The 55,079-nt window shown below is 72.6% G+C and carries 51 protein-coding genes and 2 tRNA genes (2 of these 53 cut by a window edge); 25 read left to right on the top strand and 28 right to left on the bottom strand.

Going from position 1 to position 55,079, the window contains the following annotated elements; all coding sequences use genetic code 11:
- Positions 1-734: the 5' portion of an SDR family oxidoreductase gene (locus ASC54_RS09370; protein ID WP_055898581.1), read on the bottom strand. It extends 58 nt beyond the left edge of the window; the window shows 734 of its 792 coding nt (coding positions 1-734); it begins with the start codon at positions 732-734; its stop codon lies beyond the left edge, outside the window.
- Positions 735-781: 47 nt separating this feature from the next.
- Between ASC54_RS09370 and ASC54_RS09365 the strand changes: the two genes are divergently transcribed.
- The 7 genes from ASC54_RS09365 to ASC54_RS09335 all read left to right on the top strand — a co-directional run bounded on the left by ASC54_RS09365 (position 782) and on the right by ASC54_RS09335 (position 8,878).
- Entirely contained in the window at positions 782-1,915 is a 1,134-nt protein-coding gene (locus ASC54_RS09365; RefSeq protein ID WP_055860292.1) for an acyltransferase family protein, read from the top strand.
- A 138-nt stretch (positions 1,916-2,053) separates the two neighbouring features.
- Complete coding sequence (locus ASC54_RS09360) at positions 2,054-3,370, top strand: bifunctional o-acetylhomoserine/o-acetylserine sulfhydrylase (protein WP_055860289.1); 1,317 nt, start codon at positions 2,054-2,056, stop codon at positions 3,368-3,370.
- Between the two features lie 84 nt (positions 3,371-3,454).
- On the top strand, positions 3,455-4,654 hold the full coding sequence (locus ASC54_RS09355; RefSeq protein ID WP_055860286.1) for a homoserine O-acetyltransferase: 1,200 nt from the start codon (positions 3,455-3,457) through the stop codon (positions 4,652-4,654).
- Between the two features lies 1 nt (position 4,655).
- Positions 4,656-5,627 (top strand): hypothetical protein, encoded by a 972-nt coding sequence (locus tag ASC54_RS09350; RefSeq protein ID WP_055860283.1) that lies wholly within the window; start codon positions 4,656-4,658, stop codon positions 5,625-5,627.
- A 59-nt stretch (positions 5,628-5,686) separates the two neighbouring features.
- Positions 5,687-6,853, top strand: a complete 1,167-nt coding sequence (locus ASC54_RS09345) for a sensor histidine kinase (RefSeq protein ID WP_055860280.1) — start codon at positions 5,687-5,689, stop codon at positions 6,851-6,853.
- Positions 6,850-8,121, top strand: a complete 1,272-nt coding sequence (locus ASC54_RS09340; protein WP_055860277.1) for a hypothetical protein — start codon at positions 6,850-6,852, stop codon at positions 8,119-8,121. The genes ASC54_RS09345 and ASC54_RS09340 overlap by 4 nt, the downstream gene beginning before the upstream one ends.
- A gap of 85 nt (positions 8,122-8,206) precedes the next feature.
- The gene (locus ASC54_RS09335; RefSeq protein ID WP_055860274.1) at positions 8,207-8,878 is read left to right on the top strand and encodes a response regulator transcription factor; all 672 of its coding nucleotides are present in this window, start codon (positions 8,207-8,209) and stop codon (positions 8,876-8,878) included.
- Here the strand turns inward: ASC54_RS09335 and ASC54_RS09330 are convergent.
- The 3 genes from ASC54_RS09330 to clpX all read right to left on the bottom strand — a co-directional run bounded on the left by ASC54_RS09330 (position 8,875) and on the right by clpX (position 12,146).
- Positions 8,875-10,059 carry an MFS transporter gene (locus ASC54_RS09330; RefSeq protein ID WP_082515103.1) on the bottom strand — a complete coding sequence of 395 codons (1,185 nt, stop codon included), beginning with the start codon at positions 10,057-10,059 and terminating at the stop codon, positions 8,875-8,877. The two genes, ASC54_RS09335 and ASC54_RS09330, sit on opposite strands and share 4 nt — an antisense overlap.
- 197 nt (positions 10,060-10,256) lie before the next feature.
- The gene (locus ASC54_RS09325) at positions 10,257-10,781 is read right to left on the bottom strand and encodes a pyridoxal 5'-phosphate synthase (protein ID WP_055860271.1); all 525 of its coding nucleotides are present in this window, start codon (positions 10,779-10,781) and stop codon (positions 10,257-10,259) included.
- A gap of 87 nt (positions 10,782-10,868) precedes the next feature.
- The gene (gene clpX, locus ASC54_RS09320) at positions 10,869-12,146 is read right to left on the bottom strand and encodes an ATP-dependent Clp protease ATP-binding subunit ClpX (protein WP_055860268.1); all 1,278 of its coding nucleotides are present in this window, start codon (positions 12,144-12,146) and stop codon (positions 10,869-10,871) included.
- A 144-nt stretch (positions 12,147-12,290) separates the two neighbouring features.
- On the opposite strand from clpX, the gene ASC54_RS09315 reads away from it, so the two are divergent.
- The 3 genes from ASC54_RS09315 (at position 12,291) to ASC54_RS09305 (ending at position 14,435) form a co-directional block, all read left to right on the top strand.
- Positions 12,291-12,965 carry a hypothetical protein gene (locus tag ASC54_RS09315; protein WP_156376810.1) on the top strand — a complete coding sequence of 225 codons (675 nt, stop codon included), beginning with the start codon at positions 12,291-12,293 and terminating at the stop codon, positions 12,963-12,965.
- Positions 12,966-13,053: 88 nt separating this feature from the next.
- The gene (locus tag ASC54_RS09310; protein WP_055898578.1) at positions 13,054-13,815 is read left to right on the top strand and encodes a YcnI family protein; all 762 of its coding nucleotides are present in this window, start codon (positions 13,054-13,056) and stop codon (positions 13,813-13,815) included.
- Positions 13,812-14,435: a copper resistance protein CopC gene (locus ASC54_RS09305; protein WP_055860258.1), complete on the top strand. Its 624-nt coding sequence runs from the start codon at positions 13,812-13,814 to the stop codon at positions 14,433-14,435. Before ASC54_RS09310 ends, ASC54_RS09305 begins: the two co-directional genes overlap by 4 nt.
- 81 nt (positions 14,436-14,516) lie before the next feature.
- On the opposite strand, the gene ASC54_RS09300 is transcribed toward ASC54_RS09305, so the two are convergent.
- Both ASC54_RS09300 and ASC54_RS09295 read right to left on the bottom strand, forming a co-directional pair.
- Complete coding sequence (locus ASC54_RS09300; RefSeq protein WP_055860255.1) at positions 14,517-15,179, bottom strand: ATP-dependent Clp protease proteolytic subunit; 663 nt, start codon at positions 15,177-15,179, stop codon at positions 14,517-14,519.
- A 29-nt stretch (positions 15,180-15,208) separates the two neighbouring features.
- Complete coding sequence (locus ASC54_RS09295) at positions 15,209-15,793, bottom strand: ATP-dependent Clp protease proteolytic subunit (RefSeq protein ID WP_082515020.1); 585 nt, start codon at positions 15,791-15,793, stop codon at positions 15,209-15,211.
- A 115-nt stretch (positions 15,794-15,908) separates the two neighbouring features.
- On the opposite strand from ASC54_RS09295, the gene ASC54_RS09290 reads away from it, so the two are divergent.
- Both ASC54_RS09290 and ASC54_RS09285 read left to right on the top strand, forming a co-directional pair.
- Positions 15,909-16,505, top strand: a complete 597-nt coding sequence (locus tag ASC54_RS09290; protein ID WP_055899373.1) for a GNAT family N-acetyltransferase — start codon at positions 15,909-15,911, stop codon at positions 16,503-16,505.
- Positions 16,506-16,574: 69 nt separating this feature from the next.
- Entirely contained in the window at positions 16,575-16,985 is a 411-nt protein-coding gene (locus ASC54_RS09285) for a hypothetical protein (protein ID WP_055898575.1), read from the top strand.
- 57 nt (positions 16,986-17,042) lie between these two features.
- Here the strand turns inward: ASC54_RS09285 and tig are convergent, their stop codons facing one another.
- Both tig and ASC54_RS09275 read right to left on the bottom strand, forming a co-directional pair.
- Positions 17,043-18,404 carry a trigger factor gene (gene tig, locus ASC54_RS09280; RefSeq protein WP_055898572.1) on the bottom strand — a complete coding sequence of 454 codons (1,362 nt, stop codon included), beginning with the start codon at positions 18,402-18,404 and terminating at the stop codon, positions 17,043-17,045.
- A 37-nt stretch (positions 18,405-18,441) separates the two neighbouring features.
- Positions 18,442-18,519, bottom strand: a tRNA-Pro gene (locus tag ASC54_RS09275).
- Positions 18,520-18,668: 149 nt separating this feature from the next.
- Here ASC54_RS09275 and ASC54_RS09270 point away from each other — a divergent pair.
- Positions 18,669-18,739: transfer RNA gene (locus tag ASC54_RS09270), tRNA-Gly, on the top strand.
- A gap of 73 nt (positions 18,740-18,812) precedes the next feature.
- Here ASC54_RS09270 and ASC54_RS09265 read toward each other — a convergent pair.
- Complete coding sequence (locus tag ASC54_RS09265; RefSeq protein WP_055898569.1) at positions 18,813-20,354, bottom strand: hypothetical protein; 1,542 nt, start codon at positions 20,352-20,354, stop codon at positions 18,813-18,815.
- A gap of 69 nt (positions 20,355-20,423) precedes the next feature.
- Entirely contained in the window at positions 20,424-20,951 is a 528-nt protein-coding gene (locus ASC54_RS12995) for an RNA polymerase sigma factor (RefSeq protein WP_055860238.1), read from the bottom strand.
- 112 nt (positions 20,952-21,063) lie between these two features.
- Between ASC54_RS12995 and ASC54_RS09255 the strand changes: the two genes are divergently transcribed.
- On the top strand, positions 21,064-24,759 hold the full coding sequence (locus tag ASC54_RS09255; protein ID WP_055898566.1) for an SCO7613 C-terminal domain-containing membrane protein: 3,696 nt from the start codon (positions 21,064-21,066) through the stop codon (positions 24,757-24,759).
- A gap of 138 nt (positions 24,760-24,897) precedes the next feature.
- Complete coding sequence (locus ASC54_RS09250) at positions 24,898-25,386, top strand: Dps family protein (protein WP_055898562.1); 489 nt, start codon at positions 24,898-24,900, stop codon at positions 25,384-25,386.
- Between the two features lie 68 nt (positions 25,387-25,454).
- Here the strand turns inward: ASC54_RS09250 and ASC54_RS09245 are convergent, their stop codons facing one another.
- Genes ASC54_RS09245 through ASC54_RS09230 form a run of 4 tightly spaced genes read right to left on the bottom strand, consistent with a single transcriptional unit; the run spans position 25,455 to position 29,052 of the window.
- Positions 25,455-26,942, bottom strand: a complete 1,488-nt coding sequence (locus ASC54_RS09245) for an amidohydrolase (protein WP_055898559.1) — start codon at positions 26,940-26,942, stop codon at positions 25,455-25,457.
- A complete protein-coding gene (locus ASC54_RS09240) occupies positions 26,923-27,558 on the bottom strand; it encodes an FMN-binding negative transcriptional regulator (RefSeq protein ID WP_055898556.1) in 636 nt (211 codons plus the stop codon). Before ASC54_RS09240 ends, ASC54_RS09245 begins: the two co-directional genes overlap by 20 nt.
- 7 nt (positions 27,559-27,565) lie before the next feature.
- Complete coding sequence (locus ASC54_RS09235; RefSeq protein WP_055860224.1) at positions 27,566-28,564, bottom strand: Fpg/Nei family DNA glycosylase; 999 nt, start codon at positions 28,562-28,564, stop codon at positions 27,566-27,568.
- Between the two features lie 2 nt (positions 28,565-28,566).
- The gene (locus ASC54_RS09230; RefSeq protein ID WP_055898553.1) at positions 28,567-29,052 is read right to left on the bottom strand and encodes a ribose-5-phosphate isomerase; all 486 of its coding nucleotides are present in this window, start codon (positions 29,050-29,052) and stop codon (positions 28,567-28,569) included.
- Between the two features lie 104 nt (positions 29,053-29,156).
- On the opposite strand from ASC54_RS09230, the gene ASC54_RS09225 reads away from it, so the two are divergent.
- Positions 29,157-29,933, top strand: coding sequence for an SDR family NAD(P)-dependent oxidoreductase (locus ASC54_RS09225; RefSeq protein ID WP_055898550.1), 777 nt, complete (start codon positions 29,157-29,159; stop codon positions 29,931-29,933).
- Between the two features lie 51 nt (positions 29,934-29,984).
- Here ASC54_RS09225 and ASC54_RS09220 read toward each other — a convergent pair whose 3' ends face one another.
- Together ASC54_RS09220 and ASC54_RS09215 are read right to left on the bottom strand one after the other, a co-directional pair.
- Entirely contained in the window at positions 29,985-30,332 is a 348-nt protein-coding gene (locus ASC54_RS09220) for a cupin domain-containing protein (RefSeq protein WP_235451439.1), read from the bottom strand.
- Positions 30,329-31,750 carry an FAD-binding oxidoreductase gene (locus ASC54_RS09215; protein ID WP_055898547.1) on the bottom strand — a complete coding sequence of 474 codons (1,422 nt, stop codon included), beginning with the start codon at positions 31,748-31,750 and terminating at the stop codon, positions 30,329-30,331. Before ASC54_RS09215 ends, ASC54_RS09220 begins: the two co-directional genes overlap by 4 nt.
- A 68-nt stretch (positions 31,751-31,818) precedes the next feature.
- On the opposite strand from ASC54_RS09215, the gene ASC54_RS09210 reads away from it, so the two are divergent.
- The 4 genes from ASC54_RS09210 (at position 31,819) to ASC54_RS09195 (ending at position 37,867) form a co-directional block, all read left to right on the top strand.
- Positions 31,819-33,717: an alpha-amylase family protein gene (locus tag ASC54_RS09210; protein WP_055898544.1), complete on the top strand. Its 1,899-nt coding sequence runs from the start codon at positions 31,819-31,821 to the stop codon at positions 33,715-33,717.
- Positions 33,718-33,775: 58 nt separating this feature from the next.
- Positions 33,776-36,319 (top strand): aminopeptidase N, encoded by a 2,544-nt coding sequence (gene pepN, locus ASC54_RS09205; RefSeq protein ID WP_055898541.1) that lies wholly within the window; start codon positions 33,776-33,778, stop codon positions 36,317-36,319.
- 115 nt (positions 36,320-36,434) lie between these two features.
- On the top strand, positions 36,435-37,454 hold the full coding sequence (locus tag ASC54_RS09200; protein ID WP_055860210.1) for a mechanosensitive ion channel family protein: 1,020 nt from the start codon (positions 36,435-36,437) through the stop codon (positions 37,452-37,454).
- Positions 37,454-37,867: a globin gene (locus ASC54_RS09195; protein ID WP_082515016.1), complete on the top strand. Its 414-nt coding sequence runs from the start codon at positions 37,454-37,456 to the stop codon at positions 37,865-37,867. The genes ASC54_RS09200 and ASC54_RS09195 overlap by 1 nt, the downstream gene beginning before the upstream one ends.
- A gap of 2 nt (positions 37,868-37,869) precedes the next feature.
- Here the strand turns inward: ASC54_RS09195 and ASC54_RS09190 are convergent, their stop codons facing one another.
- Genes ASC54_RS09190 through ASC54_RS09170 form a run of 5 tightly spaced genes read right to left on the bottom strand, consistent with a single transcriptional unit; the run spans position 37,870 to position 44,159 of the window.
- Positions 37,870-38,727 carry a CoA ester lyase gene (locus ASC54_RS09190; RefSeq protein ID WP_055899369.1) on the bottom strand — a complete coding sequence of 286 codons (858 nt, stop codon included), beginning with the start codon at positions 38,725-38,727 and terminating at the stop codon, positions 37,870-37,872.
- Complete coding sequence (locus ASC54_RS09185) at positions 38,724-39,233, bottom strand: MaoC family dehydratase (protein WP_055898538.1); 510 nt, start codon at positions 39,231-39,233, stop codon at positions 38,724-38,726. The genes ASC54_RS09190 and ASC54_RS09185 overlap by 4 nt, the downstream gene beginning before the upstream one ends.
- A complete protein-coding gene (locus ASC54_RS09180) occupies positions 39,230-40,378 on the bottom strand; it encodes an acyl-CoA dehydrogenase family protein (RefSeq protein WP_055898535.1) in 1,149 nt (382 codons plus the stop codon). Before ASC54_RS09180 ends, ASC54_RS09185 begins: the two co-directional genes overlap by 4 nt.
- Positions 40,375-42,573 carry a biotin carboxylase N-terminal domain-containing protein gene (locus ASC54_RS09175; RefSeq protein WP_055898532.1) on the bottom strand — a complete coding sequence of 733 codons (2,199 nt, stop codon included), beginning with the start codon at positions 42,571-42,573 and terminating at the stop codon, positions 40,375-40,377. The genes ASC54_RS09180 and ASC54_RS09175 overlap by 4 nt, the downstream gene beginning before the upstream one ends.
- A 5-nt stretch (positions 42,574-42,578) precedes the next feature.
- On the bottom strand, positions 42,579-44,159 hold the full coding sequence (locus ASC54_RS09170) for a carboxyl transferase domain-containing protein (RefSeq protein WP_055860202.1): 1,581 nt from the start codon (positions 44,157-44,159) through the stop codon (positions 42,579-42,581).
- A gap of 125 nt (positions 44,160-44,284) precedes the next feature.
- Between ASC54_RS09170 and ASC54_RS09165 the strand changes: the two genes are divergently transcribed.
- Positions 44,285-44,887 (top strand): TetR/AcrR family transcriptional regulator, encoded by a 603-nt coding sequence (locus ASC54_RS09165; RefSeq protein ID WP_055860199.1) that lies wholly within the window; start codon positions 44,285-44,287, stop codon positions 44,885-44,887.
- Positions 44,888-45,014: 127 nt separating this feature from the next.
- On the opposite strand, the gene ASC54_RS09160 is transcribed toward ASC54_RS09165, so the two are convergent.
- From ASC54_RS09160 to ASC54_RS09145, 4 genes are all read right to left on the bottom strand, one after another.
- Positions 45,015-46,448, bottom strand: coding sequence for a dihydrolipoamide acetyltransferase family protein (locus ASC54_RS09160; protein ID WP_055861983.1), 1,434 nt, complete (start codon positions 46,446-46,448; stop codon positions 45,015-45,017).
- Positions 46,445-47,446, bottom strand: a complete 1,002-nt coding sequence (locus tag ASC54_RS09155) for an alpha-ketoacid dehydrogenase subunit beta (protein WP_055898529.1) — start codon at positions 47,444-47,446, stop codon at positions 46,445-46,447. Before ASC54_RS09155 ends, ASC54_RS09160 begins: the two co-directional genes overlap by 4 nt.
- Complete coding sequence (gene pdhA / locus ASC54_RS09150; RefSeq protein WP_055898526.1) at positions 47,443-48,579, bottom strand: pyruvate dehydrogenase (acetyl-transferring) E1 component subunit alpha; 1,137 nt, start codon at positions 48,577-48,579, stop codon at positions 47,443-47,445. Before pdhA ends, ASC54_RS09155 begins: the two co-directional genes overlap by 4 nt.
- 195 nt (positions 48,580-48,774) lie before the next feature.
- Positions 48,775-49,443 carry a hypothetical protein gene (locus ASC54_RS09145; protein WP_055898523.1) on the bottom strand — a complete coding sequence of 223 codons (669 nt, stop codon included), beginning with the start codon at positions 49,441-49,443 and terminating at the stop codon, positions 48,775-48,777.
- A 58-nt stretch (positions 49,444-49,501) separates the two neighbouring features.
- Between ASC54_RS09145 and ASC54_RS09140 the strand changes: the two genes are divergently transcribed.
- Positions 49,502-50,350, top strand: a complete 849-nt coding sequence (locus ASC54_RS09140; RefSeq protein WP_055861980.1) for an acyl-CoA thioesterase II — start codon at positions 49,502-49,504, stop codon at positions 50,348-50,350.
- A gap of 2 nt (positions 50,351-50,352) precedes the next feature.
- Complete coding sequence (locus ASC54_RS09135) at positions 50,353-51,177, top strand: glycoside hydrolase family 16 protein (RefSeq protein ID WP_156376807.1); 825 nt, start codon at positions 50,353-50,355, stop codon at positions 51,175-51,177.
- On the opposite strand, the gene ASC54_RS09130 is transcribed toward ASC54_RS09135, so the two are convergent.
- The 3 genes from ASC54_RS09130 to ASC54_RS09120 form a co-directional block, all read right to left on the bottom strand.
- A complete protein-coding gene (locus ASC54_RS09130; protein ID WP_200932310.1) occupies positions 51,174-51,587 on the bottom strand; it encodes a nuclear transport factor 2 family protein in 414 nt (137 codons plus the stop codon). The two genes, ASC54_RS09135 and ASC54_RS09130, sit on opposite strands and share 4 nt — an antisense overlap.
- Complete coding sequence (speB, locus tag ASC54_RS09125) at positions 51,584-52,561, bottom strand: agmatinase (protein WP_200932309.1); 978 nt, start codon at positions 52,559-52,561, stop codon at positions 51,584-51,586. Before speB ends, ASC54_RS09130 begins: the two co-directional genes overlap by 4 nt.
- A gap of 91 nt (positions 52,562-52,652) precedes the next feature.
- A complete protein-coding gene (locus tag ASC54_RS09120; protein WP_055860188.1) occupies positions 52,653-54,215 on the bottom strand; it encodes a cytosine permease in 1,563 nt (520 codons plus the stop codon).
- Positions 54,216-54,300: 85 nt separating this feature from the next.
- Between ASC54_RS09120 and ASC54_RS09115 the strand changes: the two genes are divergently transcribed.
- Both ASC54_RS09115 and ASC54_RS09110 read left to right on the top strand, forming a co-directional pair.
- Complete coding sequence (locus ASC54_RS09115) at positions 54,301-54,966, top strand: cyclase family protein (RefSeq protein ID WP_055860186.1); 666 nt, start codon at positions 54,301-54,303, stop codon at positions 54,964-54,966.
- A 41-nt stretch (positions 54,967-55,007) separates the two neighbouring features.
- Positions 55,008-55,079, top strand: partial view of a helix-turn-helix domain-containing protein gene (locus ASC54_RS09110; RefSeq protein WP_200932308.1) — the beginning only. The gene runs 477 nt beyond the window's last position; only the first 72 of its 549 coding nucleotides appear in the window; it begins with the start codon at positions 55,008-55,010; its stop codon lies off the right edge, out of view.

Genomic DNA, 55,079 nt, shown 5'->3' with positions numbered 1-55,079 from the left:
CGGATGGTCACCTCGTCGAGGTTGACGTGGCCGGGCAGCTCGATGGCGTGGACGATGGCCTCCGCGATGTCCTCCGCGAGCAGCGGATGCTCGACCCCGGCGTAGAGGGCCTGGACCTTCGCCGTGTCGCCGCCGAGGCGCTTGATCGCGAACTCCTCCGTGCGCACCATTCCCGGCGCGATCTGCACGACTCGCAGGGGCTCGCCCGCGAGCTCGAGCCGCAGCGCGCCCAGCAGCCCGCGGAGGGCGAACTTCGCGGCGTTGTAGGCGCCGCCGCCCTCGTAGGCGACCTGGCCGGCCGTGGAGGTGACCGCGACGATGTCGCCCGATCCGCGCTCGGCCGCGCCCTGCCGCAGCGAGGGCAGGAGCGCCGCGATGGCGGCGTGCGCGGTGAGGACGTTCAGGGCGAAGGAGTCGGCGAGCACCTGGGCGGAGACCGACTCGACCGGGTCGGCGCCGATGGCTCCGCCCGCGTTGGCGACGAGAGCGTGCAGGGGGCCGGCCGCGCGCACCCGTTCGGCCAGGGCATCCGCATCGCTCGCGACGGTCAGATCGGCGACGACGACCGAGCACCCGGTCTCCTCGGCGAGCGCCGCGAGCCGGTCGGCCCGGCGAGCGACGGCGGTCACCTCCCAGCCGTGGGAGCGCAGGAGGCGGACGGTGGCGGCGCCGATGCCGGAGCTCGCCCCCGTGACGACGGCGCGCAGGGTCGGGGCGGTGGTGGAGTCGGTCATGGGGCAACGCTACCCCCGCGCTCGCGCCCCTGCCCTAGCCTGGGCGGATGAGCACCACGACGACGGCGATCGCGCCAGCCCGGGCCCGACCCCCGCGCGAGCGGGTCCCGTTCTGGGACAACGCGCGCTTCGTGTGCATCGCACTCGTCGTCGCCGGTCACGCCATCCAGCGGCTCACCTACGAGAGCGACAACGCGCTCGTCGTCTATCTCTTCATCTACGCCTTCCACATGCCGGCGTTCGCGATCATCAGCGGGTACTTCTCGAAGTCCGGGCCGCCGACCGCCCGCCAGATGCAGCGCGTGATCACCGACATCCTCCTGCCCTACGTGATCATGGAGACGATCTGGACCCTGCTGCAGTTCGCGGCCTCCGGCACGCTCGCGCTCAACCCGACGACGCCGTCGTGGACCCTGTGGTTCCTCCTCGCGCTCGGCATCTTCCGGCTCGTGCTGCCCTACCTCGCGCTCGTCCGCTGGCCGCTGCTGTGGGCGATCGTCTTCTCGGTCGGCGTGGGGTACCTCACGAACGTCGACTCGACCTTCTCGCTCTCGCGCGCGATCGGGATCCTGCCGTTCTTCGTCCTGGGCTGGAAGCTCAAGGAGTGGGGCCTCGTCGACCGCTGGCGCCTCGTCGAGCGGCAGACGGTGCCCGCTCGCCTCATCGCCGCCGGTGTGCTCGTGGCGTGGGGCGCCGTGCTCGTGGCCTTCATCGACGTGTGGCGCGCGATGGACCTCCGCTTCTGGTTCTTCTACGACGACTCCTACGAGGGCCTCGGCGAGGACCAGTGGTGGGCCGGCGCGGTGCGGCTGCTGCTCATCGCGCTCGCGATGCTGCTGACCGCGGCCGTGTTCGTGCTCGTGCCGCGGCACGAGACGTGGATGACGGCGTTCGGCCAGTCGACGATGTACGTGTACCTGCTGCACTCGTTCGTCCTGTGGCCGATCCGGGAGTCGGGAGTGATCGGCGGCGAGAACTCGTCCCTCACGTGGCTGCTCGGGCTGCTGTTCGCGAGCGTCGCGATCACGGTGCTGCTCGCGAGCCCGTGGGTGCGGCGCGTCACCCGCCCGATCATCGAGCCGAAGCCGTCGTGGATCTTCCGCCCGGCGGAGGAGACCAGGACCGGCCCGCTGCGCATCGGCCCGTCGCGCACCGATCCGACGGGCGCGCGCCGGCGCTGACGGCGCGCGGGTCGAGCGCCCGGCCGAGCGCGTTACGGCGTGTGTCGGTGCCATTGACCGTCGGATGCCGGCCTCCGTAGCGTGGGCGTGCACCGGGCGCCGACCGTCCGGCCCGCGACCCCACGAGGAGCAACCCCGATGAGCGACTACCAGTTCGAGACGCTGCAGATCCACGCCGGCGCCCAGCCCGACCCGACCACGAAGGCGCGCGCGACGCCGATCTACCGCTCGACGGCCTACGTCTTCGACGACGCGCAGCACGCCAAGAACCTCTTCGCGCTCGCCGAGTTCGGCAACATCTACACGCGCATCCAGAACCCCACCCAGGACGTCGTCGAGCAGCGCGTCGCCGCGCTCGAGGGCGGAACCGCCGCCCTGCTGCTCGCCTCCGGCCAGGCCGCGACGACGTACGCGGTGCTCAACATCGCGCAGGCGGGCGACCACATCGTGTCGTCCTCGAGCATCTACGGCGGCACCTACAACCTCTTCAAGTACACGCTCGCGAAGCTCGGCATCGAGACGACGTTCGTCGAGGACCAGGACGACCCCGCGGCGTGGGCCGCCGCCGTGCGCCCGAACACGAAGCTGTTCTTCGGCGAGACGGTCGGCAACCCCAAGGTGAACATCCTCGACATCGAGAGCGTCGCGGCGGTCGCGCACGAGAACGGCCTCCCGCTCATCGTCGACAACACGATCGCCACCCCGTACCTGATCCGCCCCTTCGAGCACGGCGCCGACATCGTCGTCCACTCGGCGACGAAGTTCCTCGGCGGTCACGGCACCGTCCTCGGCGGCGTGATCGTCGACGGCGGGAAGTTCGCGTGGTCGCAGAACGCCGAGAAGTTCCCCGGCCTCACCGAGCCCGACCCCTCGTACCACGGAGCGAGCTACACGGGCGTGCTCGGCGACGGCATCGCGTACATCATCAAGGCGCGCGTGCAGCTGCTGCGCGACATCGGCGCGGCCGTCTCGCCCGACAACGCCTTCGCGCTCATCCAGGGCATCGAGACTCTGAGCCTGCGCATCGAGCGCCACGTCGAGAACGCGCTCGCGGTCGCCCGCTGGCTCGAGGCCCACCCCGATGTCGCGACGGTCGACTACTCGGGGCTCGACTCGAGCCCCTGGCACGCGGCCGCCCAGAAGTACGCCCCGCGCGGCGTCGGCGCGGTGCTGTCGTTCGAGCTCAAGGGCGGCGTCGACGCCGGCCGCACGCTCGTGGACTCGGTCGAGCTGTTCAGCCACGTCGCCAACATCGGCGACGTGCGCAGCCTCATCATCCACCCGGCGTCGACGACGCACTCGCAGCTCACCCCCGAGCAGCAGCTGACGGCGGGCGTCACGCCCGGGCTCGTGCGGCTCTCGGTCGGGCTCGAGCACATCGACGACATCATCGCCGACCTCGAGGCAGGGTTCGCGGCCGCGCGCGCCGTCGTCGCGGCCAACCGCGAGGACTGACACCGGGCATCCGCCCGCTCTCGCCGGGCCCCCGCCACCGAGTGGCGGGGGCCCGGCGTCGTCTGCGCCAGAATGAGAGTCGACATGGACTGGCAGACCTCCGAAGACACCGTGCCCTCGGCGTTCATCACCGAGGCGAACCGGCGCGCCCTCCGCGGGACACCGCCGGTCACGGGGGCGTGGCGCGAGGGCGACGACGCGGGCGATCGGCTGTTCGCGAACCTCGGGCCGCTCCCGCTGGAGTCGGGCGCGCGGCTGCCGCACGTGCGACTCGCCTACGAGACGTGGGGCGAGCTGGACGATGACGGCAGCAACGCCATCCTCGTCTGCCACGCGCTCACGGGCGACAGCCACCTGACCGGGCGACCCGGGCGCGGGCATCCGACCGCCGGATGGTGGAGCGGCATCGTCGGCCCCGGGCTCGCGATCGACACCGACCGCTACTTCGTCGTCGCCCCCAACATGCTCGGCGGCTGCCAGGGCTCCACGGGCCCCGCATCCTTCTCGCCCGACGGCGCCGAGTGGGGCTCGCGGTTCCCGTACGTCACGGTGCGGGACCAGGTCGCGGCGCAGCGCCTGCTCGTCGACCAGCTCGGCATCGACCGCTTCTTCGCCGTCATCGGCGGGTCGATGGGCGGGATGCACGCGCTCGAGTGGGCCGTCACCCACCCGGAGCGCGTCGCGCGCCTGGCCGTGCTGGCCGCGCCCGCGATCTCGAGCGCCGACCAGATCGCCCTCAACTCGGTGCAGCTCGAGGCGATCCGGATGGACCCGGCCTTCCGCGGCGGCGACTACTACGACGAGGCCGAGGGGCCGTACCGCGGTCTCGCGCTCGCCCGGCGAATGGCCCTGCTCAACTACCGCTCTCCCGACGAGCTCAACGAGCGCTTCGAGCGGTCGTGGCAGGGCGTGCTCGACCCGCTCGGCGGCGGAGGGCGGTTCGCCATCGAGAGCTACCTCGACTTCCACGGCAACAAGTTCACGCGCCGCTTCGACGCCAACAGCTACGTGCGCCTGGTGGAGGCGATGAACTCGCACGACATCACGCGCGGCCGCGGCTCGCTCGCGGAGGTGCTCGCGGGGGTCACAGCGCGCGCGCTCGTGCTCGGCATCGACACCGACCGCCTCTTCCCCGTGGAGCAGCAGCAGGCGATCGCCGCCGCGCTGCCCTCGACGATCCACGGCCGGGAGGCCGTCGTCATCTCCTCCCCCTTCGGCCACGACGCCTTCCTCATCGAGGACGACCTCGTCGGCCCCCGCCTGACCGCGCTGCTCGCGAGCTGACATGCGCGCGCGCCCGCCCCGTCCTGCCGCGCGCACGGCGGGACGGGTCGCGGTCGCGGCCCTCTCGGCGGCCCTCGCCGCCGCCGGCCTGACCGGATGCGCGGGTGCGACCGGCTCGGACTCCCCGCCCCGCCCGGCCCCGGTCGAGGCGCTCCCCGCCTCGACCGACGCGATCGCCGTCGAGGCGGAGGTCTACCGCACGCGCATCGACGCCGCGCGCGACGGCATCCAGCTCTCGGTGACCAATGAGGGGGATGCCGCGCTCGCCCTCGATGGAGCCCGACTCGAATCGCCCCTCCTGAGCGCCGCGCTCGAGCGGATCGACGACGCCGTCATCCCCGCCGGCGCCACCCGGGATCTTCCGATGACCCTCGTCGAGCCCCGGTGCCCCGCCTCGCCCGAGGGCCGCGCGCCCGACGCCCCCGAGGCGGTACTGCTCGTCCCGCTCGCCGACGGCTCGGTCACCGAGCTGCGCGTGCCGACGACCGACCGCATCGGTCAGTGGGCGGCCTGGGTCGAGAGCGCGTGCTTCGCGCAGGCCGTCGCCGAGCGGGTGGAGCTGAGCGTGCGGGCGGACGGCGGCGCGGGCGGGACGATCGGCGTCGAGCTCGTCGTGCGGCCCCGGGAGGGTCCGGTCGGCGACCGCGGCGGCGCGGAGGTCGTGCGCCTGATGAGCGTGAGCGGCACCGTGCTGCTGGGCGCGCTCGACGCCGCCGGTGAGCGCGCGGAGGGCATCCCCCTCGATGTCGTCGTGGACCCCGCGAGCCCGACCGTCGCGCCGATCGTCGTGCCGCTGCGCTTCTCTCCCAACCGGTGCGATGCCCACGCGATCGCCGACGACAAGCAGGGCACGCTGTTCCGCGTCGGGGTCGCGCTCGGGGAGCGGACGGGCACCGTCACGATCGTCTCGGACGACGCGACGAAGGAGGCGCTCTACGCGGCCCTCACCGCGTCGTGCGCCGCGAATGACTGACGCGCACCGCAGGTGACAGACTGTCACCGGAGCGACCCGACGCTCCTCGACGGAGAAGCATGGACCTGATCGCGAAGGAGCGCCGCACGCTCCTCCAGCGCGCCGCCCGGGCCTTCGGGCTCGCCGGCGTCGCCCTGACGGCGATCTGCGTCGCGCTGCCCGGGATCGTCGACCCCGACGTGCTGCCATCGGTGCTCATCGTGCTCGCGGGCCAGGCCGCCGCTCTGGTCATGGTGGGCCGCTCGGGGAACCTCGGCTGGGTGATCCTGTCGATCGTGCTCGGCTGCGGGGCGCTCGCGCTCGCTCAGCTCCCGTGGGGCGAGTCGGCGAACGTCGCCCTGCCCGTCTCGCTCGCGCCGCTCGGCGCCGCCGGCCTCGGCGCGGTCGGCATGGTGCTGAGCGAGCGCACCGGCCGCTGGATCCTCTGGGCGCTCGGCGCGCTCGGCTCGAGCGTCCTGGTCGCGACGGCCGGCCCCACGCGCGGGCTCGTCTCCGTTCCGGCGATCGCCACCCTCGCCGGCTGGGTCATCACGCTCATCATCGGCATCTGGGTCACCGCGGGCGTGCAGCGCGCGATGCGCCGCATCGAGCAGATCGGCCGCTCGCACCAGGCCGAGCGCCAGGCCAGCGAGCTCGAGGCGCAGCGCCGCCAGGGCGCTCGCCTCCTCCACGACACCGTGCTCGCGACGCTCACCCTGCTGGCGCACTCCGGCGTCGGCGTGAGCGAGGACGCCCTTCGGCAGCAGGCCGAGGAGGACGCGCGCCTGCTGCGCCAGCTGCGGCTCGGCTCGACGCCCATGCCGCGGTTCTCGGGCTCGTACAGCCTCGAGCCGGTCGGCGAGACGACGCTCGGCACGACTCTCGAGTCGGTCAAGCAGCGCTTCCTGCGCATGGGGCTGACGGTGCGCTGGCACGGCACCGGCCACGTGCTGCTGCCCAACGACGTGCTCGACGCCTTCCTCCTCGCCCTCGCCGAGTGCCTCGAGAACGTCCGCCGGCACGCGGGCGTCGAGGAGGCCGACGTGACGATCACCGAGAGCGACGACATCGTCCGCGCGGTCGTCACCGATGCCGGCGTCGGCTTCTCTCCCGAGTCGATCAGCCCCGACCGCCTCGGCTTCCGCGAGTCCGTCGTCGCGCGCCTCGGCAACGTCGGCGGCAGCGCCCGCGTCTTCTCCACTCCAGGAGCCGGCACGACCGTGATGCTGGAGGTGCCGCGGCGATGAGCTCCTCGCGCACGAACCCCCGCTACACGCTCCCGGAGGAGAGCACGCTCGGCGGCAGCATCCGCCGCGCCGGCGCCCGCTCGTCGGTGCGCCGCGGCTCGGCGGGCTCCACGCACGCCTCCGCCCTCGGGTCCGGGTTCCTGGGCATCGGGATGGCGATCATCGCGGCGCTGCAGTCGATCCTCGGCGTCGGCCTGTTCTTCCTGCGGGCCGAGGAGTACCCGAGCCTGCTGCCCGGCCTCGGGGCGTGGCTGCTGCTGCTCGTGACCTTCCTGGGGCTCATCGTCACCATCTCGGCCACGGGAGAGCGCCTGCCCGACTGGCTCTACGGCTTCTTCCTCGCCGCTCTCGCCGCCGTCGTGTGGCTCGACTTCATGACGATCGCGCCGCTCGGCGACATCGGCCGCTACGCCACGGCATCGGTGAGCGCGGGGTTCGTGCTGCTCATCGTGGTGACCCTGCGCGCGGGGTGGGAGGTGCTCGTCGCGACGGCCGCGCTCGGCGCGGCCTTCCTCGTCGCGATCATGCTCACCACGCCGCTCACGCCCGTCACCATCCCCCACCAGATCGTCACGGTCGCCCTCGCCGTCGCCCCGGGCATCACCGGCGTGCTGCTCGTCGCCGGATTCGAGCGGATGCTCAAGCGCGAGCTCGACCGCGTCCTCGTCCAGTCGACCGTCACCGCGCCCCGCCTCGCGGTGGGCATGCTCGCCTCGGAGGAGCTCGCGCGCCTCGACCTCGCCGCGGAGGAGCTGCTGGACGCCGTCGCCGTCGGCGGCACCCCGCTCCCGCTCCCGCCGGAGTACTCCTCGCGCGCGGCGACGCTCGCGACCGAGCTGCGCCTGCACCTGCTGGAGGGCCGCCGCGAGACCTGGCTCTTCCACGCCGTCGCGGAGTCGGAGCAGCTGGGCCGGCGCGTCACCATCAGCGACCCGGGAACCCTCGCGGGGCTCCTCGACGACGTCCAGCGAGACGCCCTCCTGGCGGCGCTGTGGATGCTCGGGGCCGACCCGCTCGGATCCACGCCCGCCGAGTCGGTCACCGTCGAGCTCGGCCCCATGACGAGCGGCCGTGTCGACGCCGAGGGCCGCTCGATCATCCCCATCCGGCTGGAGATCGCAGGCCTGCGCCGGAATCGTGTCGATCCGGGTGTGTGGGAGGCCCTGGACCGGGTCGGCCGGTACAGTGACAGCACGGCATCGAGCATCGTCCGCATCGAGATCGACTGCCCCGTCGAGAATCCTGTCGACGCGGGCCGCACGACCTGAGCGAGGGCGAGCAGCGCACCCGAAGCGCGCGAGCCCGCAGCAGAAGCACCGCAGCACCTGCTCACCGAGTCGGAGGACCCGAGTTATGGCATCTGGAAGCGACCCCATCCGTCTGGCGCTCGTCGACGACCACCGCATGCTCCTCGGCGCCCTGACCGAGTGGATCCGCCAGGCCGCCGACGACATCTCGATGGTCGCGGCCGTCGCCAGCTGGCCCGAGCTGCTCGCCCACCCCGAGTTCCCCGTCGAGGTCGTCCTGCTCGACCTGGACCTCAAGGACAACATCCCCGTCTCGCTGAAGATCCAGACCCTGCGCGCGACGGGCGTCTCGGTCGTGCTCATGAGCACCTACTCGGAGCCGAACGTGGTCCGCGAGGCACTCAACGCCGGCGCGCTCGGCTACCTCGTCAAGAGCGAGGACGCGGGCATGATCGTCGAGGCGATCCGCGCGGCGAAGGCCGGCGAATCGTTCATCTCGGCCGAGCTCGACCTCGCCCTCAACGCCGCCGACGTCGGCGGCTCGCCGCGCCTGAGCGCGCAGGAGCGCCGCGTCATGGCGCTGTACGGCGCGGGCGAGCCCGTGAAGGCCGTCGCCTACCAGCTCGGCATCTCGGAGGAGACCGCGAAGAGCTACCTCAAGCGCATCCGCGAGAAGTACCGCATCGCGGGCATCGACGTGGGCACGAAGGTCGGGCTGCGCAAGCAGGCGATCGCCGACGGCATCCTCGTCGACGCGCCCGGCACCTTCACCGCCTAGGAGTCCCCCGCCGGGGCGCGGCGCTCCATCGCGACGCTCACGACGGCGAGCACCGCGCCGCCGACCGCGAGAGCGAGCCCGACCCACGCCGGCGCGAGATAGCCCCAGCCCGCGGCCACGACCAGCCCGCCGAGGAACGCCCCGCTCGCGTTGCCGAGATTCAGGGCCGAGTGGTTGAGGGCCGCCGCGAGCGTCTGCGCCCGCCCCGCGACATCCATCAATCGGGTCTGGATGATCGGGCTCACGGTCGCCGCCGCGAAGCCGACGAGGAATGTCGCGACGAACAGCCCGACGACGGTGCCGCCGACGACGCCCAGCAGCAGGAGGGAGCCGATGAGCGCCGCGAAGCCCTGGAACATCGCGCGCACCGTGCCGCCGTCGGCCAGGCGCCCGCCGACGAGGTTGCCCATCGTCATCGCGATGCCGGTGGAGATGAGGATCACCGGTACCACCGCTGCCGGCAGGCCGGCGAGCTCGGTGATCATGGGGGCGATGTAGGTGTACATCGCGAAGAAGCCGCCGAAGCCGACCGCGCCGACGCCGAGGGAGATCCAGACCTGGGGCCGGGCGAAGGCGCTGAGCTCGGAGCGGACCGTCGACGTCGGGTCGCCCGGCTGCCGGGGCACGAGCGCGCGGATCGCCACGAAGGTCGCCGCGAACAGCGCGGCGACGAGCAGGTAGGCCGGTCGCCAGCCGGCGTGCTGGCCGACCCACGTGATGATCGGGACTCCGATGACGGTCGCGACCGTGAGACCCGAGAGCACGAGAGCGACGCCCTGCCCGCGCTTGCCCGGCCCCATGAGGTCGGCGGCGACGAGGGCCGCGACGCCGAAGTAGGCGCCATGCGGCAGCGCCGCGACGAAGCGCGCGGCGAGAACCGTCTCGAAGGTCGGGAGGGTCGCCGAGGCGATCGTGCCGAGCGTGAACGCCGCCGCGAGCCACAGCAGCAGGGTGCGCCGAGGCACGCGCGCCGCGAACGCCGCGATCGTCGGCGCGCCGACGACGACGCCGAGCGCGTAGGCGGTGATGAGAAGGCCGGCCTGCGCGATCGCGACATCGGGGTCCTGAGCATGGATGCCCGGCAGCAGGTCGATCGCGAGCTCGGGCAGCAGCCCCATCGCCACGAACTCGGTCGAGCCGATGCCGAACCCGCCGAGGCTCAGGGCCAGCAGCGCCGCGATGACGCGGCGACGGCTCAGCGGGCTGCCGTGCCGATCACGGGCGACGAAGGACTCGTCCTGGTCGACGACGGGCACAGGGGCGGTGGGGAAGCTCACGGGACCTCTTCGCGATCGGGGACCCGGACATCCTATCGAAACGATTCGATCGGCTGAGTCATTCCCGTCGCCGGCCTCTCCCCGGGGTATGCCGCCGCCGATCAGCCGCCGAAGCGGTACCAGTGGCGCACGTGGTCACGGTCGTGCCGCGCCTGCCAGAACTCGATCTCGGTCGGGCTCAGCGCCCACGCGGCCCAGTCGGGGTTGGCGTCGCCCGTGCTCGCGGGGCGGGCGCGCCAGTCGGCCGCGGCGACGTCGCTCGAGAGCTCCTCGACCTCGCCCGTGACGCGCACCTGGCGACCGCGGGCCGGCCAGTAGAAGGTCATGGAGGCGAACGGGTTCGCGGCGAGGTCGACCCCCTTGCGGGTCGAGCGAGCGCCCGCGAAGACCCACAGACCGTCGACGAGATCCTTGAGGATGAGCGTGCGCGCCGTCACATGGCCGGTGGGGCCCGCGGTCGAGAGCGTGAAGGCGTGCGGCTGGTGCACGCCGTGGGCGAGGGCGTCGTCGAGCCAGCCGACGAAGAGCTGCTGCGGGTCGGCGGGCGCGGAGTCCGGGTCGAAGCTCGGGAGCTCGGCGGGGAAGTCGGGCAGTGCTCGCAGGCGGTCGCGCTGGGACTCGATCATGGCGTCAGCGTAGACCGGGCATCCTGCGCACGGCGAGAGCGCGTGCGCGCGCCCAGTCGACGCGCGCGGCGCAGAGGTGCGGGCGGGCTAGGCGCTCTTCTCGCGGCGCACGGGGCGGCGCGGCACGATCGTCGGCGCGGCGTTCTCGAGCACGGCGGCCCGGGTGACGACGACGCGCGCGACCTGGTCGTTCGAGGGCACCTCGAACATGATCGGGCCGAGCACCTCCTCCAGGATCGCGCGCAGGCCGCGAGCGCCGGTCTGGCGCAGCACGGCGAGGTCGGCGATCGCGTCGAGGGCGTCCTGCTCGAACTCCAGCTCGACGCCGTCGATCTCGAACATGCGCTGGTACTGGCGCACGAGCGCGTTGCGCGGCGTCGTGAGGATGTCGATGAGGGCCGAGCGGTCGAGCGGCGAGACCGTCGTGACGACGGGGAGGCGGCCGATGAACTCGGGGATGAGGCCGAACTTGTGGAGGTCTTCGGGCAGGACCTCGCTGAAGATGTTCTTCTCCTGCGCCTTGTCGTGCAGCGGGGCGCCGAAGCCGATGCCGCGCTTGCCCGCGCGCTGACTGATGATGTCCTCCAGGCCGGCGAAGGCGCCCGCGACGATGAACAGGACGTTCGTCGTGTCGATCTGGATGAACTCCTGGTGCGGGTGCTTGCGACCGCCCTGCGGCGGGACGCTCGCGACGGTGCCCTCGAGGATCTTCAGCAGCGCCTGCTGCACGCCCTCGCCCGAGACGTCGCGCGTGATCGACGGGTTCTCGGCCTTGCGGGCGATCTTGTCGACCTCGTCGATGTAGATGATGCCCGTCTCGGCGCGCTTGACGTCGTAGTCGGCGGCCTGGATGAGCTTCAGGAGGATGTTCTCCACGTCCTCCCCCACGTAGCCGGCCTCGGTCAGAGCGGTGGCGTCGGCGACGGCGAAGGGCACGTTGAGGCGCTTCGCGAGCGTCTGGGCGAGATAGGTCTTGCCGCAGCCGGTCGGGCCGATGAGCAGGATGTTGCTCTTGGCGATCTCGACGTCGTCGGCGAGCTGGTCGGCCGCGGTGAGGGTCTGGCGGGCGCGGATGCGCTTGTAGTGGTTGTAGACGGCGACCGAGAGCGACTTCTTCGCCGCGACCTGGCCGATCACGTATTCCTCGAGGAAGGCGTAGATCTCCTTCGGCTTCGGGAGCTCGAACTCGGCCGTGGCCTGCTCGTTCGACTCGGCGAGACGCTCCTCGATGATCTCGTTGCAGAGCTCGACGCACTCGTCGCAGATGTAGACGCCGGGGCCGGCGATGAGCTGCTGGACCTGCTTCTGGCTCTTGCCGCAGAACGAGCACTTGAGCAGGTCGGCGCTTTCTCCGATGCGGGCCATTGCGCCCTCCTCCCTGGTTGACCCCGAGCCTAGCCCGACGAGCCGACGTTCGTGACGCGCCGCGCTCCCCCGCGCGCCCGTCGCTCGCGGGCCCCGCTCCGAACACAGCTCGACCCGCCGCCGCGGGCGTACCCTGGAAGGGACATGAGGATGCACGCCGACCTGGCCGCCCGACGCTCGCGCGTCGCCGCGTCGTGGATCGTCGCCCTCGTCACCACGGTCGTCGCGGCCTCCGCCCACACCCTCGCGGGCGGCGCGGCACCGCACGCCCTCGCCCTTCTCGTGGGCGTCGGCGCCTCCGGCTTCCTCGGTATGACGGCGCTCTCGGCCCTCCGTGCCGGCCGCCTGTCGCGCCTCGGCCTCGCGGCCGTCGTCGCGCTCGACCAGACCGTCTTTCACCTCGTCTTCTCGCTGCTGGGCCCGGCGGGCGGGGCCGCCGTCGCCACGGGCGCGGATGCCCCGGCCGGCCACCCGGCGCACGGCGCGATCGAGGCGGCCGCCGTCGCGATCGCGCCCGCGGGCATCCCCGTCGAGGCGGCCGCGCCGCTCGCCGGCGCGACCGCGCTCATGGGGCTGCACCACGCCGTCGCCGCCCTGACCTCGTACGCGCTGCTGCGCCGAGGCTCGGAGGCCGTCGCCGCGGCCCTGCACGCGCTCGGGCTGGCGCTCGCGCGCCTGCTCGAGCCGGTCGTCGCGGCCGCGGCTCCCGTGGTCGGTCGCGCCCCGCTCGGCGGCGCCGGTCGGCGCCTCCTTCCGGCCGTCGTCGTGCTCGGCGGTTCGGGGCGGCGCGGGCCGCCCGCGGTCGCGCTCGCGCGCTAGTCGCGCCGGGCATCCCGCGACCCCACATTCATCGCGCCGTCGATCCGCCTCCGGGCGCCCGGCGCACCCGCACGGAAGAAGCACGACCATGACCGCACGAACCCTGTCCACCGCCCCCGCCCCCGCTGCCGCTCCGGCTGGCGCTCCGCGCGCCCGCCGCGCGGGCATCGCCGCCCTCGCGCTCGCGGCGGGCGCCGGCCTCGCGATCGCCGGCCCGACCGCCGCCTTCGCCCATGTGAGCGCCTCGAGCGACTCGACCGCCCCCGGCGGCCGCGCGCTCGTCACCTTCTCGATGTCGCACGGCTGCGAGGGGTCGTCGACGACCGTCGTGACGATCGACATCCCCGAGAGCATCCCGACGGTCGCGCCGACCGTCTACGCCGGCTGGAGCGTCGAGAAGGTCATGGTGCCGCTCGACGCGCCGATCGAGACCGAGTACGACACGCTCACCGAGCGCGTCGGGCAGATCGTCTACACGGCGACCGACGCGCCGCTCGCCGACGGCTACCGCGCCGCCTTCGACCTGCAGGTGACGCTGCCCGAGGGCGAGCCGGGCGAGCGCATCGAGTTCCCGACGACGCAGACGTGCGAGGTCGGCACGGCCGCCTGGACGGGCGAGGATGCGCCCGTCGTGACCCTCACCGACGGCGCGGCGGAGGACGACCACGACTCCGCCGACGCCGGTGGGCACAGCGAGGCCGACGACTCCGCGACTCTCACGAGCGCGACGCGCGAGGCGAGCGGCGGAGGCGATGACCTCATCGCGCGCATCCTCGGCGCCCTCGGCCTCGTCGCCGGGACGGCCGCCCTCACTCTCGCGCTCGTGCGTCGCCGCGGGGCCTCCTCGTGAGCCGCGCAATCGCGCGCGTCGCCCGCGCCGGCGTCGCGACCCTCGCGGCCTCCGCCGCGCTCGTCCTCGGGCTCGCGGCCCCGGCCGCCGCGCACGACTACGTCGTCGACTCCACGCCCTCCGACGGCGCGACGATCACCGCGCTGCCGGAGGCGTGGACGGTCACCGCGAACAACCCGCTCCTCACGCTCGAGGGCAACGACGGCGCCTTCGCGATCGTCGTCACCGACGCCGACGGGCTCTACTACGGCGACGGGTGCGTCGAGGTCACCGGCGCGACCATGGCCGCGCCCGCCGCGCTCGGCGAGCCGGGCGAGTACGCGATGACCTTCCAGTACGTCTCGAGCGACGGTCACACGCTGTCGGAGACGTACGCGTTCACCTACGCGCCCGAGGGCGACGAGCCCGTCACCGAGGGCTCGACCACGGCGCCCGAGTGCGGCGGCGAGCCTGCGGCCGGCGCGGGCGGGGACGACGACGCGCGCGGCGACGGTGCGGCCTCCGACGAGAGCGCGACCGTGCTCGCCGGCGTCGCCTGGATCGGCGGCGGGCTGCTCGCCGCGGCCGCCATCGCGACGATCATCGTGCTCGCGAACCGGCGCCGCCCCGCGGGCGACTGAACGCGCGAGAACGACGCGGGCCCCGCATCCTGAATCGGATGCGGGGCCCGCGGTCGTCCGCCTGTCGGCGCGGCCGGATGCTCAGCTCGCGGTGAGCGCCGGGAGCGTCTTGCGGCTCGTGAGGACCTGGTCGATGAGGCCGTACTCGAGCGCTTCCGAGGCGATGAGGATCTTGTCGCGATCGATGTCCTTGTTGACCTGCTCGACCGTGCGGTTCGAGTGCTTCGACAGCGTGTGCTCGAGCCACTCGCGGAGGCGCGCGATCTCCTTCGCCTGGATCTCGATGTCGGACGCCTGGCCGCGGCCCGCGTCACCCGTCGCCGGCTGGTGGATGAGCACGCGCGCGTTCGGCAGCGCGAGGCGCTTGCCGGGCGAGCCCGCCGCGAGCAGCACCGCGGCGGCCGAGGCCGCCTGGCCGAGCACGACCGTCTGGATCTGCGGGCGGATGTACTGCATCGTGTCGTAGATCGCCGTCATGGCCGTGAACGAGCCGCCGGGGCTGTTGATGTACATGACGATGTCGCGGTCCGGGTCCTGCGACTCGAGGACGAGCAGCTGGGCCATGACGTCGTCGGCCGACGCGTCGTCGACCTGCACACCGAGGAAGATGATGCGGTCCTCGAAGAGCTTCGCGTACGGGTCCTGGCGCTTGTAGCCGTAGGCCGTGCGCTCCTCGAAGCTGGGCAGGATGTAGCGGCTGCTCGGCATCGCGAGCGGGGTGCCGCCGAGGTTCGGGGTCTCCATGGGGGTCTCTCTCTCGTACTCGCGGATGCCTAGGCCTGGGTTCCGCCGCCGCCGACGATGTCGGTGGCCGAGGAGCGGATGTGGTCGACGAAGCCGTACGCGAGGGCCTCCTCGGCGTTGAACCAGCGGTCGCGGTCGCCATCGGCGTTGACCTGCTCGACCGACTTGCCCGTCGCCTCGGCGGTGATCGCCGCGAGACGGTGCTTCATGTCGGAGATCAGCTGGGCCTGCGTCTGGATGTCGCTCGCCGTGCCGCCGAAGCCGCCGTGCGGCTGGTGCAGCAGCACGCGCGCGTTGGGCGTGATGTAGCGCTTGCCCTTCGTGCCCGCGGTCAGCAGCAGCTGGCCCATCGACGCCGCCATGCCGATGCCGACCGTGACGATGTCGTTCGGCACGAACTGCATGGTGTCGTAGATCGCCATGCCGGCCGTGATCGAGCCGCCGGGCGAGTTGATGTACAGGTAGATGTCCTTGTGCGGGTCCTCCGCAGCGAGGAGCAGCAGCTTCGCCGCGATCTCGTTGGCGTTGTCGTCGCGCACCTCGGAACCGAGCCAGATGATGCGGTCCTTGAGGAGTCGATCGAAAACGCTGTTGGGCATTGCCGGTTCGGCCATGGGGTTGAGCTCCTGTTCGTCTCGTGGTTCGAATCTACAGAAGCCAACCCGCGAGCCCGGCCGTGTTCGCCGTGGGCAGAGAACGCGTCGCGCGGGTCGCTACCGTGGCCCCGTGATGCGATTCCGGCGGCCCTCCCCCGCCGACCTCCCGGCCCTCTACCGCGTGTGCCTGCTGACCGGCGACGCGGGCTCGGATGCGTCGGCGCTGCACGACGACCCCGACCTGCTCGGACACCACTGGGCCGGGCCGCAGTCGGTGCACGACCCGGCCATGTGCGAGGTCGTCGAGGACGACGCGGGTCTCGCCGGGTACCTCGTGGGAGTCGCGTCGACCTCCGACTTCGAGGAGTGGTGCGGGCGCGAGTGGTGGCCCGCGCTGCGCGAGCGGTACCGACTCGGCGTGGAGCGACGCGAGGCCGACGCGGAGCTCGTGCGGAGCATCCACCGCCCCGATCTCACGCCGCTGACGATCACCGGGCCGTTCCCCGCCCACTTCCACATCGACCTCCTGCCGCGCGCGCAGGGGCAGGGCATCGGGCGGATGCTCATCGAGCGGCTAATCGAGCGGCTTGAGCAGCGCGGCGCGAGCGGCGTGCACCTCGGGGTCGAGCCCGCGAATGCCCCCGCGATCGGGTTCTACTGGCACCTCGGATTCACGGAGGTCGCCGTCGAGGACGACGGCGGGCTCATCCTCGGCCTGCGGCTCGGGTGAACTGCCTCACATGGCGCCACCTCGACGCGTGAGCCACACGCGCCGCGGTAAGTGAGGAAGACTACAGTCATGCGCCCTTCCCGCCGCCTGCAGTTCGTTGGAACGTCCGCCCTCGTCGCAGCTCTCATCTCCGGCGCACTCGCGCTTGTGCTCGCGGCGAGCGTGGCGGGCGCAATGATGCGGTACTCGGACGCTGGCGCCGCGCAGGCGACATGCCTCAGCGTCGGCGCAGGACCGGGCGCGCTCGCGAGCGAGACGGCGATGCCGATCGGCGAGCCGAGCGCGTGGCCGCTCGGGCTGCGGTGCGTCTTCCCCGCCGTCGACGGCGGCACGACCGTCGTGGAGCCGGACCTTACCCTTTCGATGCTCGCGGTCGCGAGCGTGGGTCTCGCGGCGGCCGGGGCGGCGGCCTGGACTTTCGGCCGCGAACGCAGACGGCTCGCCCGCCACGAGCGAGTTCTGGAGCTGCGGCTCGGGTGAACGGACGACGGGCCGGAGCGAGATGCTCCGGGCCCGTCGGCGTGACTGCGGGGACGACTAGTGGTCGTGGCCCTCGTGGTCGTGACCGGCGTGGTCGTCGCCCTCGTCGTCGGTGACGACCGAGTCGGCGACGGGAGCTGTCGCGGCGGCCGTGAACGCCGACAGGTCGACGGCCTCGCCGCTGCTGTCGACGACCTTCGCCTTGCTGAGGGCGATCGAGAGCGCCTTCGAGCGGGCGACCTCGCCGACCATCTGCGGGATCTGGCCGTTCTGGTCGAGGACCTTGATGAACTCGCCCGGCTCCATGTTGTACTGCGCCGCGCCCTGGATCAGGTACTGGGTGAGCTCCTGCTGGCTGACCTTGACCTCCTCCTTCTCGGCGAGAGCGTCGAGGAAGATCTGGCTCGTGAACGTCTTCTGCGTCGACTCGGTGACCTCGGCGCGGTGCACGTCGTCCTCGAGGCGGTTCTCGTTCTCGAGGTGGCGGTGCACCTCGGTCTCGACGAGCGCCTCGGGCACGGGGATCTCGACCTGCTCGAGCAGCTTCTCGAGAAGGAGGTCGCGGGCCTGCGCGCCCTGGCCGAAGGCCTTCTGGCGCTTGACCTGCTCGCGGATGTCGTCGGTCAGCTCGCCGATCGTGTCGAACTGGCTCGCGATCTGCGCGAAGTCGTCGTCGGCCTCGGGGAGCTCGCGCTCCTTGACCGACTGGAGGGTGACCTCGATCTGGGCGGTCTCGCCCTCGTGGTCGCCGCCGAGCAGGACCGACTCGAAGGTCGTGGTCTCGCCCGCGCTGAGCGAGTCGAGCGCCTCGTCGATGCCCTCGATGAGCTCGCCCGAGCCGACCTCGTACGAGATCGAGCTCGCGGTGTCGACGGTCGTGCCGCCGACGGTGGCGACGAGGTCGATCTGGACGAAGTCGCCCGACGTGGCGGGGCGGTCGACGGTGACGAGCGTGCCGAAGCGGCCGCGCAGGTTCTCGAGCTCCGACTGGACCTCCTCGTCGGAGACCTCGGCCGCGTCGACCGTGATCTCGACGCCCTCGTAGGCGGGGATCTCGAACTCGGGGCGGACATCCACCTCGATCTCGACCTTGAGGTCGCCGGAGAAGTCCTTCTCGTTCGGCCACTCGGTGACGTCGGCAGAGGGGCGGCCGAGCGTGCGGAGCTTCTGCTCCTGCACAGCGTCGCGGAAGAACTTGTCGAGCCCCTCGCTCACGGCGTGGTTGATGACCTCGCCCCGGCCGACGCGCTGGTCGATGATGGGCGGCGGCACCTTGCCCTTGCGGAAGCCCGGGATGTTCACCGACTCGGCGATGTGCTTGTACGCGTGATCGATGCTGGGCTTGAGCTCGTCGGGCGTCACCGTGATGGCGATCTTGACGCGGGTGGCGCTGAGCTTCTCAACCGTGGACTGGACCAATTGGGGATTCTCCTGAGGTTTTCGGGGCTGATGGGTCTGGTCGGGGCGACAGGATTTGAACCTGCGGCCTCCCGCTCCCAAAGCGGGCGCTCTAGCCAAGCTGAGCTACGCCCCGATGACTGGCGACCATCGACCAGTTGGGCGGAAGACACGGGGTCTCTGCAAAACGGCCTCGGCAAGTCTAGCCGAGCCGCGGGGCACCGCCGCCGAGAGCAGATCGGGATGCGATACGCTGGCTCCCGCACGCGGCCGGTTCGGCCTCGTGGGGATGTAGCTCAATGGTAGAGCCTCAGTCTTCCAAACTGATGGTGCGGGTTCGATTCCCGTCATCCCCTCTGTGTTCATTCCTGGCTGCGCCGCCGCTCCTGCGGCGCAGCGCGCTGCGCGCGACGGGGCGAGTCGGAGCGCCTACTCCTCAGCGGGGAGCGGCATCGGCTCGATGCGGTACTCGATCGGCTCGGGGAGGGCGATGACGCCCTCGACGAGCGAGACCACCGAGCTCCACCAGCCCTCGGCCTGCCGGTAGGCGTAGCCGGGGACGAGCCACGCGTCGCCCTCCGAGTCCCACATGAGCAGGAGCGTCGCCTCGGCCTCGTTCACCGTGACGATCTCGACCTCGGGGGTCGGCTCGGGCAGAGGCTCGGGCTCGACGACGGGCGGCTCGCTCGGGTCGATCGGGGTCGGCGCGACGGGCTCCGGCTCGGTCGGCGCGGGCTCGACCGGGTCGACCGGTGCAGGCTCGGGCGCGGGCTCGCTCGGGACGGGCTCCGCGGGCGGGGCCGAGTCGGTCGGCGCCGGAGCGGGCTCGGTGCCGGGGTCGACGGCCGCGCCGCTCGATCCGGTGGCTCCGTCGCCGTCGGTGCCGGGCATCCCCTGCTCGAAGGCGGCGTCGCCGGCCATCTCGGCGATGCCGACGCCTCCGCCCTGGAACTCGGGGCCCGCCGCGCCGAACCAGCGGCCGTCGGAGAGTCGGGAGACGGCGTCGCGCTCCGAGACGGTGCCGAACGTGCCCCGGCCCACGATGTCGACGGCGTGCCCGTAGGCCCACGCGATCTCGCCGCCGGGGCCCCACGCGACGGCCCAGTCGAGGGCGGTCTCTACGCCGTCGACGACGAGGTTCGCGCTCGCGACGGTCTGCCAGTCGTCGGCGGTGACGCGGATGTCCTCCGCATCGACGTCGAGCCCGGTCGCGGTCAGGATCGCGGCGGCCTCGTCGCGCGCCTCATCCTCGCTCGGCATCGCGCCGCCGGTGGGCGGCACGGGCTCGCAGATCTCGGGCGCGATCTCGGGCAGCGGCTCGTCAGCCGGAGCCTCTCCGGCGGTCCCGTCCGCCCCGACGTCGCCCGGGACCGCGCAGCTCGTCCACCCGCTCGCGGCGGGGTCGCTGTACCACCAGCTGGCGGTGCCGGCCCAGGTGATCGTGAGCGCGGGCGCCGAGCCGTCCTCCGGGCCGACGATGTACGAGGGGTAGCTCTCGTCGAAGTAGCTCGCACGCACCGCCTCGCCCACGAGGTCGAAGACGTCGGCGAGCCCGTCGAGGGTCGCCTCGGGGGCTCCGGTGCGCTCGAGCGCGTAGGCGGCGCCCGAGCCGCCGGAGGTCGCGAGGCCGTCGCCGGCGACGTACTCGTACTGCTTCCAGACGCCGATACGCAGGTCGCTCGACTCGGCGGCGGCGCCGAACGCCGACTGCTCGGCTGCGCCGCCGGCCGCGGTGAAGAGCGGCGCGCGCGGGGCGAACGGCTGGGTGATGACGAGGGACGCCGCGGTGACGGCGGCGATGGCGAGCACGGAGCCACCGGCCGTGCGCGCGACGCGGCCGTGGTTGACGAGGCGCGGGGCGCGACGACCCGGGGCTTGCGTGACGATGTCGGAGGACAGGACCGGGGCGGCGCCCTGGTCGATCGCCCGGCGGAGGCGGGCGGCTGCGTCGTCGTGCTGTTCGCTGCTCATACCCGGTATATGTCGAAGAGCGGTCGGATCTTTCGCGGGCGTCGCGGATGGGGCCGCGCGATCGGGGGGTCAGTCTCGGGGCGCGGCGGGGGCATCCCCCGCATCGCGCGCCTGGGCGCGCTCGAGCGCCTCGGCGAGGGCCTTCTTCGCGCGGTGCAGCCGGACGCTCACGGCGTTGGGGGTGATCGCGAGCGCGACGGCGATGGCGCTCACCGGGATGTCCTCGAGCACGGCGAGGGCGAGCACTTCGCGGTCGCGGGGGCGCAGCTCCTCCCAGGCGCGGGCGAGAGCCAGGTCGCCGAGCACGATGTCCTCCGTGCTGGGCGCGGAGTCGGGGGCGGCGAGGATCGCGAGGGCGCTCGTGCGGGCGGCGTGACGGCGCCGGTGATTGGCGACGAGGTAGGACGCGATGCGGTAGAGCCACGGGAGCTCCTCGCCCTCCGTGACCGACTCGCGTTTGCGCCAGGCGACCGCGAACACGTCGGCCGCGAGGTCGTCGACGGCGTCGCGCTCGACGCGGCGGGCGAGGTACGCGCTCACGGCGGGGAGGTGCCGGGCGTAGACGGCCGCGAACTCGTCGGGCGTCACGGGCGGCATGGCGACAGTCTGCCCTCGTCGCGGCTCGTCCCTAGCGCACCGGGCGGCGCGTGTTCGCACATCCCGTTCGAGGGTCCCCCCTCGTCGCGCCCCGGCCGATAGGTTGTGCCGCATGAGCGTCGTGCCGCCCCTCAGTCCGCCCGCCGACCCCGCGAGCCCGGGTCGCTCGACCGCCGCCGACGTGGCCCTCGCCGGCCCCGTGACCTTCCCGCGCTCACCGGTCGAGCTGCGGTCGACGACGACGTGCCCGGCGTGCCTCGCTCCCCTGCGTGACGCGCGCTGCGCCCGCTGCGGCCTCGACCTCACGCAGCCCTCCGCGATCGAGCTCGCGCGCGTCTCGCAGCAGGCCGCCGACCTCCTGGATGCCCGGGTCGCCCTCATCGGCCGCATCCGTCGCGAGGGCGCCGCCGCGGTCGCCGTGCCTGGCGCGTCGGCGAGCGCCGCACCCGCCTCGCCCGCTCCCGCGGAGTCCGCCGTCGCGCCGCCCCCCTCACTCGCGCTTCCGGGGATGCCGGCGCCGACCTCTCCGCGATCGGGGAGATCGAGCATCCAGATCGCGCTCATCATCATCGGCATCAGCCTGCTGTCGGTCTTCGCGGTCTTCGGGCTCGTCTACGCCTTCCTGACCTACGGGCAGGCGGTGCGGATGCTCATCGTCGCGGCAGGGACCCTCGCGACCCTCGCGGCCGCGGCCGCCCTGTCGCGGCGCGGGCTCAGTGCGACAGCCGAGGGCATCGCCGCTCTCGGCACCGTGGTGCTCGTGCTCGACGCGTGGGCCCTGCGAGAGAACGACCCGCGCGGTCTCGGCACGCAGCCCGAGCTCGCCTACTGGGGCGCCGCCCTCATCGTCGTCGGCCTCATCTGCGTCCTGTGGTCGCGGCTCGGGCGGCTGCACGCTCCCGCACTCGGTGCCGCACTGCTCGTGCCGCTCGGCGCGGCCATGCTCGCGACCCACCTCGCCGAGCCCCTCGACGCGCAGTGGGGGTCGACGATCATCGCCGGGGCGAGCACCGCGGTCGGCGGCATCGTCGGAGCGGCGGCCGCGCTCGCCCACCCGGTGCTGACGAGCCGCGAGACGCCCGGCATCGCCCGCGGCGCGCGGCTCATCGCCGTGCTGACGGCGATCGGCCTCGGCACGGTCGCGGCGAGCGCGATCACTCTCGGGCTCGACGATGCGACCGCGACGCTCGTGCTGAGCATCGCACTCGCCCTGGTCGCCCTGGCCCACGCGGCACTGGTCGCCCGGGTCGCCGACGCCGGGCACTCGATCGAGCGGTGGCTCGCCGCCGCCACGGGCGCGCTCGCGGTCCTCGCCGCGGTTGCGGGGTCGGCGATCGGCGCCGCCCGACTGCCGGCGGGTGATACGGCCGTGTGGCTTCCGCTCCTGGTCGCGACCGGCATTGCCGTCGTCCTCGAGCTCGGTGTCGCGCGACGAGAGCCCTCCCCGAGAGCCGTCGCGCTGCGCACCGCTCTGATCACGGCCGCCGCGCTCGCCGCGGCGCTCGCGGGAATCGCGGCGATCGTCGGTCTCGGCGCCGCGGCGGAGGCGGCGCTCGCCGCGACGTCGCCGCTCGGCACGCTGACCACGAGCACGATCGTCGACCCCGAGCCGGTCATTCCGGCCGCGCTCGCGGGCCTGCTCCTGGCGCTCGGCTTCGTCGCGGCGGGCTGGGCGGCGCTCGGGGTCCTCCGCGCGCGGGCACGCGCGCTGACGGCCGTCGGCGGCGTCCTTGCCGTCGCCGCCGTGCCGCTGCTGGGGACGTGGATCGCGATCATCGTCGTGCTCTCCGTTCTCGCGATCGGCGCGAGCCTGCTCCTCCACGCCTCGGGACGCATCGACTCTCACGACGATCGCCGCGCTGTGCAGGACCTCCTGGCACCGCTCGCCGTGGGCTCCGCCGTTCTCGTGATGCTGATCGCGCCCGCCGTGACCGGCGGATGGATCATCGGCACGGCGGTCGCGGTCACCGCCGTCGCCATCTGCCGGTCGCTCCCGGCTCATCCGATCGTCACCGCGATCGCCGTCGCGACCGCCTCGGCGATCGTCATCCTCGCGAGCATCCCCCTCGCCGACGACGTCGCACGAGCGGGGCTCCTCGACGGCACGATCGGCGGCGATGGTTCGTCGCCGACGATCGCGCCCTCCACCCTCGCTCTCGCCCTGTCGGGCGTCGTCCTCCTGGCCGCCCAGCTCGGTCGGGTGCAGCGGACTGAGCGTCGGGCGGCCTCCGTGGTCGCCGTGCTGCTGGGCGCGCTCGCCGCGCTCGACCTGCGCGCCCCTGCCCTCGGTGCGGCGCTCGCGGCGGCCATCGGCCTGGGTGCTCTCGTGATCGTCCTCATCCGATCGCGGCGCGGCGCGCATCACTCGGCGGTCTCTCCTGACGAGCGGCGCCTGGACGGGCTCATCGCCGCGGGGCTGCTCCCCGGCCTCGCGGTCGTCCTCGCCGGCGCGACGCTGCTCGACGCGACCCCGGGCTCGGTGCCGTCCGACGTGAGCGGAGCTGTGGCGCTGCTCGCGCTCATCGTCGTCGCGACGACGAGCCTCGCCGCGCACGCGCTCCGGGCGCCCGACTCCCGGCGTCGAGCAGTGACGGACTCCGTCACCGCGGCTCTCGGGGCGCTCGTCCTGCTCGGCTCGGCCACGAGCGGGTCGACGGCAGCGCTCGACGGTGGCGACGGGGCGCTCCTGCTGCTGGCGGGCGCGATACTCCTCCTGCTGCTGGCGATCGACCGGGATGGGCTCGTCGGGTCGCACTCGCGCCGCCGCCACCTGGGCTGGGGCGCCCTGGCGCTCGGCTCGCTCGCGCTCTGGACCCAGCTGACGACCACTGGGGAGAACGCACCGGAGCCGTTCGTCCTCCCCGTCGCCGGCATCGTGCTCCTGGTCGCGGCGCGCCTCGCCGTCGTCCGACGCGGCGACGAGGGGGCGCCGAGCCATGCGGTCGCGCCGCTCATCGCCCTCGCCGCGCTGCTCGCCGGCGCTCCCCTCGCGCTGGCGAGCGCGGAGGGCCCGCTCCTTCGAGCCCTCGCGGTCGGCGTGATCGCGAGCGTCGTCGCCCTCGCCGTCGCGTGGCGCGCCCGTGAGCTCGACGCGCGCATCCCCGGGCTGGCCTCGACCCTCGCGGCGGCCACGCTCGTCGTGCTGGGGGTGCTCACCGTGGTCCAGTCCGTCGACCCGGCCGCTTCGGCCGGCGCCGGCGGCCTTCCGATCGCGGAGCAGATGCGCGGGATCCTCCTCGTGATCGTGCTCGCGGCCGTCGCCGTCGGAGCCTGGCTCGCGCCGGAGGGACGTGAGCGCGACATGGTGTCGGCGGGGTCGGCGGGTCTCGGAGCGCTCGCGGCGGGCATCCTCGGTGCGGGCGGCGCGGCCGACCCCGTGGAGCTCGTGAGCCTCCCGATCGCGCTCGCGCTCCTCGCGATCGGCACGCTTCGCCTCGAGCGGGACGAGCGCGCCCGCAGCGCCGTGTGGCTCACCCCCGGTCTCATCCTCCTCCTCGTGCCGTCGCTCGTCGCCGTCGATCAGGACCCCGCTCTCTGGCGCGTCGTCGCCCTGGGCGTCGTCGCCACCGCCGTCGCCGTCGGGGGCGCGATCCGCCGCCTGCAGGCGCCCCTGCTCATCGGCGCGATCGTCCTGCTCGTCCACCTGCTCGTGCAGAGCTGGCCGCTGCTGGAGGACATCGGGCGCGCCGTCGAGTGGTGGCTGTGGCTCGGTCTCGCCGGCGTGGTCGTGGTCGCGATCGCCGCTCGCTACGAACGACGTCTTCAGAATGCGCGCGACCTCGTCCGCCAGATCCGCGACCTGCGCTGAGCGCAGCCGAGCATCGGGTCCGCCCTGGGAGCGCGGTGGGAGTCGCCTCCACGCGGCTCGCGATCGGCCTACCGTGGATCACGAGCGCGCGCCACGAGCGCGACTCATCCACGATCGACGACACGAAAGGACCACGCCATGACGGACGTGACCTCCGCCCCCGAAGCGACGACGGACGCCGAGATGGTCTCGGGCGTCGCCCAGTACCTCGAGCCCGTCGTCATCGACCTCAACGCCCTCGCCCTCGAGGGCAAGCAGGCGCACTGGCACGTGCGGGGCCGCAACTTCATCGGCGTCCACGAGCTCCTCGACACGCTCGTCGAGCACGCCCGCGACTACGGCGACAACGCCGCCGAGCGGATCGTCGCCCTCGGCCTCCCGCTCGACGCGCGCACCAAGTCGATCGCCAAGAAGACGACCGTGCCGCCCGTCCGCGCCGGCTTCGCGCAGACCGACGACTTCATCGCCGACGTCATCGCGGGCATCGACGCCGCTCTCGTGAGCCTTCGCGCGGCGATCGAAGGACTCGAGGAGATCGACCCCGTGAGCCAGGACCTCGCGATCGCGATCACCGCCGACCTCGAGAAGGACCGCTGGTTCCTGTTCTCGCACATCGCGGAGGCCTGAGACCGGGCACCTCACCGACCTGCGCGCGCGACGGCCGCGGCCCCCACGGGGTCGCGGCCGTCGTGCGTCTAGGAGCGCGCGAGCTGCGGCAGCGCGGCGTGGGTCACGCGGCCGCCGAGGAGCGTGAGGGCGACGGGCATCGTGCGCAGGGCATCCCCCGATGCCGACAGCGGATCGGTGTCGACGGCGATCAGATCCGCGCGCGCGCCCACCGCGACGAGCGAGCGGGTCGACGCCGCGAGCGCCTCCGCAGGCGTGATCGCCTGCTCGCCGTGGAACGGCTCGCGGCCGTCGCGCGACCGCGTCGTCGCCGCGGCGATCGCGATCCACGGGTCGAGCGGCGCGACGGGGGCGTCGGAGCCCAGCACGATCGTCGCGCCCGCGTCGAGCAGCGACCGCAGGGCGAACGAGCGGCGCGTTCGGCCGGGCCAGAAGCGCTCGGCGACGTCGCGGTCGTCCATCGCGTGCTCGGGCTGGACGCTCGCGATCACGCCGAGGGCGGCGAAGCGAGCGAGGTCCGAGTCGTGCAGCAGCTGGGCGTGCTCGATCCGGCCGCCGCGCCCGAGCTTCTGGAAGACATCGAGAGCGACCTTGTTGGCGCCGTCGCCGATCGCGTGGACGGCGAGCTCGAACCCCGCCTCCGAGGCGCGGGCGAGCAGGGGGTGCAGGTCGCACGGCGGGACGGTGAGGAGCCCGTAGGGGTGCTCGGCCTCCTCCGGGTAGGGGTCGCAGCAGTAGGCGGTGCGGGTGTTGAGCGAGCCGTCGGTGATGACCTTGAGCGGGCCGACCGACACCGTCTCGCTCACGACCGCACCCGAGCGCAGGCCCGCCTCGATCGCGCGATCGAGATGCTGCGGGTAGACGCCGAACTCGACGCGCAGCGAGTCGAAGCCTGCGGCGGTGCGACGGCGCCAGTCGTCGACGCTCCAGCGCATCTCGAGATCCACGACGCCGACGACGCCGCGCGCCGCGGCCTCGCGCGCCGCCTCAGCGACCCACTCGTCGAGCACGTCGTCGGGCGCCGCGTCGAGCTGGCGGGTGACGGCGAACGCGGCCTCCTCGCGGAGCAGCCCCGACGTGCGCGCGCCCTCGAGCTCGGCGGCCGGCAGCCCGGCGCCGAAGCGGTCGAGGGCGGCCGAGTTCAGCCAGGCGCAGTGCACGTCGGCGCTCACGAGGACGACAGGATGATCCGGAGCCGCGGTGTCGAGCAGTGCGGCGCTGGGGGCGTCGGGCCACAGGCCGTCGCGGAAGCCTCCGCCGACGATCGTGTCGCCGGGCGCGGCGTGGGAACGGGCATCCGCCACCCGATCGGCGACCTCGCGCGCGCTCGACGCGCCTGACAGATCGAGCCGGCGGCGGTGCTGCGCCCACTGGGTGAGGTGCACGTGCTCGTCCCACAGGCCCGGCAGCAGGAAGCGGCCCTCGAGGTCGATGACGCCCTCGCCAGCGGCGATCGTGCCGGCGGGGTGGATGCCCGTGATGACGCCGTCGCTGATCGTCACGTCGATCGGCGCGTGGCCTCCGAGCGGGCGAGCGTCACGGATGGCGCGGATCATGGAGTCTCCTCATCTCTCGGGCGAGGCCCGTGCTGGCGTACGGGCCGTCGCCCTCGAGCTCGCCCACGATGCGGTCGACGACCTCGGGGGTCTTGTTCTGGCTGAGCTTCGCGCGCGCGTCGAAGCGGGTCACGCGCAGGCGGATGCCCACCGTGCCCTTCGCGATGCGCGCGCTCTTCTCGAGGTCGAGGTGGAGGCCGCGCGGGGCGTCGACGTGCTGCTCGAAGTGGTCGGTCAGGTGCGTGAGCACGCGCAGGTTCTCGACGTCGCTCAGGATCTCCGGCGTGCCGTAGAGGTGGGCGGTGACGTGGTTCCAGGTCGGCACGAAGTCGCCCTCGGAGTACCAGGAGGAGGAGATGTAGCCGTGCGGGCCCTGCACGATGACGAGCACCTCGCGGCTGCCGAGCTCGTGCAGCTGCTCGTCGGGGCGGCCGACGTGGCTGACGAGCACGATGTCGTCGCCGGTCGAGGCCTCCTCGTCGAGGAGGAACGGGTAGTGCGAGGCGACGAGACCGCGGTCGGGCACGTGCGACACGATCGTCGCCCACGGGTTCCCGCGCACGAGTCGACGGACCTCGTCGGGGTCGGTCATGAGGAAGTTCGGGCTGTGGCGCATGACGACCTCAGACCTGGCAGCTCGGGCAGTAGTAGAGCTTCCGGCCGGCGGCGATCTCCATGACGATGTGCGTGCCGCACACGCGGCACGGCAGGCCCTCGCGCTTGTAGACCCAGTGCCGGTCGGCGCGGTTGCGCAGGGCGAGGCGACGGGCCTCCTCATCGAGGCCGTCCATCGTGAGCATCTGGCCGGTGTCGACGCCGACGCCGAGCAGGTAGCGCCAGTCGCGCCAGAGCCCCCGGATGACGTCCTCCGGCAGGTTCGCGCCGAGCGCGTGCGGGTCGAGGCGCGCGCGGAACAGGATCTCGGCGCGGTAGACGTTGCCGATGCCGCTCACGACCGACTGGTCCATGAGCAGCAGCCCGATCGGCACGCGCCGGCGGCGGATGCGCGCGAGCATGCGCTCCTCCCCCGCGTCGGCGTCGTCGATGAGCGGGTCGGGGCCGAGCTTGTCGATGACCTGCTGCACGCCCGCGGCGTCGAGAACCTCGCACGCCGTCGGCCCGCGCAGGTCGGCGACGGCGCGCTCGGTGAGCAGACGCACGCGCACGGCGCCGATGGGCTCAGGCGGGAACCCCTCGAGCGCCGCGTCGTCGAGCGCGCTCTCGCTCTCCTGCTCGGCCATCCGCAGGCGGGTGCGGCGCGGGGCACCGATCGACGCGAGCGACTCCTCGTGGGCGCCGACGACGGTGGTCGGGGCGGCTGCGACATCGTCATCGGATGCTCCGCGCATCCCTGTCTGCCCCATGCGGCCGGCGGCCGACGCGACCGCGCCGCTGAAGTCCCACGCGCCGTAGATGCCGAGGTGGACGCGCAGCCACACGGCGTCGTCGAACTCGAGGAACATCTGCTTGCCCACGGCCTTCGCGTCGGTCATCACTCGTCCGTCGATGAGGGAGGCGCCCTCAGCGAAGCGCCCCTGGGGCGACGAGGCGCTGATGCGCTCGCCGACGAAGTGGCGCCCGAACTGGCGGGCGATGCGATGGACGGAGTGACCCTCGGGCACGGTCAGAGAATGCCGTGGCCGGCGATGGCGCCCGTCGACTCGTACTCGGCGAGCTGCGCGATGCGCCGCGCGTGGCGCTCATCGCCCGGGAACGGGGTGGAGATGAAGACGTCGATGAAGCGCAGGACCTCCTCGACCGAGTGCTGGCGCGCACCGATCGCGATGACGTTCGCGTCGTTGTGCTCGCGGGCGAGCGTCGCGGTCGCCTCCGACCAGACGAGGGCAGCGCGGATGCCGCGGACCTTGTTCGCGGCGATCTGCTCGCCGTTGCCGGAGCCGCCGAAGACGACGCCGAGGGCCTCGACGCCCTGCTCGAGGTCGCGCGCGACGGCGCGCGCGGCGTTGATGCAGAACGCCGGGTAGTCGTCGAGCGGGTCGTACTCGACGGGGCCGTGGTCGTGGACCTCGTGGCCGAGGCTCGCGACGTGCTCGCGCACCGTGCGGCTGAAGTCGAGACCGGCGTGATCGGTGGCCACGTGGATGCGCATGACCACGATTCTAGGGCCGTGGGAAGGGGGCCCAAGGTCCCTGGCCGCGGCTCTCGCCCGGTGGAAAGCTGAGGCTGCATCCGATCGACGAAGGAGTCGTCACCATGATCCGCACCTACCTCATCACGGGCTCGGCGAGCGGCATCGGCGCCGCGACCGCCGACCTCCTCGCCGCCCAGGGCCACCGCGTGATCGGCGTCGACGTGCACGACGCCGACATCGTCGCCGACCTCACGACGCACGAGGGCCGCGCCGCCCTCGTCGAGCACGCCCGCGACCTCAGCGGCGGCACGATCGACGTCGTGATCGCGAACGCGGGCCTCGCGACCGAGTCGACGGCGACGGTCGCGGTCAACTACTTCGGCGCGCTCGCGACCCTCGACGGCCTCCGCCCGCTGCTCGCCGGGTCGTCCGCGCCGCGCGCGGTCGCGACCGCGTCGATGGCCTCCCTCTTCCCCGTCGACGACGAGCTCGTCGACGCGTGCCTCGCGCATGACGAGCCGGCGGCGCTGCACCGCGCGAAGGAGCTGATCGACGCCGGTCAGGGCGGGCTCATCTACGGCTCGACCAAGCGGGCGCTCGTTCGCTGGATCCGCCGCAATGCGGCGACGCCCGAATGGGCCGGGGCGGGCATCCCCCTCAACGGCATCGCGCCCGGGGTGATCGAGACGGCCATGACGGCGCAGTACACCGAGACGGAGGAGGCGCGGAAGGCCATCCTCGAGATGGTGCCCATGCCCCTCAACGGCATCGCCCAGGCCGCGAGCGTCGCGCACCTGCTCGCCTACCTCACGAGCGTGGAGAACACGCACCTGTGCGGTCAGGTCGTCTTCATCGACGGCGGCAGCGACGTCGTCATCCGCGGCGATTCGACCTGGTAGACGTCCGCGCCTCGGTGACGACGGGGCGCGGATGCCCGGCGCGAGCCGGGCTCAGGCGATGTAGATCTTCCGCAGGGTCTCGAGCACTTCCCACTCGGTCTCCTCGCCGTCCTCGAGCCGCCCGACCGAGCCGGGGACGAGCTCGGTCTCGGAGCCGTCCTCCCGGCGAAGGATCGCCCGGCCGCGCAGCACGATGAAGACCTCCTCGACCTCGACGTCGGTGACGATGCCGGGGGTGATCTCCCAGACGCCGACCTCCCAGTCGTCGACCTCGGTGAGGGCGACCGAGCCGACGTGCGGGTCGCCGTCGACGACCTGCGCGGGGTCGACGCGCTCGAGCTCGAGGTCGAGCTCGAGGGCCTGGAGGATCGTGGGCGCGTCGAGCGGCAGAGAGGTCACGAGTCGAACCCTAGACCCACCGCGTCGAGCGTGCGAAGGAAGAGATTGCGGCGCCCCTCGCTGTGGTCGGCGCGATCGAGCGCCCAGCGCACCGACTGCACGGCCGGGAAGGTCGCGGGCTCGGGCGGGAACGGCAGCGGGAGCTGGTTCACCATCGCGAGGCTCGTGCGCTCGGTCTCGAGCCCCGCCAGCTGGTCGAGCATGACGTTCGCGGCGAAGCGGGTCGCCGCGACGCCGAGTCCGGTGAAGCCCGCCGAGTAGGCGACGCGACCGTCGTGCGCGGTCGCGTGGAAGGCGCAGAACCGGCTCGAGGTGTCGATGACGCCGGCCCAGCGGTGCGTGAAGCGCACGCCCTCGAGCTGCGGGAAGGTCGTGAAGAAGTGGCTCGCGAGCTTCTCGAACGAGGCGCGGCGATCGTCGTACTCGGGCCGGATGCGCCCGCCGTAGTGGTAGATCGCGTCATAGCCGCCCCAGAGGATCCGGTTGTCGGCCGAGAGCCGGTAGTAGTGGAACTGGTTCGCGGAGTCGGCGACGCCCTGGCGGCCCTGCCACCCGATCGAGGCGAGCTGCGCGGTCGTGAGCGGCTCGGTCATGAGCACGTAGTCGTAGACGGGCACGGTGTGCAGGCGGAAGCGCTTGAGCAGCGACGGGAAGGCGTTGGTCGCGAGGGCGACCCGATCGGCGCGCACGACGCCGCCGGCCTTCGTGGACAGCTCGACGGCATCCGATTCGGCTCGCAACGCGGTCACGGGGCTGGATTCGAAGACCTCTACGCCCGCCTCGAGGCAGGCCCGCAGCAGCTCGCGAGCGAGCTTCCCGGGGTGCGCGAGCGCGGTGTCGCGCGTCGACAGCAGGCCGCCCTGGTACGTGGGCGAGGCGATCGCGCGCTGCATCGCCACGGCGTCGTGGAAGAGCTCGGAGTGCCCGTCGTGCGCCTCGGCGAGCTCGCGCACCTGGTACGGCTCGGTCGCGACGGCGAACGAGCCGACGCGCTCGAAGTCGCAGCTCCAGCCGCGGTCGCGCACGGTCGCCTCGATGTCGTCGAGGTTCTGCATTCCGAGGCGGTCGAGCGTCGCGAGCTCGTCGGGGAAGCGCTGCTCGCCGTTCTTCGCCCCGTGGGTGAGCGTCGCCTCGACGAAGCCGCCGTTGCGGCCCGACGCGGCCCAGCCGACGCGCTTGCCCTCGAGCAGGATGACGCGCGCACCGGGGTCGCGCTCCTTGGCGAGCAGAGCCGTCCAGAGCCCCGCGTAGCCGCCGCCCACGACCGCGAGGTCGGCGCGCTCGCGCGTCGTCAGCGCCGGGTGCGGCGCGCGGGCGGGGAGGTCGTCGAGCCAGAACACCGAGAGCCGCGAGTCGGCGAGCGCCGCGCTGATCAGACGCTCGTCGGGTCGCTCGCGTTCGAATACCGTGGACGCCATGGGGCAAGGATGCCACGTCTTGTCCAGTTGGACAATCATGTCGTCCGAACGATGAGGGGGATGCCGCGATGGAGCGAGGACTGCAGGTCGCGCTGGCGGGCGCTCGCGACGCGAGCACGACCGATGAGGACTGGGCCCGACTGAGCGAGCGCGTCGACCGGGAGCTCCCCCGCCTCGCGAGCCTGTTCCGCGAGGTGTACGGCGAGAGCGAGCGCACCGACCGCGAGCTCGAGCTGCTCGTCGCGCAGCTCGCGACGAGCTGGCAGGCCCGCCCCGCCGAGCTGCGCGCGCTCGACGCCGCCCGCGAGGCCGACCCCGACTGGTTCACCTCGAACCGGATGCTCGGCGGCGTCATCTACGTCGACCGGTACGCGACCGACCTGCGCGGCGTGAGCGCGCGCATCCCCTACTTCCAGGAGCTCGGGCTGACGTACCTGCACCTCATGCCGCTCTTCCTCGCCCCGGAGGAGAACAGCGACGGCGGCTACGCCGTGTCGAGCTACCGCGAGGTGAGCCCCGCGCTCGGGGACATGGCGCAGCTCACGGCGCTCGCGGCCGAGCTGCGGGAGGCGGGCATCGCGCTCGTCGTCGACTTCATCTTCAACCACACCTCGAACGAGCACGACTGGGCGCAGCGGGCCCTCAACGGCGAGAAGGAGTTCGAGGACTACTACTGGGTCTTCGACGACCGCGAGATGCCCGACGCCTTCGAGCGCACCGTGCGCGAGATCTTCCCCGATGACCACCCCGGCTCGTTCGTGCCGATGCCCGACTCCCCCGACGGCTGGCGAACGGGCCGCTGGATCTGGGCGACCTTCCACACCTTCCAGTGGGATCTCAACTACTCGAACCCCGCCGTCTTCCGCGCCATGGCGGGCGAGATGCTCTTCCTCGCGAACCAGGGCGTCGACATCCTGCGCATGGACGCGGTCGCGTTCATCTGGAAGAAGCTGGGCACGCAGTGCGAGTCGCTTCCCGAGGCGCACCTGCTCATCCGGGCGTTCAACGCCGCGCTGCGCATCGCCGCCCCGGCCGTGCTGTTCAAGTCGGAGGCGATCGTGCACCCCGACGAGGTCATCCAGTACATCTCGCCCGAGGAGTGCCAGCTCAGCTACAACCCGCTGCAGATGGCGCTCATCTGGAACTCGCTCGCGACGCGCGACGGCCGCCTCCTGCAGCAGGCGCTCGAGCGGCGTCACGCGCTGCCCGCGGGCACGGCGTGGGTCAACTACGTGCGCAGCCACGACGACATCGGCTGGACCTTCGCCGACGAGGACGCCGCCGAGTTCGGGATCGACGGGTACGCCCACCGGCGGTTCCTCAACAACTTCTTCGTCGACCGGTTCCCGGGCTCGTTCGCGCGCGGCGTCCCCTTCCAGGACAACCCGAAGACGGGCGACTGCCGCATCTCGGGCACGACGGCGTCCCTGGCCGGGCTCGAAGCGGGCGATGCGGGGGCGATCGATCGCATCGTGCTCGCCCACAGCATCCCCCTCTCGACCGGCGGGGTGCCGCTGCTGTACCTCGGAGACGAGGTCGGCCAGCTCAACGACTACACCTATATCGCCGACCCCGCCCACCGGGACGACAGCCGCTGGGTCAACCGGCCGCCGTACCCCGCCGAGCGGTACGCGCAGCGCCACGATGCGACGACCGCGGCGGGGATGCTCTACGCGCGCCTCACGCGCCTGCTGGCCGTGCGCCGCGCGACCCCGGAGTTCTCCGGCGGCACCCTCGTCGCCTTCGACGCGAACAGCCCCCACGTCATCGGGTACCAGCGGCCGGGGCTCGGCACGCGCGTCCTGTGCCTCGCGAACGTCGCCGACGATCCGCAGACCGTGACGGCGCTCACCCTCTCGGGGCTGCCGACGACGGGCGAGGATCTCATCGCGGGCGGCACGATCGACCTGCGGCGCGACCTGGTGATCCCCGCGCACGGCATCGTGTGGATGCGCGTGGCCGAATAGGGTGGAGTCGCTCCGCCACGAGCGGAGCCTTCCCCTGTGTGCCGAAGGAGGCCCCGCTGTGCCCGGAGAGAATCTGACCCGCGCCGAAGCCCAGGAGCGCGCGTCGCTCGTCCAGACCGAGAGCTACGACATCGCGCTCGACCTGACCACGGGAGCCGAGGTGTTCCGGTCGACGTCGACCGTCGTCTTCACCGCGACCCCCGGCGCGAGCACGTTCATCGATGCGATCACCCGCACGGTGCACAGCGTCACGCTCAACGGCGCCGAGCTCGACGCGGCCGCCATCGCCGACGGCACGCGCATCCAGCTGGACGGCCTCGCCGAGCGCAACGAGCTCACGGTCGTCGCCGACCACGAGTACACCAACACCGGCGAGGGCCTGCACCGCTTCGTCGACCCCGTCGACGGCGAGGTGTACCTGTACTCGCAGTTCGAGGTGCCCGACAGCCGCCGCGTCTTCGCGGTCTTCGAGCAGCCCGACCTCAAGGCGACGTTCCGCTTCACGGTGACCGCGCCTCAGTCGTGGGTCGTCGTGTCGAACTCCCCCGTCGAGAGCCGCACCGAGAACGGCGAGGCCGCCACGACCGTCTTCACGACGACGAAGCGCATCTCGAGCTACATCACCGCGATCGTCGCGGGCCCGTACCAGAGCGTGCACTCCGAGCTGCAGAGCTCCGACGGCCGCACCATCCCGCTCGGGATCTTCGCGCGCGCCTCGCTCTTCGAGTACCTCGACGCCGACTACATCTTCGACATCACGCGCAAGGGCTTTACGTACTTCGAGTCGAAGTTCGGCGTCGCGTACCCGTTCGAGAAGTACGACCAGCTCTTCGTGCCCGAGTTCAACGCCGGCGCGATGGAGAACGCGGGCGCCGTGACCTTCACCGAGACCTACGTCTTCCGCTCGAAGGTCACTGACGCGATCAAGGAGCGCCGCGTCGTCACGATCCTGCACGAGCTCGCCCACATGTGGTTCGGCGACCTCGTGACGATGAAGTGGTGGAACGACCTGTGGCTCAACGAGTCGTTCGCCGAGTGGGCGTCGACGATCGCCACGGCAGAGGCCACCGAGTGGCACGAGGCGTGGACGACGTTCCAGGCGATGGAGAAGAGCTGGGCCTACCGACAGGACCAGCTGCCCTCGACCCACCCGGTCGTCGCGACGATCAACGACCTCGAGGACGTGCAGGTCAACTTCGACGGCATCACCTACGCCAAGGGCGGCAGCGTGCTCAAGCAGCTCGTCGCGTGGGTGGGGCAGGACGCCTTCTTCGCGGGCGTCTCCGCCTACTTCCGGAAGCACGCGTGGGGCAACACCGAGCTGCGCGACCTGCTCGTCGAGCTCGAGGCCGCGAGCGGCCGCGAGCTCACGACGTGGAGCGAGAAGTGGCTCGAGACCGCCGGCGTCAACACGCTGCGCCCCGAGCTCGCGGTCGACGACCGCGGCGTCATCACGTCGTTCGCCGTGCTGCAGTCGGCAGCGGCCGACTACCCGACGATCCGCCCGCACCGCATGGCGATCGGCTTCTACGACCTGGTGGATGGCGCGCTGACGCGCACGCACCGCCTCGAGCTCGACGTCGATGGCGAGCGCACCGACGTGCCCGAGCTCGTGGGCCGGAGCCGCCCCGCGCTCATCCTGCTCAACGACGACGACCTCGCGTACGCGAAGATCCGCCTCGACGAGGCCTCGCTCGCCGTCGCGATCGAGCACCTCGCGGCGATCGAGAGCCCGCTGGCTCGCGCGATCGTGTGGGGCGCCGTCTGGGATGCCACGCGCGACGCCGAAGCGGCCCCGCGCGACTACGTGCGCCTCGTGCTCAACAACATCGCGACCGAGACCGAGTCGACGACGATCCGCACGACGCTCACGCAGCTCACGACCGTCGCGCGCCTCTACGTCGACCCCCCGCGCCGCGACGCGACGATCGCCGAGGTCGCCGACGCGCTGTGGGCGCTCGCCCAGGGCGCCGATGCCGGCAGCGACGCGCAGTTCCAGTTCGTGAAGTTCTTCGCGAACATGGCGGCGACGCCCGCTCACGGCGAGATCCTCGCGGGCCTCCGCGACGGCTCGATCACGCTCGAGGGGCTCAGCGTCGACACCGACCTCGAGTGGGAGCTCCTGGAGGGCCTCGCCCTCGTCGGCGCGATCACGCCGGGCGACATCGACGCGGCCCTCGCGAAGGACAACACGTCCAACGGCCAGCAGGCGGCGGCGCGCGCGAACGCGGCGTTCCTCGACGCGGCGAGCAAGTCCGCCGTCATGGAGCACCTGCTCACCGACGACTCGGTGCCGAACGCGATCGTGCGCATGACGACGATGGGCTTCCAGCACGTCAACGACCCCTCGAGCCTCGAGGGTCTCGTCGGCCGCTACTTCGACGCCCTCACGGGCATCTGGACGAGCCGCAGCTACAAGATCGCCGAGTACCTCATCCTCGGCCTCTACCCGGCGCCGCTCGCATCGCTGCGCCTCGTCGACGCGACCCGCGCGTGGCTCGACGCGAACCCCGACCAGCCGGCCGCGCTGCGTCGGATGGTCTCGGAGAACCTCGCGGGCGTCGAGCGGGCGCTCGCCGCTCAGGAGCGCGACCGGGCGTAGTCGCCTCACCCCGGGCATCCTGCGACGGATGCCCGGCCGGAGCACCTCGAGGGCCTCGTCGATCGACGGGGCCCTCGGGCGTTCCCGGGCTGAGCCCGTGGCTAGGCTGGGGGCGATGGACTCCTTCGACTGGTCGACCCTCGGCGACGGCATCTACGCCTGGTACCTGGCGTGGCGCGTTCCGCTGCGCATCCTCGGCGTCATCGTCGGCGCGATCGTGCTGCGGGCCCTGCTGCGGGTGTCGATCCGGCGCGTGGTCGACCGCGTCGTCAACGGCGTCAAGAAGGCGCAGGCCGTCGAGCACACGGTCGAGCTGAGCGCCTCGCCGCTCATGGCGGTGCGCGTCGTGCAGCGCACCCGCACGATCGGCTCGGTGCTCAACAACCTCGTGACGTGGTCGATCGTGTCGATCGCGATCGTGCTCGTGCTGAGCGAGCTGCAGTTCTCGGTGACGGCGCTCATCGCCTCCGCGGGAATCCTCGGCGCCGCGCTCGGCTTCGGCGCGCAGAACGTCGTCAAGGACATGCTCAACGGGCTGTTCATGGTCTTCGAGGACCAGCTCGGCGTGGGCGACATCGTCGACCTCGTCACGACGCAGGGGCCCGTCTCGGGCGTCGTCGAGACGGTCGGCGTGCGCGTCACGCAGGTGCGCGACGTCAACGGCACGCTCTGGTACGTGCGCAACGGCGAGATCACGAACGTCGGCAACAAGTCGCAGGGCTGGGCGCGGGTCATCCTCGACATCCCCGCTCCGTACACGGCCGACATCGACTCCGTCGAGAAGACGATGCTCGACACGGCGCAGTCGATGGCCGACGATCCGAGCTGGAAGCGGAAGATCCTCGAGAAGCCCGAGGTGTGGGGCATCGAGTCGATCTCGGCCGAGGCGCTCGTCATCCGGCTCGTCGTGAAGGTGCGCTCCGGCGACCAGTTCGACATCGCGCGCGAGCTGCGCCGCCGCATGAAGGACGCCCTCGACGAGCTCGGCGTGGCGCTGCCCGCGCTCAACCGGCTCGTGCTCGACGGGCTCGACGCGAAGGCGCCGCGGAAGCCGGCCGGGAAGCCCCTGTCGCGGGGGGCGGCGGCGGACCCTACTGGGGCGGGCGGCGCGTCGCCGGGAAAGGCGGCCGACTGATGGCCGACCTCACGCTCGGGCCCACTGGCGGACCGACCGACCCGATGTTCGCGCAGGTCGGCGGCCACGCGACCTTCGACCGACTGGTCCGGAAGTTCTACGAGGGCATCGAGTCGGACCCGGTGCTGCGCCCGATGTACCCCGACGACGACATGGAAGGCGCGATCTGGCGCCTGACCGCATTCCTCGAGCAGTACTGGGGCGGCCCGACGACGTACAGCGAGCAGCGCGGGCACCCGCGGCTGCGCATGCGGCACATGCCCTTCACGGTCAACCCGGATGCCCGTGACCGCTGGCTCACGCACATGCGCGCCGCGCTCGACTCGCTCGCGCTGCCGCCGCTGCACGAGGAAGCGATCTGGGACCACATGGAGCGCGCGGCCTACGCGATGGTGAACACGTTCGAGGAGTAGGGCTACTCCCCTGCGCGCTGCAGCACCCGGCGCGCATGGCGCAGCACCGGCTCGTCGACCATGCGCCCCTCGTGCGCGAAGACCCCCGTCGCCCCCGCGGCCGACGCCGCCTCGAGAAGGCTGCGTGCCCATGCGACCTCTTCGGCCGAGGGCCGGTAGGCGGCCCTGATCGTCTCGACCTGACCGGGGTGGATGCACGCCGTCGCCACGAAGCCGTGCGCGACCGCGTCGCGGGCCTCCAGCTCGAGCCCCGCGAGGTCGGCGATGTCGAGGTGCACGGCGTCGATCGCCGCCTTCCCGTGGCCGCCCGCGGCGAGCAGCACGCGCGCACGTGCGTGCCGTGCGACATCGCGGTACCGACCGTCCGGGCCGCGGCTCGAGGTGCCGCCGAGCGACGCGACCAGATCCTCCGCGCCCCACATGAGCGCGACGACCGACGGCTCGGCCGCGAGCTTCTCCGCCGCGAGCACTCCTGCCGCGGTCTCGACGAGCGCGATGATCGTGCTGCCGGTCGAGCTCGGCAGGTCGGCGGCGAGGGCTGCCACGTCCGCGGCGCGCTCGGCCTTCGGCAGCATCAGGATGCGGTATCCGGTCGCCGAGACGGCCGCCACGTCGAGCGCGTGGTCGGCCGTGCCGCGCGCGTTGACTCGCACGATCGTGCGGGTCGGGTCGAGATCGGAGGCGCGCAGCGCCTCGCGCGCGCGCTCCTTGTCGGCCGGCGCCACGGCATCCTCGAGATCGATGATGACCGCGTCGGCGCGGTCGGCCGCCTTCGCGAAGCGCTCGGGGCGGTCGGCCGGCACGAACAGGATCGCGGGCCCGAGCACGAAGCCCGCCGCACCGCCAGCCGGCGAGGTCACGGCGCGTGCCCCTCGCACCACACGAGCGTCGAGCGGGTCGCGGTCGCGACGACGACGCCGTCCTGGTTGCGGCCCGTGTGGCGCAGCGTCACGATGCCCTGCCCGGGCCGCGAATCCGAGAGCCGCTTCGCCTCGACGAGCGTCTCGGAGTAGAGGGTGTCGCCGTGCCGCATCGGGTGCGGGAAGGCCACCTCGGTGAATCCGAGGTTGGCGACGATCGTGCCCTGCGTGAGCTGGGCGACGGATGCCCCGACGAGGGTCGAGAGCGTGAGCATCGAGTTGACCAGCCGCTCGCCGAAGAGCTGCCCGGCCGACCACGCCGCGTCGAGGTGCAGCGACTGCGTGTTCATCGTCAGCGTCGTGAAGAGAACGTTGTCGGCCTCGGTGAGCGTGCGCCCCGGGGCGTGGACGTAGGTCGCGCCGACCTCGAACTCCTCGAACCAGAGGCCGCGCTGCACGATGCGGCGGCCCTCGCCCTCGCCCTCGCCCGGCGCATCGGTGCTCATGAGAAACCCAGCTCGCGCGCGATGATCATGAGCTGCACCTCGGTCGTGCCCTCGCCGATCTCGATGACCTTCGAGTCGCGGTAGTGGCGGGCGACGCGGTACTCGTTCATGAATCCGTAGCCTCCGAAGATCTGGGTCGCGTCGCGGGCGTTGTCCATCGCCGCCTCGCTCGCCACCATCTTGGCGATGCTCGCCTGCTTCTTGAACGGCTTGCCCGCCACGAGCCGGAACGCCGCGTCGTACGTCGCGAGCCGCGCCTGGTGCACGCGGGCCTCCATGCGCGCGAGCGTGAAGGCGATGTGCTGGTTCGCGCCGATCGGGCGGCCGAAGACCTTCCGGCTCTTGGCGTAGGCGATCGACTCGTCGAGGCAGCCCTGCGCGGCGCCCGTGCCGAGCGCGGCGAACGCGACGCGCCCCTCGTCGAGCGTCTGGATGAAGTTCGCGAACCCCCGGCCCCGCTCCCCCAGGAGGTTCGCCTCCGGCACGCGCGCGCCCTGGAACGTCAGAGGGTGCGTGTCGGAGGCGTGCCAGCCGACCTTGTCGTAGGCGGGCTCGACCGTGAAGCCGGGCGTGCCCGTCGGCACGAGGATCGCGCTCAGCTCGGCCTTGCCGCTCTCGTCACGACCCGTCACCGCGGTGACCGTCACGAGCTCGGTGATGGGCGTGCCCGAGTTGGTGATGAACTGCTTCGACCCGTCGATGACCCACTCGCCGCCCTCGAGCCGGGCCGTGGTGCGGGTCGCGCCCGCGTCCGAGCCCGCCTCGGCCTCGGTGAGCCCGAAGCCCGCGAGCGCCTCGCCCGAGGTGAGGCGCGGCAGCCACTGCTGCTTCTGCTCCTCGGTGCCGCTGCGGAAGATCGGCATCGCCCCGAGCCCGACCCCGGCCTCGAGGGTCACGGCGATCGACTGGTCGACGCGCGCGAGCTCCTCGATCGCGAGGCACAGCTCGACGTAGGTGCCGCCCTGCCCGCCGTACTCCTCGGGGAACGGCAGCCCGAACAGCCCCATCTCGCCCATCTGCCGCACGACCTCCATCGGCAGCGTCTTCGTGCGGTCGGCCTCGTACGCGGCGGGGTCGACGACCTCGTTCGCGAACCCGCGGACCATGGCCTGCAGCTCGAGCTGGTCGTCGTCGAAGTCGATCATGCGGGGGCTCCTTCATGGGGGGCGGATGCGGTGGTCGCGTCGGGGTCGCCGGCCGCGGGGGTCTCGGGGGCAGCGGCGATCGCGGGCTCGGGCTCGGGCTCGATGCGGGCGAGGACCTGTCCCTGGCGCACCTGGGCCCCGACGGCGACGTCGAGCCGCAGGACGCCGGAGTGCGGGGCGAGCACGGCGTGCTCCATCTTCATCGCCTCGACGGTGACGATCGACCGGCCCGCCTCGACGCGGTCGCCGTCGGCGGCGCCGAGAGCGACGACCGCGCCCGGCATGGTCGCGCGCAGTTCAGGGCTCGCGGCGCCGGTCGCGGCGCCCGAGCCGCTGGCCCGGCGGCGGTCGGCGTGAGCGGCGGCGCGCGCGGCGCGGTCGAGCACGCGCAGCGCGAGCGCGGCGCCCGCCTCGGCGTCTGTCGGCTGGAGCCACACGCGGTCGCCCTCGCGGCCCACGGCGAAGGTCCGCGCGGCACGGTCGAGGTGCACGGTCACGCAGCCGTCGCGCTCGGCGAGGCGCGCCGGCCGGGGCTCTGCACCGCCGATCCGCACGGTCGCCTCGGTCGTCGAGCCGGTCACGAGCACGACCACGGGCTCCGCGTCGGGGCTCGCGGCGGCGTCGACGACCTCGTACCGGGCGGGCTGGTGCACGCCGAGGCGGAACCCCGACGGCGCGCGCCAGAGCGGGCTCGCGGCGCGCGCGGCGGTGGCGGCTCCGGCTGAGGCGCTCGGGGCGGCGAGCTCGAGGCGACGCGCGTGCTCGAGCAGGGCCGCGGCCGCGACGGCCGCGGCATCCGTCGCCGATGACGTGGGGTCGAGCGACGCCGCCGCAGGTACGATCCGCTCGATGAGCGAGGTCTCGAGCCGACCCTCGCGGACGGCGGGGTCGGCGAGCACCTGGCGCAGGTACGCGCGATTGGTGCGCAGGCCCAGCACGTGAGTACCGGCGAGCGCCGCGTCGAGCCGCGCGAGCGCCGTCGCACGGTCGGGCCCGTGCGCGATGACCTTCGCGAGCATGGGGTCGTAGTCGGCTCCGACGACGAGGCCCTCGACGAGCGCCGAGTCGACGCGGACTCCCTCGCCTCGGGCCTCGACGAGCCCGCGGACCGTGCCCGTCGACGGCAGGAACCCCGCGGCAGGGTCCTCCGCATACAGCCGAGCCTCGATCGCGTGCCCGTCGAGCGCGAGCGGCGGCAGGTCGAGGCGCTGCCCCGCGGCGATGCGCAGCTGCTGCTCCACGATGTCGACGCCCGTGACGAGCTCGGTGACGGGATGCTCGACCTGCAGGCGCGTGTTCATCTCCATGAAGAAGAACTCGTCGGGGCGCGCGTCACTGACCAGGAACTCGACCGTGCCGGCACCCGCGTAGTCGACGCTGCGGGCCACCTCGCACGCCGACTCGCCGATCGCGGCGCGCGTCGCCTCGTCGAGCAGGGGCGAAGGGGCCTCCTCGATGATCTTCTGGTGCCGGCGCTGCAGCGAGCACTCGCGCTCGCCCAGGTGCACGGTCGTGCCGTGGCTGTCGGCGAGCACCTGCACCTCGATGTGGCGCGGGGCTACGATGAACCGCTCGAGCAGGAGGGTGTCGTCACCGAAGGCCTTGAGCGCGACGCGGCGCGCACCCGCGAGCGCCTCGCGCAGAGCATCCGCCTCATGGACGACCGTCATGCCCTTGCCGCCGCCGCCCGCCGATGGCTTGATGATGAGCGGGAAGCCGACTCGGTCGGCCGCGGCGACGAGCTCGGCGTCGCTCATGCCCGCCTCACCGGCGCCGGGGATGGTCGGCACGCCGCGCTCGGCGACGTGCGCCTTCGCCCGGATCTTGTCGCCCATCACCTGGAGCGCGCGCGGGCTCGGCCCGACGAACACGATGCCGGCCTCGGCGCTCGCGGCCGCGAGCTCGGCGTTCTCGCTGAGGAACCCGTAGCCCGGGTGAATGGCCTCGGCACCGCCGCGGCGGGCGGCGTCGACGATGGCCTCGACGCTCAAGTAGCTCTCGGCGGCGGAGGCCGGGCCGATGCGCAGGGCGAGATCCGCGAGCGCGACGTGGCGGGCATCCGCATCGGCGTCGCTGAAGACCGCGATCGAGCGGATGCCCAGCTCGCGCAGCGTGCGGATGAGGCGGCACGCGATCTCGCCGCGATTCGCGACGAGCACCGAGGCGAAGGGGCGTGGCAGGTCGTGGCTGGTCATCGCGCTCACATCCGGAAGAGGCCGAAGGCCGGGTCGGGCAGCGGCGCGCGGCTGCAGACGTCGAGGGCGAGACCGAGCACCGTGCGGGTGTCGGCGGGGTCGATGATGCCGTCGTCCCACAGGCGGCCGGTCGAGAAGTACGGACTTCCCTCGACCTCGTACTGGGCGCGGATCGGGGCCTCGAAGGCCTCCTGCTCCTCGGTGCTCCACGCGTCGCCGAGCTGGTCGCGCCGCACGGTGCCGAGCACGGCGGCGGCCTGCGGCCCGCCCATGACCGAGATGCGGGCGTTGGGCCACATCCAGAGGAACCGCGGCGAGTAGGCCCGGCCGCACATCGAGTAGTTGCCAGCGCCGAACGAGCCGCCGATGACCACCGTGAGCTTCGGCACGCGCGTCGTCGCGACCGCCGTGACCATCTTCGCGCCGTGCTTGGCGATGCCTCCCGCCTCGGCGTCGCGACCCACCATGAAGCCCGAGATGTTCTGCAGGAACAGCAGCGGCACGCCGCGCTGGTCGCACAGCTCGATGAAGTGCGCCCCCTTCGCGGCCGACTCGCTGAACAGCACGCCGTTGTTGGCGACGATGCCGACCGGGTGGCCGTGAATGCGCGCGAAGCCCGTCACGAGCGTCTCGCCGTACTCGCGCTTGAACTCGTGCCAGCTGCCGCCGCCGTCGACGAGCCGCGCGATGACCTCGCGCACGTCGTACGGCGTCTGCACGTCGGGCGGGATCACGTCGTAGAGGCTGCCCTCGTCGACATCGGGCGGGATGCTCTCGCCGACCTCCCACGCGGGTGCCGCGGGCGGCGGCACGGTGGCGATGATGTCGCGCACGATCTCGAGCGCGTGCCGGTCGTCGTCGGCGAGGTGGTCGACGACGCCCGAGACGCGGGCGTGCGTGTCGCCGCCGCCGAGCTCCTCCGCACTCACGACCTCGCCGATCGCGGCCTTCACAAGGGGCGGCCCGCCGAGGAAGATCGTGCCCTGGTTGCGCACGATGACGGTCTCGTCGCTCATCGCGGGCACGTACGCGCCGCCGGCCGTGCACGACCCCATGACGGAGGCGATCTGCGGGATGCCCGCCGCGGACATCCGCGCCTGGTTGTAGAAGATGCGACCGAAGTGGTCGCGGTCGGGGAAGACCTCGGCCTGCAGCGGCAGGAACGCGCCGCCCGAATCGACGAGGTACACGCACGGCAGGCGGTTCTCGAGCGCGACCTCCTGCGCCCGCAGGTGCTTCTTCACGGTCATCGGGAAGTACGTGCCGCCCTTGACGGTCGCGTCGTTGCTGATGACGAGCACGTGGCGGCCGTGCACGAGCCCGATGCCCGCGATGACGCCCGCGGCGGGCGCCTCGTCGTCGTAGAGCCCGGTCGCCGCGAGCGGGGCGAGCTCGAGGAAGGGGCTGCCGTCGTCGAGCAGCGCGTCGATGCGCTCGCGCGGCAGGAGCTTGCCCCGGGCGACGTGCCGCTCGCGGCTGCGCTCGGGGCCGCCGAGGGCTGCGGTGGCGAGGCGCTGCTTCAGGTCGTCGACGAGGGCGCGCATCGCGGCGGCGTTCGTGCTGCTGGTCGCGGTACCGGTCGTCATCGACCGCTCCCCTCTCGTCGGCGGCTCGTGGCCCCGGTGCGGTGCGGATGCGAGCGTCGCTTCGGTTAGTCGACGCTCACCGATTCAGGTTAGTCACGGCTAACCGGAATGTCTAGACTGGCGGCATGTCCTCCGCGACGGATGTCCCCGCCGACGCCGCGACCGCGCGCGACCGGGCGAAGGCGGAGCGGCGGGCGGCCCTGCTGCGCGCGGCTGCGCAGCTCTTCGCCGAGCGCGGGTTCCCCCGCGTGTCGCTCGACGACCTCGGCGCCGCCGTCGGAGTGAGCGGACCCGCGGTCTACAAGCACTTCGCAAGCAAGCAGGCCGTGCTCGCGGCGATCCTCGTCGACGCGAGCGAGGGCCTGCTCGCGGGCGGGCGGGCGGTCGTCACCGACGCCGCGTCGGACGCCGGCGCCCTCGCCGACCTCGTCGCCTTCCACGTCGACTTCGCCCTCGCCAACGCCGACGTCATCCGCGTGCAGGATCACGACCTCGACTCGCTCGCCGACGACGACCGCCACACCGTGCGGGCGCTGCAGCGCGAGTACGTCGAGCTGTGGGTCGACGTGCTCGCGCGGCTGCGACCGACGGATGCGCGGCCCGCGCTGCGCACCCGCGCGCACGCGTGCTTCGGGCTCATCAACTCGACGCCGCACAGCTCGCGCGTCGGGGCGCGGGCCGCGCGGAGCATCCTCGAGTCGATGGCGCTGGCGGCGCTCACGGCGTAGCCGCGCGTTGGGGTAGCGGCACGCCCGGCCGTCGACTCCCTCACGTTTGTGCCCGAAAGTCGCACGTGAGCCCGAAAGTTCGGGCCCCACTGCGACTTTCGGGCACAAGGGCGGGGCCTTCGCCAGGCTAGACGAGCGCGAGCACGCTCGCCGGGTCGTGGAGGATCCCGCCGATGTCGGTCAGGAACCGCGACCCCTGCTCGCCGTCGACCATGCGGTGGTCGAACGACACGCTCAGCGTCATGACGTCGCGCAGCGCGATGCAGCCCTCGAACTCCCACGGCATGCGCCGCACGGCTCCCATCGCGAGGATGGCCGCCTCGCCCGGAACGATGATCGGCGTGCCCGCGTCGACGCCGAAGACGCCGATGTTGGTGATCGTGATCGTGCCACCGCTGAGCGACGACGGCGGCGTGCGACCGTCGCGCGCGGTCCCTGCCAGCTCGCGGATCGCGTCGGCCAGCTGCGGCACCGTCATCGACTGCGCGGTCGGGATGCTCGGCACGAGCAGCCCGCGCGGCGTCGCCACCGCGATGCCGAGGTGGATGTCGCGCAGCTCGACGATCTCGTTCGCCGCCTCGTCCCACCGCGAGTTGAGGCTCGGATTGCGCCCGACGGCGATGCACAGCGCCCTGCTCACGAGCGCGAGCATCGACGCGCTCTGGCCGCGCGCCTTGAGCCGTGCCACGAGCTCGCTCGCGGCGGTCACGTCGACGGTCAGGAACTCGGTGACGTGCGGCGCGGTGAACGCGCTGCGCACCATCGCCTCGGCCGTCGCCTTGCGCACGCCCTTGATCGGGTGGCGCACCTCGGCGGGGCGGTCGGCGGCGAGGTAGGACGAGCGAGCGCCGGCCGCCCCGGTCGCGCCCGTCGCGGCCGGCGGCGCGGATGCCGCGGCACGACCGCTCTCGGCGAACCGGGTGACGTCGGCGCGCGTGACCTGACCGTTGTCGCCGGTGCCGTCGACCTCGGAGAGGTCGACGCCCAGGTCGTGCGCGAGCTTGCGCACGGGCGGCGTGGCGAGCGCGGCGCCGCGAGTCGCTCCCGGACCGCGCGCGGCTCCCCCGCCCGGGCCACCGCTGGACGGACGATCGGCCGGCCGCTCGGGCAGGCTTCGCGACTTGCGCTTCGGGCGTCGCCCCGTCTCGACGGCGGGGCCGTAGCCGACGAGCACCGATTGGCGCTCGGCGGCGGGCTCGGCGGGCGCATCCGGCTCGACGACCTCGGCGGCGGGAGCGGGAGCGCTCGGCGCGGCCGGCGCCGGCGTCGCCTCGGCGACGGGCGACCCGCCAGCCGCGCTCGACGCGAGCGGAGCATCCGCCGCCACCTCGATCGAGACGATGGGCGCGCCGACCTGGACGGTCGTTCCCGGCTCGGCGTGGAGGGCGGCGACGATGCCCGCGAACGGCGAGGGCAGCTGCACGATCGCCTTCGCGGTCTCGACGTCGGCGAGCACTTGGTTGAGCGTCACGCGGTCGCCGACGGCGACGTGCCACTCGACGAGCTCGCTCTCGGTCAGGCCCTCGCCGAGATCGGGGAGGCGGAACTCGTGGACGGTCATGAGGCGCTCCATCCGGTGAGGGCGTTCTGGCGGCCGAGCACGCGGTCGACAGCGTCGAGGATGCGGTCGAGGTCGGGCAGGAAGTGCTCCTCGGCCCGGGCGCTCGGGTAGGGGGTGTCGAAACCGGTGACGCGCGCGGGTGCCGCCTCGAGGTACAGGAAGCATCGGTCGGTGATGCTCGCGGCGATCTCGGCCCCGAGACCGCCGAACTGCGCGGCCTCGTGCGTGATGACGAGTCGGCCGGTCTTGCGCACGCTCGCCTCGACGGTGTCGAGGTCGAGCGGCGAGAGCGACCGCAGATCGATGACCTCGACCGAGGTGCCCTCGTCGCCTGCGGCGATCGCGGCGTCGATCGCGGTCGCGACGAGCGGGCCGTAGGCGACGATCGTCACGTCGGCGCCCTCGAGCAAGACGCGCGCCCTGTCGAACGGGAAGTCGGCGTCTTCGTCGACCTCGCCCTTCGTCCAGTAGCGGCGCTTCGGCTCGAAGAACAGCACGGGGTCGTCGCACGCGATCGCCTGGCGGATCATCGTGTGCGCGTCCTGCGGCGTCGAGCACGTGACGACGCGCAGCCCCGCGGTATGCGCGAAGTACGCCTCGGGCGACTCCGAGTGGTGCTCGACCGCGCCGATGCCGCCGCCGAAGGGCACGCGGATGGTGATCGGCATGCGGACGGCGCCGCGCGTGCGGTAGTGCAGCTTCGCGACCTGCGCGACGATCTGGTCGAAGGCCGGGTAGATGAAGCCGTCGAACTGGATCTCGCACACGGGGCGGAAGCCGCGGTATGCGAGGCCGACGGCCATGCCGATGATGCCGGATTCCGCGAGCGGCATGTCCATGACGCGATCGGTGCCGAAGTCGCGCTGCAGGCCGTCGGTGACGCGGAACACGCCGCCGAGCGGGCCGATGTCCTCGCCGAGCAGTACGACGCGGTCGTCGTCGGCGAGTGCGCGGCGCAGCCCCGAGTTGACGGCCTTCGCGAGGGTGAGCTCAGTCATTCCGCACCTCCCTCGAGCTCGCCGACGCTGCGGAGGTAGGCCTCCTGCTGCGAGCGCTGCCGCGCGAGCCCCGTATGCGGCTCGGCGTACACATGGTCGAAGACCGACAGCGGCGCGGGGTTCGGGAGGGCGAGGCAGCCGGCGCGGAAGGCGGCGGCGACCTCGTCGGCCGTTGCGGCGACGGATGCGGCGGTCTCGTCGGTCAGGACTCCCGCGTCGCGCAGGTGCGCCTCCACCCGCGCGATCGGATCCTTCGCCGCCCACTCCTCGCGCTGCAGCGGGTCGACGTAGCGGCTCGGGTCGTCGGAGGTCGTGTGCGGGCCCATCCGGTAGGTGACGGCCTCGATGAAGGTCGGGCCGTCGCCGCGGTGGGCGCGGTCGAGGGCGCGGCGCGTCGCGGCGAGCACCGCGAGCACGTCGTTGCCGTCGACGCGGATGCTCGGGATGCCGAAGCCGGGCGCCCGCTCGGCGATCGGCCGCTGCGCCTGCAGGCCGACGGGCTCGGAGATCGCCCACTGGTTGTTCTGGCAGAAGAACACGACGGGGGCGCCGAACGAGGCGGCGAAGACCATGGCCTCGTTGACGTCGCCCTGGGTCGTCGCGCCGTCGCCGAAGTAGGTGATCGTCGCGGTGTCGACGCCGTCGTGGCGGCAGCCGACGGCGTAGCCGACCGCATGGAGGGTCTGCGCGCCGATGACGATCTGCGGCGTCGCCATGTTCACGGCGTAGGGGTTCCACCCCGACTGGGCGGTTCCGCGCCACACCTCGACGAGCTGCGGCAGCTCGACGCCGCGGCAGTAGGCGACGGCGTTCTCGCGGTAGCTCGAGAAGATGAAGTCGTCGGCGCGCAGGGCTAGGGCCGAGCCGACCTGGGCGGCCTCCTGCCCGAGCAGCGGCGGCCAGAGCCCGAGCTGGCCCTGGCGCTGGAGGGCGGTGGCCTCGACGTCGATGCGACGGACCACGACGAGGTCCTCGTAGAGGCGGAGGAGGGCCTCGCCCGAGACGTCGGAGACGTAGGGATCGTAGAGCGGATCCTCGATGCGCCGACCCTCGGGGTCGAGCAGCTGCACGAGCTCGTCGGGCGGGCTGGGAAGCTCCGCCTCGATTCGCGTGTCGGACACAGTGGTTCGCATCGCATCTCCGATCCGCCGCGCCCCGTGCGGGTGTGCCGAGGGCGGTCGATCCTCACAGTCGTCGGCCGGTGGGCCGCATGACTGACCGGGGCACCGTTGCCCCGAGTTGCCTCGACCGTAGCCAGCGCGGGCTGGGAAGACAAGGGCGACCCGCCGATGAGCGGGCCCGGCGCAGCGGGCGCGGCCGGGCGGGCGTCAGCGCCCGAGCGTCCAGCCGGCCTGCTTCACGAGGACGTGCCCGCGCTCGGTCGAGAATCGGAGCCACGATCCGGAGGCGAGCTGCTGGACGGGGTCCTCCCCGAGGAATCCGAGCGAGAGCGCCGCGAACGCCGCGCCGGCGGGCACGTGGTCGAGACCCTCGAGCGGCCTCCCCCACACCTCGGTGCGCACGCGGTGCACGAGGTCGGAGCCGAGCGCGTCGGGAACGGCCGTCGCGACTTCGTCGATGCCCGCGCGGGCCGCGGTCTCGAAGACCGCGGGCTCGATCGGCTGCATGCGCTGCCAGCCGCCGCGGGGCGGCGAGATCGCCGCCCAGACCACCGTGTTGACGCTCGTGGGGAGGGTCAGCGTGACGGGACCGTCCGTCGCGGAGGCGACCGCGGCATCCGTCCTCGTCAGCAGCGAGCGGATCGGGACGACCTCGTCGAACCCCTCGCCCTCGGCGGCGAGCGTGCGCAGCCCGAGCACGGTCGGCCCGCGATCGAGCAGGCCGCGCGGGTGGAGGACCGCGACGTAGACGGCGAGTACGCCGGAGTCGAGGATGAGCCGCACGGCGGCGTTCTCCTCGAGTCGCGCCGCGCGCCCGAGCAGCACCTGCAGGTCGTGCGCCGCGGCGGCGGCGGGGAGGGAGAGGATGCTCGACATCGCTCCCTAGACTACGGGCGTGACCGATGAGCGCGCCCCCCACGATCCCGTCTCCGCGATGCTCCAGGCGCTCGACCTGACCGACACCGGCGCACGCACCACGGAGGACATCTTCACCGCGCCGAGCCAGTGGATGCCGCAGGGCCGCGTCTTCGGCGGGCAGGTCATGGCGCAGTCGGTGCTCGCGGCGACGCGCACGGTGGAGCGGGACCGGCTGATCCACTCGATGCACGGGTACTTCCTCCGACCGGGCGACGTCGACCTGCCCATCACGTTCTCGGTCGACCGCATCCACGACGGCCGGTCGTTCTCGACCCGGCGCACGCAGGCCTATCAGAAGGGCGTGCCGATCCTGTCGATGATCGCCTCCTTCCAGGACGACGACCCCGGCCTCGAGCACCAGGCCGAGATGCCGGAGGGGATCCCCCAGCCGGAGGACCTCCCGAGCACGCGCGAGGTGCTCGAGCAGCTCGATCACCCGGTCGCGCGCTTCTGGGCCACCGAGCGGCCCTTCGACCTGCGGCACGCCCCCGGGCACCTGTACTTCGGCGGCGGCCGGGAGCAGGTCGCGCACCAGGCGGTCTGGCTGCGCGCGCTGAGCCCGCTGCCCGACGACGAGAGCCTGCACCGCGCCGCCCTCGCCTACGCGAGCGACTACTCGATCCTCGAGCCGATCCTCCGCCGGCACGGCCAGTCATGGGCGACGCCGGGGCTCAAGATGGCGAGTCTCGACCACGCGATGTGGTGGCACCGCTCGGCGCGCGTCGACGACTGGCTCTGCTACGTGCAGGAGTCGCCGAACGCGATCGGCGGCCGCGGCCTGTCGATGGGCCGCATCTTCACGCGTGACGGCGTGCTCGTCGCGAGCGTGGCGCAAGAGGGCATGGTGCGGATCCCGCAGGAGTGAGCGTGCGCCGCTCCCCCGCCCTCCCCGCTCACCGGCTCGATCGGTCGCGCTTCGAGCTCGTCGTCGACGAGCGATTCGATGGCGCGACGCTCGACGACGCGCGCTGGATGCCCGAGTACCTGCCGCACTGGAGCACGCCCGATCGCTCGGCGGCCCGGTACTCCCTCACGCCCCAGGGCCTCGAGCTGCGCGTCGACCACGACCAGCCCGCGTGGTCGCCCGAGTTCGACGGCGAGCTGCGCGTATCGAACCTCCAGACCGGTTCCTTCTCGGGCCCAGTCGGCAGTGCGGTCGGGCAGCACCGGTTCCGCGACGGCCTGATCGTTCGCACGGCGGTCCCTGAGCGCCGGCTGTGGCAGCCGCGGTGCGGGCTCGTCGAGGCGCGCATCCGCCCGAGCCTGCACCCGCGCGCGCTCACCGCGCTCTGGCTCATCGGTCACGAGGCCGAGCCCGAGCAGTCGGGCGAGCTGTGCGTGGTCGAGCTCTTCGGCGGCGAGATCGACGAGCGCGGCGCCACGAGCATCGGCGCGGGCGTGCATCCGTTCGGCGACCCGCGACTGCGGGAGCAGTTCGCGCGCGTGCCCGTCGCGGGCGACGCGCGCGGCTTCCGCACGTACTCCCTCGAGTGGATGCCCGGCACGGCCCGCTGGTACGTCGACGACCTGCTCATCGCCGAGGTCGACCAGTCGCCCGACTACCCGCTGCAGCTCATGCTCAACCTCTACGACCTGCCGCTCGAGAGCACGACGCGCGACGCCGAGTCGTACCCGATGACGGCGGGCGTCGCATGGGTGCGCGAGTGGCGCGCCCGCGACGTCGAGGGCTAGGCGCGCGGCGAGAGGTGCTCGTGCACGGCGACCCACCGGCCGTCGCGCAGTGCGAAGACGATCGTCTCGCGCTCGGTGACGTCGTCGATCGAGCCGCCGAGCTCGATGCGCGAATCGACCGAGTGGGTGAAGATCGCGGTGTCGCCGAGCAGCTGCACGCGGCGGTCGCTCGAGCGGCAGCCGTGGACGCGGAAACCGTCCTCGCGCTCCCACTGCGCCCACAGCGCCTCGTACTCGGCGCGGCTCTCGAGCCGGCGATCAGCCGTGTGGAAGACGAACGTCGCGTCCTCCGCGAACCCGGCGAAGTAGGCCTCGGTGCGGTGGGCGCCGAAGTCGGCGACGATCGCGTCGGCGGCGGCGAGCACCGCGTCGACGACGGCCGCGTCGCCCGAGCCGGCGGCCGCGCTCACGACGCGCTCCGGCGGCGGGCCATCACGGTCAGCAGCTCGTACGCGACGTGCGCCGCGGCGATGCCGGTGATCTGCGCGTGGTCGTAGGCGGGTGCGACCTCGACGATGTCGGCGCCGATGAGGTTCACGTCGGCGAAGCCGCGCAGCACCGCGAGCAGCTCGCGGCTCGTGAATCCGCCGGCCTCGGGCGTGCCCGTGCCGGGCGCGAACGCGGGGTCGAGCACGTCGATGTCGATCGAGACGTAGACGGGGCGATCGCCGACGCGCGCCCTCATGCGCTCGATGACGCCGAGAGCCCCGAGGGCATCCATCTCGGTCGAGTGCACGATCTGGAAGCCCAGGTCGCCGTCCTCGGTGAGGTCGTCGGCCGTGTACAGCGGGCCGCGGATGCCGACGTGCAGGCACGAGTCCTGCGCGAGCAGCCCCTCCTCCGACGCGCGGCGGAACGGCGTGCCGTGCGTGTAGTCGGCGCCGAAGTAGGTGTCCCACGTGTCGAGGTGCGCGTCGAAGTGCACGACCGCGATCGGCCCGTGCTTCGCGTGCATCGCCCGGAGCAGCGGCAGCGCGATCGTGTGGTCTCCGCCGAGCGTCAGCAGCTGAGCGCCGGAGTCGAGCACGCGCGCGGCCTCGGTCTCGATCGTCTCGAGCGCCTCGGCGATGTCGAAGGGGTTCACGCCGATGTCGCCGCCGTCGACGACCTGCTGCAGCGCGAACGGCTTCGCGTCCTGCGCGGGGTTGTAGGGCCGCAGGAGGCGCGACGACTCGCGGATGTGCGAGGGGCCGAACCGCGCACCGGGCCGGTAGCTGACCCCCGTGTCGAACGGCACGCCGAGCACGACGACGTCGGCCTGCTCGACCTCGTCCCAGCGCGGCAGCCGCGCGAAGGTCGCGGCGCCGCCGTAGCGGGGCACCTGGGTCGCGTCGACCTGGCCGATGTTGCCGTTCTCGGTGACGCGGGGCGTGCGCTGCTCCACGGTGTCCTCCTGGGGTGCGTCGGGTGGGGATGCCCGTGGCGAGCGGGCAGGAGGCCCGGGGCGGTCTGCGGGGCCGCCCCGGGCATCCGTCTCAGCGGGCGCGGCGCGCCGCTGCCTTCGCCGCCTGCGACCGGTGGTCGGTCTCGATGGGGGCGAGCGGTGCGCTCTGCTCGCGGACGACGCGCGGGCCGTCGGGCGGGAACACGTACGTCGGCTCCGGGAAGAGGATGAGCGCGCCGATGTAGAGCACCGCGGCCGAGACGATCGCGACGATGAGGCTCAGGTCGACGCCGCCGGCGACGCCGCTCAGCGGGCCCTCGATGACGGGCGGGAAGTAGGCGAACAGCAGGCCGAGGACGGCCGAGGCGATCCACGCGACCATGCCGCGCCAGTTGACGCCGCCGGAGAACCAGTAGCGGCCGCCGGTCTCGCCGCGGTTGAACACCTGCAGGTCGGAGCGGTCGAACGACCCGCGGCGCACGAAGTAGCCGATCGCCATGATGATCATCCACGGCACGGTCGTCACGATGATCGCGCCGACGAAGGCGTTGACGGCCCCCAGCAGGTCGAAGAAGAGCCGGCCGAGCAGGATGAACAGGAAGGCGATGACGCCGATGAAGATCGTCGCCTGGACGCGGGTGAAGCGCGGGAAGACCGACGAGAAGTCCAGGCCCGTGCCGTAGAGCGAGGTCGAGCCCGTCGACAGGCCGCCGATGAACGCGACGACCATGAGCAGCACCGCGTACCAGAGCGGCGACTCCTGGATGAGCGCGAAGACGTAGTCGGCCTCGCCGGCGACGAGGGTCGCCGTGGCGACGCCGAAGAGGAACGGGATGATCGTCAGGCCCTGGCCGAGCGCGGTCGCGCCGAAGAGCTTGCGGGCCGGGGTCGAGGCGGGGATGTACCGCGACCAGTCGCCGAGGAACGCGCCGAACGACACCGGGTTCGACATGACGATGAGCGCCGAGAGCACGAAGGTCGGCCAGAAGCTGCCGAGCGCGTAGGCGTCGGGGCCCGGGTCGTAGCCGGCGTCGAACGTGCCGGCGAACGCGACGATCGCGAGCAGGAAGAGCACCGAGTTGGCGAGGACCGCGGTCTTGTTGATGAGCAGCATGAACTGGTAGCCGTACACGACGACGACGATCACGATGAGGCCGATGACGCCGTAGATGACGGTGCGGAGTCCGACCGAGTCGGGCACGCCGGCGAGGCGGTTGAGCGCGCCGACGAGGGCGTCGCCGCCGACCCAGACCGAGATCGAGTAGAACGCGACGGCCGTCAGGAGTGAGAGGAACGAGCCGACGACGCGGCCGCGGACGCCGAAGAAGGCGCCGGAGGACACCGCGTTGTTCGTGCCGGTCTTGGGGCCGAAGAGCCCCATCGGCATGAGGACGAGGATGCCGACCGCGAGGCCGAGCACGGTCGCTCCGACGGCCTGCCAGAACGAGAGGCCGAGCACGATCGGGAACGTGCCGAGCAGGACGGTCGCGAAGGTGTTGGCGCCGCCGAACTGGATGCGCATGAGGTCGACCCATGTCGAGGTGCGGTCGGCGTCGGGCACGGTGTCGATGCCGCGCTGCTCGACCTCGGTCGCGCGCGGGCGGGCGTTGAGGCTGACGTCGGAATGATCGACAACCACTCTGTTGTCCGTCATGAAGGTTCCTTCTCATCGGGGTGGACGTGCAGGGTTGGCCCTGAATATAGACCGCGATATGCCTGGTGTGCAAAAGTTCTTTCCCATGAAGATAAATCGTGTCGTCGACCTGTCCGTCACGCTCTCCGCAGCGACCCAGGTCTACCCCGGCGACCCCGTCGTCTCGCTCACCCCGCACAGCACGGTCGCGCGCGACGGGTTCAACCTCCTCGCCGTCACCATGGGCTCGCAGAGCGGCACGCACGTCGATGCGCCCTTCCACTTCGACGACGGCACGCCGCGCATCGACGAGGTGCCCCTCGAGCGCTTCGTCGGCGAGGGCGTCATCGTGGATGCCCGTGACGCGGGTGCGCGCGGCCGCATCACGAGCGCGCACCTGGCTCCCGTCCTCGACCGGCTGCAGCCCGGATGCATCGTGCTCCTCCGCACCGGATGGAGCGCCCACTACGGCACGGACGCCTACTTCGACCACCCCTACCTGGACGCCGCGGCGTGCCGGATCCTGCTCGAGCGCGGGATCCGCACCATCGGCATCGACGCCGTCAACCTCGACGAGACGCCCGACGACGCGCACCCCGGCGTCGGGTTCCCCTGCCACCACCTCATCGCCGAGGTCGGAGGGGTCATCATCGAGAACCTGACGAATCTCGACGCGATCAGCAGCGCGCATCCCCTCATCTCGGTCATGCCGCTCAAGCTCGAGGCCGCCGACGGCGCGCCCGTGCGGGCGGTCGCCATCGAGAGCGACTGATGCGGTCCGCGGTCTCGGCGGGAATGGCGCAGGATAGAGCCATGACGAGCGAGGTGAAGATCGGCGCCCGCCTGCGAGCCGCCCGCCTCGCCCGCGGGCTCACCCTCGAGACC

Origin of the sequence: Yonghaparkia sp. Root332 (genome assembly GCF_001425665.1) — a bacterium.
Classification (GTDB): Bacteria; Actinomycetota; Actinomycetes; order Actinomycetales; family Microbacteriaceae; genus Microcella.
Note: the sequence above shows the minus strand (reverse complement) of the source record. Positions and strands in the feature narration are given on the sequence as shown.

Excerpts from the sequence above, each read along its gene's own strand:
- ASC54_RS09295 (WP_082515020.1), bottom strand. The coding sequence starts at position 15,793 with ATGGCCGAACCGGCAATGCCCAACAGCGTTTTCGATCGACTCCTCAAG.
- ASC54_RS09315 (WP_156376810.1), top strand. The coding sequence starts at position 12,291 with ATGAGGATGCACGCCGACCTGGCCGCCCGACGCTCGCGCGTCGCCGCG.
- ASC54_RS09140 (WP_055861980.1), top strand. The coding sequence starts at position 49,502 with ATGCTCCAGGCGCTCGACCTGACCGACACCGGCGCACGCACCACGGAG.
- ASC54_RS09290 (WP_055899373.1), top strand. The coding sequence starts at position 15,909 with ATGCGATTCCGGCGGCCCTCCCCCGCCGACCTCCCGGCCCTCTACCGC.
- ASC54_RS09230 (WP_055898553.1), bottom strand. The coding sequence starts at position 29,052 with ATGCGCATCCACGTGGCCACCGATCACGCCGGTCTCGACTTCAGCCGC.
- ASC54_RS09185 (WP_055898538.1), bottom strand. The coding sequence starts at position 39,233 with ATGAGCACCGATGCGCCGGGCGAGGGCGAGGGCGAGGGCCGCCGCATC.
- ASC54_RS09265 (WP_055898569.1), bottom strand. The coding sequence starts at position 20,354 with ATGAGCAGCGAACAGCACGACGACGCAGCCGCCCGCCTCCGCCGGGCG.
- ASC54_RS09115 (WP_055860186.1), top strand. The coding sequence starts at position 54,301 with ATGAAGATAAATCGTGTCGTCGACCTGTCCGTCACGCTCTCCGCAGCG.
- ASC54_RS09340 (WP_055860277.1), top strand. The coding sequence starts at position 6,850 with ATGAGCTCCTCGCGCACGAACCCCCGCTACACGCTCCCGGAGGAGAGC.
- ASC54_RS09310 (WP_055898578.1), top strand. The coding sequence starts at position 13,054 with ATGACCGCACGAACCCTGTCCACCGCCCCCGCCCCCGCTGCCGCTCCG.
- ASC54_RS09300 (WP_055860255.1), bottom strand. The coding sequence starts at position 15,179 with ATGGAGACCCCGAACCTCGGCGGCACCCCGCTCGCGATGCCGAGCAGC.
- ASC54_RS09365 (WP_055860292.1), top strand. The coding sequence starts at position 782 with ATGAGCACCACGACGACGGCGATCGCGCCAGCCCGGGCCCGACCCCCG.
- ASC54_RS09255 (WP_055898566.1), top strand. The coding sequence starts at position 21,064 with ATGAGCGTCGTGCCGCCCCTCAGTCCGCCCGCCGACCCCGCGAGCCCG.
- ASC54_RS09175 (WP_055898532.1), bottom strand. The coding sequence starts at position 42,573 with ATGACCAGCCACGACCTGCCACGCCCCTTCGCCTCGGTGCTCGTCGCG.
- clpX (WP_055860268.1), bottom strand. The coding sequence starts at position 12,146 with ATGGCCCGCATCGGAGAAAGCGCCGACCTGCTCAAGTGCTCGTTCTGC.
- ASC54_RS09195 (WP_082515016.1), top strand. The coding sequence starts at position 37,454 with ATGGCCGACCTCACGCTCGGGCCCACTGGCGGACCGACCGACCCGATG.
- ASC54_RS09240 (WP_055898556.1), bottom strand. The coding sequence starts at position 27,558 with ATGCGCCACAGCCCGAACTTCCTCATGACCGACCCCGACGAGGTCCGT.
- ASC54_RS09225 (WP_055898550.1), top strand. The coding sequence starts at position 29,157 with ATGATCCGCACCTACCTCATCACGGGCTCGGCGAGCGGCATCGGCGCC.
- ASC54_RS09145 (WP_055898523.1), bottom strand. The coding sequence starts at position 49,443 with ATGTCGAGCATCCTCTCCCTCCCCGCCGCCGCCGCGGCGCACGACCTG.
- ASC54_RS09325 (WP_055860271.1), bottom strand. The coding sequence starts at position 10,781 with ATGATCGAGTCCCAGCGCGACCGCCTGCGAGCACTGCCCGACTTCCCC.
- ASC54_RS09180 (WP_055898535.1), bottom strand. The coding sequence starts at position 40,378 with ATGATCGACTTCGACGACGACCAGCTCGAGCTGCAGGCCATGGTCCGC.
- ASC54_RS09360 (WP_055860289.1), top strand. The coding sequence starts at position 2,054 with ATGAGCGACTACCAGTTCGAGACGCTGCAGATCCACGCCGGCGCCCAG.
- ASC54_RS09200 (WP_055860210.1), top strand. The coding sequence starts at position 36,435 with ATGGACTCCTTCGACTGGTCGACCCTCGGCGACGGCATCTACGCCTGG.
- ASC54_RS09335 (WP_055860274.1), top strand. The coding sequence starts at position 8,207 with ATGGCATCTGGAAGCGACCCCATCCGTCTGGCGCTCGTCGACGACCAC.
- ASC54_RS09285 (WP_055898575.1), top strand. The coding sequence starts at position 16,575 with ATGCGCCCTTCCCGCCGCCTGCAGTTCGTTGGAACGTCCGCCCTCGTC.
- ASC54_RS09215 (WP_055898547.1), bottom strand. The coding sequence starts at position 31,750 with ATGGCGTCCACGGTATTCGAACGCGAGCGACCCGACGAGCGTCTGATC.
- ASC54_RS09120 (WP_055860188.1), bottom strand. The coding sequence starts at position 54,215 with ATGACGGACAACAGAGTGGTTGTCGATCATTCCGACGTCAGCCTCAAC.
- ASC54_RS09250 (WP_055898562.1), top strand. The coding sequence starts at position 24,898 with ATGACGGACGTGACCTCCGCCCCCGAAGCGACGACGGACGCCGAGATG.
- ASC54_RS09160 (WP_055861983.1), bottom strand. The coding sequence starts at position 46,448 with ATGACCGTCCACGAGTTCCGCCTCCCCGATCTCGGCGAGGGCCTGACC.
- ASC54_RS09355 (WP_055860286.1), top strand. The coding sequence starts at position 3,455 with ATGGACTGGCAGACCTCCGAAGACACCGTGCCCTCGGCGTTCATCACC.
- ASC54_RS09345 (WP_055860280.1), top strand. The coding sequence starts at position 5,687 with ATGGACCTGATCGCGAAGGAGCGCCGCACGCTCCTCCAGCGCGCCGCC.
- ASC54_RS09350 (WP_055860283.1), top strand. The coding sequence starts at position 4,656 with ATGCGCGCGCGCCCGCCCCGTCCTGCCGCGCGCACGGCGGGACGGGTC.
- pdhA (WP_055898526.1), bottom strand. The coding sequence starts at position 48,579 with ATGCGAACCACTGTGTCCGACACGCGAATCGAGGCGGAGCTTCCCAGC.
- ASC54_RS09245 (WP_055898559.1), bottom strand. The coding sequence starts at position 26,942 with ATGATCCGCGCCATCCGTGACGCTCGCCCGCTCGGAGGCCACGCGCCG.
- ASC54_RS09170 (WP_055860202.1), bottom strand. The coding sequence starts at position 44,159 with ATGACGACCGGTACCGCGACCAGCAGCACGAACGCCGCCGCGATGCGC.
- ASC54_RS09155 (WP_055898529.1), bottom strand. The coding sequence starts at position 47,446 with ATGACTGAGCTCACCCTCGCGAAGGCCGTCAACTCGGGGCTGCGCCGC.
- ASC54_RS12995 (WP_055860238.1), bottom strand. The coding sequence starts at position 20,951 with ATGCCGCCCGTGACGCCCGACGAGTTCGCGGCCGTCTACGCCCGGCAC.
- ASC54_RS09210 (WP_055898544.1), top strand. The coding sequence starts at position 31,819 with ATGGAGCGAGGACTGCAGGTCGCGCTGGCGGGCGCTCGCGACGCGAGC.
- ASC54_RS09165 (WP_055860199.1), top strand. The coding sequence starts at position 44,285 with ATGTCCTCCGCGACGGATGTCCCCGCCGACGCCGCGACCGCGCGCGAC.